Genomic DNA, 46,485 nt, shown 5'->3' with positions numbered 1-46,485 from the left:
GACTTGGCGCCGGCGCTGCCGGCCCGGCCCGCGCCGGTGAGGCCGCCGAGGGCGCGGCCGAGTCGCGCAGCGGACCCCGCACAGGGCTGACCTCGTGGAGCATCGGCACCCTGGACCGGGTCTTCGAGACGCGGCGCGGCGGTCAGCCGGTGAAGGCGTATCCGGCGCTGGTGGACGAGGGTTCCTCGGTCGCGGTGCGGCTCTTCGACAGCGCGGAGGAGCAGCGCGCGGCGATGGCGCGCGGCACCAGGCGGCTGATCCTGCTCAACCTCCCGTCGGATCCGGCCAAGTTCGCGCAGCGTCAGCTGGACAACGCGGCGAAGCTGGCGCTGGCCAGCTCCCCGCACGGCGGGGTGCCGGCGCTGCTGGCCGACTGCGTGAGCGCGGCGGCCGACCAGCTGGTCGCGGCGCACGGCGGCCCCGCGTGGGACGAGGAGGGGTTCGGGAAGCTCTTCGACGCGGTGCGGGCGGACATCACAGACCTGACGCTGCGGATCCTCGGCCGGGTGCGCGAGGTGCTGCTCGCCTGGGGCACCTGTGAGCGGCGGCTGCGGTCGATCACCAGCCCGGTGCTCGCCGAGTCGCTGGCGGACGTCCGCGAGCAGCTGGCCGGCCTGGTGCCGGCCGGCTTCGTGACCCGGCACGGCGCGCGCCGGCTGCCGGACCTGCTGCGCTATCTGACGGCCGTGGACCGGCGGTTGCAGCAGTTGCCGCAGCACGCCGAGCGTGACCGGGCCAGGATGGCCAAGGTGCGGGAGATGCGGGACGAGTACGCCTGGCTGCTCGAGCAGTTCCCGCCCGGCCGTCCCGTGCCGGCCGGGGCGGCCGAGATCCCCTGGATGATCGAGGAGCTGCGGGTCAGCTACTTCGCGCACGCGCTCGGCACGGCGTATCCGATCTCCGACAAGCGCATCGTGAAGGCGATCGACGCCCTGGCGCCCTGACCCGGAACGAGGTGGTGCGGGGCGCGGGAAGCGATTCGCTACGCGCCCGCCATCTGGGGTAGAGTCGCGCTCGCGACGAGGTCCTGTGGAGCAGTTTGGAGTGCTCGCCACCCTGTCAAGGTGGAGGCCGCGGGTTCAAATCCCGTCAGGACCGCAGTAGTTGGTAGACCGCAGTAGTTGGTAGAAAGCCGGAAGCCCGGATCCCCCAGAGGGGATCCGGGCTTTTCCGTGTGCCGTGAGCGGGGTAAGCAGGGGGCAAGGGGGAAGCGCAGTACCAGGGGGAGGTGGGGAGAGCCGCTCGAGGGGGTAGGAGACAGCTACGCGCGATGCGGTGCGGCGGGGGCCGCATTACCGCAAGATCATCGCACCGGGCAAGAGACAGGGCATGTGACGGGAGTCACGGAACTTGATCGCTCGCTGAGCTCGGTTGACCCCGTAGAGAAACCCGCCAATTTAATATGTGCAATTGCACGGCCCCGTGAAGGCCCCCGCGGGGTGCTCGTGCTGCCCTCGTGTGGACATGCAAATCGCGCCGGACTCGGCGGAGTCCGGCGCGATCTGTGGCCAAGCGGCCGGGGTGGGGGCCCCGAAGCCTGGGTCGTGCTGTTGTTTGCTCAGGCCTCGCCCCGCTGCTGCGGGATGCCCGCCAGCAGTGCGCGCACCTCCGCTTCGCGGTAGCGGCGGTGCCCACCGAGCGTGCGGATAGACGTGAGCTTGCCCGCCTTTGCCCAGCGTGTGACCGTTTTCGGGTCCACGCGGAACATCGAGGCAACCTCAGCCGGGGTCAGCAGCGGCTCGGCATCAGGGGTGCGAGCGGTCATGAGCGGCCTCCTCGGGAGAACCGAACCATCACGGTTCTTTCCTCTAAATTCTGCACCTTGACCCACGTTGCCCGAAATGACAGGCGCGGGTCGAGTCGGTTATAGGACGAACGGCTTGTCCTCGGCACTACAACTACACCATCCGTCCAGCCGGGTCGGCCAAACCGATGGAATTGCCCTCTCAGGTGTTCAACCTTGGCGGAAGCCGACTGGAACATGCCATAGCGGACAGTTACCTGATCTCTACGATCAGTCACCCCGCGACGGCTGACCGTCGATCGCCACCCAGGACGGAGCCCCACCGAGCCCGTTGTCCTATTTTGACACGAGGAGACTACTTGAAGGCAAGAGTTCCTTACAGTGCCTTCCATCACGCTTGGGGCTTTCGCCCCACCTAAGGAGCGGATCAGTTGGCGAACTGGCGCTCGCGGATCGTCATCCAACGGTCGGTGAGCTCCTCGTACAGGCTGGTGGCCCGCTCGACGTCACCCGCCGCGAGCGCGGCAAGCCCCTCGGCGACCTCCGCCACCGAGCGGTCAGCCGCCAACTGGTCTTCGGAGATCGTATAGATCAATCCGCCGTAGTCCAGTTCGACAAGTGACCGGGGGTGGAACTCCTCGAGCCAGCGGCCGACGTCCGTCAGCGCGTCGACCAGCGGCCCCTCCGGCATCGCCTCCCTGACCGCCCGCAGCCCGCGGGCCACCCGCCGCCGCGCCTCCACCATCGGCGTCCGGTAGCGCAGCGTCGGGGCGTCCCCGGTGGCCTCCGGGCCGTCCCCGGCCTTCCGGAAGATCCGCTCGTCGTCCGCGAAGAGCGCGAACCATCGCACCGGCACGTGCCACAGCGCCGACCTGATCCACGGCCTGGCGTCCGGATTGCGCTCCCGCCACCGGTCGTACTCGTCCGCCGCCCGCTGCCGCACCCCGGGCGGCAGCGCGAGGTCCACCACGGGCTGCGGCATCAGCCAGTGCCCCACCTCGCCGAGCGCCTGCCACGAGCGCAGCCTGGTACGCCACGGGCAGACGCAGACCACCCCGTCGACCGTGGTCACGAACGCGTCCGCGCTCTCCGCCGCCGGGGCCACCCGCACAGGCCGCGCCACCAGGCCGGTCAGCGCGTCCCGCAGCTCGTCCTGGGCGGTGGGCAGCCGCTCGCGCCGCGCGTAGCCGGCCCAGTGCGACCGCTCGGGCTCAGGGAAGGCCGCGAGCGGCTCGTAGACCCGGAGATACGCCGCATAGGGCACCTTGGGCACACTGCCTCCCACCGTCTCGACGTCGCTCCCCCGATCGTGTCAGTCCCCGGATGACCCCGGTACCCGGCACCCGACGGCGGTCGTAGTCTCATCCCATCGAACAACAAGCGCGCCCCCTCGCGCCCGCCCGATCCACCGGCGGCCGCACCGGGCGCTCACACCGCGATACGCAGGAGTCACCACCGTGACCGACGTACGTCCCGCTGTCAGCGTCGACAGCAGCGCAACGCCCGGCGCCACCAGCGCCCTCGACATCCTCTTCGCCTCGGAGCGGGGCGGCCACGAGCAGGTCCTGCTCTGCCAGGACCGGCCCACAGGCCTCCGGGCCGTGATCGCCGTCCACTCCACCGCGCTCGGCCCCGCCCTGGGCGGCACCCGCTTCCACGCCTACGCCGGCTCCCCGAGCCCGGAGGAGGCGGCCGTCCGCGACGCCCTCAACCTGTCCCGCGGCATGAGCTACAAGAACGCCCTCGCCGGCCTCCCGCACGGCGGCGGCAAGGCCGTGATCATCGGCGACCCGGCCCACCTCAAGTCCGAGGAACTGCTGCTCGCCTACGGCCGCTTCGTGGCCTCGCTCGCCGGCCGCTACGTCACCGCCTGCGACGTCGGCACCTACGTCGAGGACATGGACGTGATCTCCCGCGCGTGCCGCTGGACCACCGGCCGCTCGCCCGAACAGGGCGGCGCCGGCGACTCCTCCGTGCTCACCGCCTTCGGCGTCTTCCAGGGCATGCGCGCCGCCGCCCAGCACCGCTGGGGCTCCCCCGACCTGGCCGACCGCACCGTCGGCGTCGCCGGCGTGGGCAAGGTCGGCCACCTCCTGGTCGACCACCTCGTCGAGGCCGGCGCCCGGGTGGTCGTCACCGACGTCGCCCCGGCCGCCGTCGCCCGGGTGCTCGACACCCACCCCGGGCGGGTGACCGCCGCGCCGGACGCCGATGCCCTGATCCGGACCCCCGGGCTTGACATCTACGCCCCCTGCGCCCTGGGCGGCGCGCTCAACGACCTGACGGTGCCGCTGCTCACCGCGGGCATCGTCTGCGGCGCCGCCAACAACCAACTCGACCATCCGGGCGCCGCCCAGGAGCTCACCGACCGCGGCGTCCTCTACGCGCCCGACTACGTGGTGAACTCCGGCGGCGTGATCCAGGTCGCCGACGAGCTCCACGGTTTCGACTTCGCACGTGCGAAGGCAAAGGCCGCGTTGATCTTCGAGACCACCCTGGAGATCTTCGAACGGGCCGGCGCCGAGGGCGTCCCCCCTGCTGTGGCGGCCGACCGCCTCGCGGAGCACCGAATGGCCCACGCCGCGAACCACTGATCGGCCATTTGCGTAAGACATGTCACCCCCCTCATGCGGGGCGTGTCGAGAAAGAAGGTAAAATCGCGGCTGACCAGCAAAGAGCGGGTCAGCGGTCGACGATCGGGCGGCCCGGGTCCTGCGGACGACGTACCGTAGGCCCGCGGAAGCAGGTACGGTTGAAGGCCGATGGATCGGGCGCTCGTCCGAGGGCCCGCTCTCAATCATGAACGGATGTCAACACTCCGGGGCCGCAGGGTCCCGTCGTTGAGGGGGTCGAGCCAATGGGGCGCGGCCGGGCCAAGGCCAAGCAGACGAAGGTCGCCCGCCAGCTGAAGTACAACGGCGGCCGGACGGATCTTTCCCGTCTGGCCGAAGAGCTGGGTGCGGGTGCATCAAAGCCTGACCAGGCGCCGACGAACGGCGAGCAGGTCGAGGACGACGAAGAGCTGGACGACGACCTGTACACACGCTACGCGGAGATGTACAACGACGAGGATGACGAGGAGGACGGCGACGAGCCGTCCACCAACGGTCACTCCAACTCCAAACGCCGCGGCGCCTGACCAGCGCCTCCGGCCAGCCGGTCGCCCGACCGGCCTCCGCCCGGCTCTCCGAGCCGACTGAGCCACCCGGGAGCACGACCTCCCCACCCCGGTCCGGTTTCGCCGGACCGGGCTCAGTTGTGTCGTGCGCCCCCTCGCGGTGGCCCTGCCAGGTCATGATGACCGCGCGTAGTCCCCGGTGAGCGTGACGGCCTCGCCGCCGTCCTCTCCGACCCCGACCTCGCCGGCCACCCAGGCCGGCACCCCCCGCGCCGCGAGCTCGGCCAGGGCCGCGTCGACGGATCCCGGCGCCACCACGGCCACCATCCCGACGCCCATGTTGAGCGTGCGCTCCAGCTCGGCCCGCGCCACCCGGCCGGCCGCGCCGACCACGTCGAACACCGGCGCGGGCGCCCAACTGGCGCGGTCGATCACGGCCGTCAGCCCGTCCGGCATCACCCGGGCCACGTTGCCGGCCAGGCCACCGCCCGTGATGTGCGCGAACGCGTGCACCTCGGCGGCGCGGACCAGGGCCAGGCAGTCCAGCGAGTAGATCCGGGTCGGCTCGAGCAGCTCCTCGCCGAGCGTCCGGCCGAACTCGGGGACGTGCCGCTCGATGGACCAGCCGGCCAGGTCGAAGAACACGTGCCGGACCAGCGAGTACCCGTTGGAGTGAAGGCCGGACGAGCCGAGCGCGATCACCGCGTCGCCCGAACGGATGCGATCGGCGCCCAGCAGCGCGTCCGCCTCGACGACGCCGGTGCCGGCGCCCGCCAGGTCGTACTCCTCCGGCCCGAGCAGCCCGGGGTGCTCGGCGGTCTCGCCGCCGACCAGGGCGCAGCCGGCCAGCGCGCAGCCCTCGGCGATGCCCTTGACGATGGCGGCGACCCGCTCCGGGTACACCTTGCCGACGCAGACGTAGTCGGTCATGAACAGCGGCTCGGCGCCGCAGACGACCAGGTCGTCCACGACCATGGCGACCAGGTCGCGGCCGATCGTGTCGTGCACGTCCATCCGCTGGGCGACCGCGACCTTGGTGCCGACGCCGTCGGTCGCCGAGGCCAGCAGCGGGCGCCGGTAGCCGCGGAGCGCCGAGGCGTCGAAGAGGCCGGCGAAGCCGCCGATGGCGCCCACGCTCTCGGGGCGCTGGGCCTTGGCCACCCAGGTGCGCATCAGCTCGACGGCCGTCTCACCGGCCTCGATGTCGACCCCCGCCGCCGCGTAGCTGACACCGGACGCGTTCTCTGTCATCGGTTCTCTCTGATCTGCGGTGTTCTGGGAGTGTTCCGGGGCGTGGCCCGCCCCGGACACGGACGGCCCGCTCACGGGCGGCGCAGGGCGTCGGACGCGCCGGGGCCCGCCGCCAGCAGGGGGAGCGTGAGGCGCGCCCGCTCCGCCCGCTCGCGCTCGGCCTCGGGCGACTGCTCCAGCACGTCCTTGCCGAGCAGCGCCGGGTCGGGCAGCTCCATCGGGTACTCGCCGTCGAAGCAGGCCCGGCACAGGTCGGGCTTGGCGATGGTGGTGGCCTCGACCATCGCGTCGAGCGAGATGTAGGCCAGCGAGTCGGCGCCGAGCGAGGTGCCGATCTCCTCGACCGAGAGACCGTTGGCGATCAGCTCGGCGCGGGTCGCGAAGTCGATGCCGAAGAAGCACGGCCACTTGATCGGCGGCGAGCTGATCCGGACGTGCACCTCGGCGGCGCCGGCCTCGCGCAACATCCTGACCAGGGCCCGCTGGGTGTTGCCGCGGACGATCGAGTCGTCGACGACGACCAGCCGCTTGCCGCGGATGACCTCCTTCAGCGGGTTCAGCTTCAGCCGGATGCCCAGCTGTCTGATGGTCTGGCTCGGCTGGATGAAGGTGCGGCCCACGTAGGAGTTCTTGACCAGTCCTGAGCCGTAGGGGATGCCGCTGGCCTCGGCGTAGCCGATGGCCGCCGGGGTGCCGGACTCCGGGGTCGATATCACCAGATCGGCGTCGGCCGGGGCCTCGGCCGCCAGCCGGCGGCCCATCTCGACCCGGGAGAGGTAGACGTTCCGGCCGGCGATGTCGGTGTCCGGCCTGGCCAGGTACACGTATTCGAAGACGCAGCCGCGCGGCTTCGCATCCGCGAAGCGTGAAGAGCGGAGCCCGTTCTCGTCGACCGCGATCAGCTCGCCGGGCTCGATCTCGCGGACCACCGAGGCGCCCACGATGTCGAGCGCCGCCGTCTCGGAGGCGACCACCCAGCCGCGCTCGAGGCGGCCGAGCACCAGCGGCCTGAAGCCCTGCGGGTCGCGGGCGGCGTAGAGGGTGCCCTCGTCCATGAAGACGAAGCTGTAGGCGCCCCTGACCTTCGGCAGCACCAGCGGCGCCGCCTCCTCGACGGTCAGCGGCGTACCGTCCTCGGCCCGCTGCCCGGCGAGCAGCACGGTGACCAGGTCGGTGTCGTTGGTCACCGCGACACGGTGCCGCGGCCCGCGGTCACCCGGCAGCTCGGCGACCAGTTCGGCGAGCTCGGCGGTGTTGACCAGATTGCCGTTATGACCGAGCGCGATCGAGCCGTGCCCGGTGGCACGGAACGTCGGCTGGGCGTTCTCCCAGGTCGGGGCCCCGGTGGTCGAGTACCGGGTGTGGCCCACGGCGATATGGCCCGGGAGTGAGCTGAGAGAGGTCTCGTCGAAGACCTGGGAGACGAGCCCCATGTCCTTGAAGACCAGGATCTTGGAGCCGTCGCTCACCGCGATGCCCGCGGACTCCTGCCCGCGGTGCTGCAATGCGTAAAGGCCGAAGAAGGTGAGCTTGGCGACCTCCTCGCCCGGAGCCCAGACACCGAAGACGCCACACGCGTCCCTCGGGCCTCGCTCTCCGGGGTCAAGGTCGTGGCTGAGTCGTCCATCACCACGCACACGTCGAGTCTAGGCCAGGATCCCCGGAGCGCGAGAACCCCGGGATTGTGAGACATGCCCCATACGGAACGCGGACCTGGCGGGATGACCGACACGCTGCGATCACCCGAGCACGGGCAGTTGCTCGGCCAGCGCCCCGGCCCGCTCGCCGCCGGCCCGCAGCCGGCCGCTCTCCAGGGCCGCGGCCCAGCCGACCCGGCCGGTGGCCAGCCGCAGCCAGGTCACCGGGTCGGTCTCGACCACGTTGGGCGGGGTGCCGCGGGTGTGCCGCGGCCCCGCCAGGCACTGGACGGCGGCGAATGGCGGGATCCTGACCTCGGTGGAGGAGCCGGGGGCCCTCGCGGCGAGCGCGTCGGTCAGCACCCGGGTGGTGATGGCGAGCGCGCCCCGGTCGAGCCGCACCGGACGCCCGGTGGCCCGGGTCAGGTCGTCGCTGTGCAGGGTCAGCTCCACGATGCGGGTGACCGTGAAGTCGACCGCCCGCATGGCGCCCAGGTGGTGCGGGATCAGCACGTCCTCGCGGACGCCCATGTCCACCACGGCCTCCATCTCCAGGGCGGCCGCGCTGATCACGGCGGCGTCCGCGGTGTCCCGCTCCTCGTGCACGGTGGCGGCGACCCAGTCGGTGACGTCCACCTGGGGGCGGGCGGCCCGCGGCGCCGGCTCGGCCAGCAGCTTGGGCAACGCGTCGATCTGCCGGGCCAGATGGCCGAGCAACCCGGCCAACTCCAACTGTCGTTCGGTCGTCAGCTGCTGCACGGCCGACCGCAGCAACTCCACCTGCGCGAGCAGCGCGTCGCGGACCCGATCGGGGTGATAGGCGCGGGGCTTGCGCCGGACGGCACCGGTCATATGACGGAGCCTACGTCGGGCGGCCGCGAACCGTCTCGTGACCGGCGCCTTCTTCGTCCTGTTCGTCCTGTCAAGATGACAAGGCCATATCAACTGGGCATCCCCCGGCGACCCGGCCGGGGCTCGCGTGCCAGGATCGGGCCATGGCGATAGCGGACCCTTTCCTGGCCGAAGACGAGGTGCTGATCTACGAGACGAGGCAGCACTGGACGACGCTGATCAGCGAGTTCGTCCAGTTGCTCGTCATCGTGGTGGCCGCCGGCGCCGTGGTGTGGGTGCTGCCCACCGACGAGGACTGGGGGCGCACCGCCTCCTGGGTGGTGGTCGGGCTGGCCGTGGTGCTGGCCGTCTGGCGCTGGCTGGTCCCGTTGCTCCAGTGGCGCGCCACCCTGTACTTCCTGACCAGCAGGCGGCTGCACAAGCGCTCCGGGTTCCTCTCCAAGGCCGGCACCAGCATCCCGCTGAGCCGGGTCAACGACGTGTCGTTCTCGGCCTCGCTGTGGGAGCGGATCTGGCGCTACGGCACGGTCCGGGTGCAGTCCGCGTCCGAGCAGGGGCTGATGGTGTTCCGGCACGTGCCGGAACCCGAGACGCTGAAGCAGCACATCCACCAGGCGATCGACGGGCTCGCCGAGCGGGAGTGATTCCGGCCCTCGCGGCCCGAATGCATCGGTCGATCCCGGGTACCCCGGGCGCATGACTGGAATGGAAGACACGTACGAGAACCCGGCCCAGGACGGGCTGCACCTGCGCAGCCCCGCGTTCGAGGACCGGACGCCGATCCCGCCCCGGTTCACGGCGGGTGGGGGCAACGTCTCGCCACCGCTGAACTGGACCAGGCCGCCGCCTGGCACCCAGGAGCTCGCGCTGCTCTGCGAGGACCCGGACGCGCCGTCCGGCACGTTCGTGCACTGGCTGGTGACGGGCATCGACGCCGGCTCCCGCGGGGTGGCGGAGGGCGATCTGCCGGCCGGCGGCCGGGCGCACGCCAACACGATGGGCGACCACGGCTGGGACGGCCCGAGCCCGCCGGTCGGTGACGCGGCGCACCGGTACCGCTTCCGGCTGTACGCGATGCCGTTCCACGTCCCGCTGCCCGACCACGCCTCGGCGGTCGAGGTGCACCGGGCGCTGGACGACGAGCGGCTCGCCGAGTCCACGCTGACCGGGCTCTACCAGCGGTGAGGTCTCTACCAGCGGTGAGGTGGTGACGGACGAGATGAGCAAGAAGATGGAGGGCAACGAGGTCCAGCGGCGGCGGGCGGCGCGCGAGGCGCGGCTGCTCGGCGAGCTGCCGAGTGCCCGCAAGGCGACCACCGGCGCCTCCAAGCAGCGCGGCACCCCGCAGGCGGACGCCGAGCCGGCGGTGCCGCACCGGGGCAAGCAGCGCGAGCTGGCGGAGGAGCGCGACGAGCGCCGCCGCACCTCCCGGATCCCGCTGCCGCCGCCAGGGCCCGGGCGGTCGTTCCGCGGCCGCGGGCGCCCGCCCTACGGGTCCGAGCACGCCCGGGTCTTCGCGGCCCTGGAGGTCGCCGAGTCCCGGCACGGCGGGGAGGGCACCTACGCGCCGGAGATCGCCCGCACGGCCGGCCTGCCGGTCGACCGCACCCGCGGGATCCTGCACGACCTGGCCGAGACCCACCACCTGGTCACCGAGCTCAAGGGCGTCGACCGCCCGGACCTCGGCACCCGCTACGAGTCGGCGTAGCGCAGCCGCTCGGGCCGCGGCAGGCGGACCGGGGTGAAGAGGGCGATCGTCGCGATGAGCAGGAAGCCGACGCCGGCGGCCAGCGCCACCGGCGTGGTGCCGCGGTGCTGCGCGGTCCAGGTGAGCACGGCCGCGCCGATCGGGGCCGCCGAGTAGTGCAGCGTCCAGAACGCGGAGGTCACCCGGCCCAACAGGTGCTCGGGGGTGACCTCCTGGCGCAGCGACATCGAGCAGGTGCCGGCGACGCTGAGCGAGCCGAGGAACAGCGCGACGCAGACGGCGACCCCGCTCACCGTGTCGGCGAGGCCCATGCCGGTGACGGCCACGCCGGCGAGGACGACGGTGCCGATCCAGGTCGGCCCGAAGCCGAACCTGCGGCGCACGGCGGCCACCAGCAGCGCGCCGGTGATGGTGCCGGCGGCGCCGATCCCGAAGACGGTGCCGACAGTGGAGTCGCCCTCGCCCAGGTCGTGCTTGAGGTGGTAGATCACCAGGTCGTTGAGGCCGAGTTGGAGGAAGCTGAAGAGCGTCAGCAGCACGGTGAGCGCCCGCAGCACCGGGTGTCGGCGGAGGAAGGCGACGCCGGCGAACAGGTCGGCCCAGAGCCGGCGCGGCTCCCCTTCCCCGGTTGTCCCGGTCTCCGGGCTGGCGGCGAACCGCACCACGCTCAGGCAGAGCGCCGACGCCGCGAAGCTCGCCGCGTCCACCCCGACGGCGGCGGCCGGGCCGAAGCGGGCCGCCACGATGCCCGCGCAGAGCGGCCCGAGGACGCCGGCCGCGGCGGCCGTCGCGTTGAGCCGGCCGTTGGCCTCGGTGAGGCGCTCGGTGGGGACCAGGCCGCGGACGACGGTCACGTAGGTGACCATGAACAGCATGCCGACGGCCGAGGCGAGCGGCAGCACGACGTAGAGCAGCCAGACGGTGGGCCCGAACGCCCACGCGATCGGGATCAGCGCGTACAGGCCCATGCGGGCGAGATCGCAGCCGATCAGCAGCCGGCGCCGGTCGAACCGGTCGGCGACCACGCCGGCGAAGATCCCCGCCACGAGCGAGGCCACCCCGGCGACGGCGGTCAGCAGGCCCATCTGGGCCACCGACCCGGTGGCGTGCAGGACGAGGAGCGGCAGCGCGATCAGCGCGAACGAGTCGCCGACGACGGAGAGCGTCTGCGCGGCCCAGAAGACCCCGAAGTTCCGGTTCCGCCAGAGGGGTTGCCGGTCTTCCTGCGTCGATTCGGGCACTGGGTGAGGATAGGCCGGGCGCCCCAGGGGCGCCTCCAATTATTTCCCGTCACCCGCCTTGCCCAGTGCGGGGAACGCCTGGGCGGTTCCCGGTGTTGTGCCCGGCATGACGACACTGGGACTCATCGGCAGCGGGAACATCGGCGGCACCGTGGCGCGGTTGGCGGTGGCGGCCGGGCTCGACGTGGTGGTCAGCAACTCGCGCGGCCCCGAGACGCTGACCGGCCTCGTATCCGAGCTCGGCGACCACGCGCGGGCCGGCACCACGGAGGAGGCGGCGCGGGACGGGGACATCGTGGTGGTCTCGATCCCGCTCAAGGCGTACCGGCAGCTGCCGGTGGAGCCGCTGGCCGGCAAGGTGGTGCTGGAGACGCTGAACTACTACCCGACGCGGGACGGCCAGTTCCCCGAGCTGGACGCGGGCGACGCCACCAGCAGCGAGCTGGTGCAGCGGCACCTGGCGGGCGCGAAGGTGGTGAAGGTGTTCAACAACATCTTCTTCGGGCACCTGCTGGACTACGCCCGCCCCTCCGGCTCCACGGAGCGCGGCGCGCTGCCGATCGCCGGGGACGACGCGGCGGCGAAGAAGGCGGCGGCCGAACTGCTCGACGCCCTCGGGTGGGACGCGGTCGACGTCGGCTCGCTGGCCGACAGCTGGCGGTTCGAGCCTGGCACCCCCGCCTACGGAGCCCCCTATATGGCCGACCCGAGCGTCGGCCTCGAGGGCCTGGCGACGGACCCGGGCACGGTGGCGCCCTCCGAGAAGGTGCGGGGCGCGGTGGCGGCCGCGCAGCGGTAGCCGATTGACTTCAACGCTGGTTGAGGTTTTAGCGTCGGCCGCATGATCCTTGTGGCCGGCGCGACCGGCAATATCGGGCGCCCCCTCGTGCACCGGCTGCGCGAGGCGGGCGCCGGCCCGCTCCTGGCCCTCACCAGGGACCCGGCCCGGGCCGGCGGCGACATGGTCGTCGGCGACCTGACGCGGCCCGACTCGCTGAAGTCCGCGCTGGCCGGCGTGCGTTCGCTCTTCCTGCCGGCGGGCATGGGCGCGGAGGCGGAGGTGTTGGCGGCGGCGCGGGAGGCGGGCGTCGAGCACGTGGTGCTGGTGTCGTCGATCACCGTGCTGACCCACCCCCACCTGGGGCCGGCGGCCGCCAATGCGGCGACGGAGCGGGCCCTGCGGGAGAGCGGCCTGGCCTGGACGATCCTGCGCCCGACGCAGTTCGCGTCCAACGCGCTGTGGTGGGCACCCGCCCTCCAGGCGGGTAAGGCCCTCCGCCTCCCCTTCCCGGAGGCCGCCCTCCCCACCATCCACCCCGCCGACATCGCCACCATGGCCGCCGCGGCCCTCCTGGACCCGGCCCACCACCGGGGCCACGCCTACGCCCTCACCGGCCCGGCGCTCGTCACGGCCAGGGAGCAGGTCGAGACACTCGGGGAGGTGCTGGGCCGCGAGGCCCGCTGGGAGCCCGTCTCCCGCGAGACCGCGCACGCGGAGATGGCGGCATCCCTCGGCGACGAGCCCGCCAGCGCGCTGCTGGACGTGACCGGCGGCGACCTGAACCCGGCGCTGACGGCCGTCCACGACACCGTCCCCCGACTCACCGGCCACCCCGGCCGCACCTTCCGCCAGTGGGCCGAGGAGAACGCGGCGGCTTTTCGTTGACCGTGACGTTAGGCCCGTTTTCCTGCCCGGTTGGTGGGCCTAACGTCACAGTTGGAGGGCTCGGCGGAGCGGGGCGAGGATGGCTGTCTCCGGGCGGTAGGTGTCGGCCCAGGTGAAGCGGAGAAGGGTCAGCCCCGGGAGGAGGGTCGCCAGGCGGTTCTGGCGGAACCGGTCGCGGTGCAGGGCCTGGGGAGTGCCATGCGGCCCCTTGCCGTCAGCCTCCACGCCGACCAGCTGGCTGGGCCAGCCCAGGTCAAGGCGGTAGTGACGGCCATGGGCCGGGTCCCATACCCGCCACTGGAGGAGGGGCGGGGGCAGCCCTCCGTCCAGGCAGAGCAGTCGGATCCTGGTCTCCAGCGGGCTCTCCGACAGGCCGTTCGCCAGCGGGAGCCACAGGCGGGCCCGGCGGGCTCCCGCGCGGCGAGGAAGGTGCGGCGCGACCTCCTGTGGTGAGGTGAGCAACCCGCGGTGCAGGGCGGAGTCCAGCACGCTGACCGCCTCCTCCCGCCCGAGGCCGAGCAGCAGGTCGGCGCAGGTGCGCGCCGGGGTGGTCAGGCGCAGGCCACGCAGGTCCGTGCGGGCCTGGTGCGGCACCTGGCTCCGGTGGATCTGGACACCGGCCCGGCCGCGCACCTCGTGGCCGAGGGGCGCCGCCAGGTGCAGCACGCCGTCGTCCCGAGGTAGGCCATGCAGGCCGAGCAGCCGCGCGGCCGTGGGACCGCAGGCCACGACCTGCTGATTGCAGCCGAGGAGCACGCCCCGCACCCGAGCCCGCAGCGAGGGCGCCCGGGAGGCCGGCCCCACCCAGCAACTCCCCCGGGCCAGCGGCACCCACCGCCCGGAGCGCACCATGCGCCGCAGCACGCGGCGCTCAACGCCGGCCCCACGCAGCTGAGCGGTGGTCATGACCCAGTCCTGCCGGGCGGCTTGTGCGTGGACGCGGCGCAGGATGTCGTCACTGACAGTCATAGGCCGAGTCTCGCGCGAACGCCGCGCCGCATGGTGGGCCTGTGGATAACTCGGCGCTACGCTCGGCCCCGCTTGACGGCGGTCAGCAGAGCCGCGAGGCGAGCCGGGGTGGTGGTGAGGACGGTCCCCGGGTCGTCGCTCTCCCGGAGCCGGAGGGCGGCGGCCTGCCCGGCCGGGGAGCCCAGTTCCAGGCAGTCCTTGTTGCCGTCGTTACCGCTGAAACTGGACTTCTGCCACGAGGGGAGAGACATGATCTTCCTCTTCACAGGTCATACAGCAGCCGTTGGAGCCACCCGAGGGAATCGCGTCGAACGACCGTCCTTGACGGCGCGTTGGCATCGATCGGGGGCAAGGCTACGGCGCTCAGCTTGTCGAAGGCATCCGAGAACTCGGCCAAGTTGTCCTGGTCGATGACGAACGGCGAGGCCGCCGGATGTTCCACGTACACGGTGCTGAGCTCCGGCACGATCGCATCGTGGCAGACGAAGGCGCTGTTGAATCCAGGTGGGTACGACTCGGCACGGAACGGCAGTACCTGGATCCGGACGTGTGGCAGCTCCGCCATCTCGACCAGGTGCTCGACCTGGCGCCGCATCACCTCCCGACCGACGAACTCCATCCGGAACGCCGCTTCGTGGATCACCGCGTGAAACTCCGGGGGTTTCGGATCGGTGAGAATCCGCTGCCGGCGCAGGCGGAACGCAACGAAGCTCTCCAACATCTCAGCTGTTTGTTCCGGCCGTCCGGTGGCGAACAGGGCCCGCATGAACTCGGCTGTCTGCAACAGCCCCGGCATCTGTACCCATTGGAAGTTACGGTGCCGCACCGACATCGACTCCAGCTCCGCCAGGTCCCGGGCCGCGTCGTTGTGCGGTGGATGCTTGAACTCGGACCACCAGCCGCGCCCGTTCGACTGGCTCATACCCGCCAGCGCTTCGACGACCGAGTCATCTTTGCAACCATAGAGCTCGACTAGAGCCCTGAGCTTCGGCACAGCGATAGCGGTCCGCCCCGACTCGATGTGGTTCATGTGTGCAGGACCGACAGCGACGAACGATCCGGCGCTGGTTGCCGTCAGCCCGCTCTCAATCCGGAGCCGCCGCAGTTCAGCGCCCAAACGTCGTTGTCGCTGACTCGGGTTGACGCGAAGTCCCATGCACCCTCCTACTCAGTGAGCGCCAGTGTGCCCGGACAGCCCCACCGAGACCAGCGCGGTCACCCACAGGGATGAACTCTGCACCATCCGTTGCACGCCCACCAAAATCACATGTATTTATATCCCCCATGCAGATGCCTGAGGTTCGTTCGTACCGGTTCGTCGCGCCCAACACGGCGGATGTCGCTCGGCTCGCGCGGGACCATGTCGCGTGGTTGTTGGCGCGGAGTCCGTGTCCGGTCGAGGTGGAGACGGTCCGGCTGCTGGTCTCCGAGGTGGTGACCAACGCGTACCAGCACACCTCCTCACCGCATGTCGCGCTGACCACCACGCTCCAGCCGGGGCGGGTGCGCGTCGGGGTGTTCGACAACAGCCGGCGGCTGGTCGGCGCGCCGGCAGGGGGCGACGTGTACGGGGAGGGTGGGCGGGGGCTGCTGCTGCTCCAGGAGCTCAGCTCACGGTGGGGGTGTGAACTGCACGGATCGCGGCGGCCGTTCGGGAAGTCGGTCTGGTTCGAGCTTGGTTCTCCGCCGGTCAGCCGTCGCTGACGAACGCGCCGGCCGCCGCCGCGAGGGCGGCTGCCCTGGCCGCGTCGCCCGGCAGGCGCGGGTCGGCGGGGGTGCCGAGCAGCACCAGCTGGTGGTAGAGCGGCGCGGTCGCGGCGATCAGCAGCCGGCGGGCGTCGGTCCGTGGGGGGAGTTCGCCGCGTTGGACGGCCCGCGTGACGATGATCTCGCAGCGGGTGTACCGGTCCTCCCAGAGCCGCCGTTGGGCGTCGGCGGCCTGCTCGGAGCGGAACGACGCGGCGATCAGCGCCGCCACGATCGGCGGGTCCGCCGTCAACGCGTCCTGGCTCTCCTGGTTCAGCGCCGCCAGGTCGCCTGCCAGCGAGCCGGTGTCCGGCGGTTGCCAGTCGTCGTCGCCCGCCGCGTCGAGGAAGTCGGCGAGCAGGCCGCCGACGTCGCCCCAGCGCCGGTACACGGTGGCGCGGTGCACGCCGGAGCGGGCGGCGACCGTCTCCATGGTGAGCCCGCCGTAGCCGCGTTCGCCCAGTTCCGCGAGGAGCGCGTCGAGCACCTGCCGGCGGATCCGGGCGGTGCGGCCGCCGGGGCGGCGGCGGGTCGGGGGCGATTCCGGTTGCTCGGGGGACGGCGGCATGCCACCATCTTAACGCGTCACCTGTCGCAGTAATGGAGTAGCCCATGCCCCCCGTTCCCGCCGACCCGACCGTGCTGCACCCGATGCCCGAGCAGCCGCGCGTGGTGCTGCTGAAGCCGCTGGTCACCTCGCCGCTGATCGAGGTCGGCGAGTTCTCCTACTACGACGACCCCGACGACCCGACCGCCTTCGAGACCCGGAACGTGCTGTACCACTACGGCCCGGAGAAGCTGGTCATCGGGAGGTTCTGCGCGCTGGGCGAGGGCGTGCGGTTCCTCATGAACGGCGCCAACCACCGGATGGACGGCCCGTCCACGTTCCCGTTCCCGATCATGGGCGGTTCCTGGTCCGAGCACTTCGACCTCATCACCGGCCTGGGCGGCCGCGGGGACACCGTGCTCGGGCACGACGTCTGGCTCGGCTACCGGTCGACGGTGATGCCCGGCGTGCGCGTCGGGCACGGGGCGATCGTCGCCGCCGGCTCCGTCGTCGTCGACGACGTCCCCGACTACGGGATCGTCGGCGGCAACCCGGCCCGCCTCATCCGCCGCCGGTACGACGACGCGGACGTCGAGCGGCTGCTGGCCGTGGCCTGGTGGGACTGGCCGCTCCCGCACCTCACCCGGCACGTCCGCACGATCATGGCCGGCGGCATCGACGAGTTGGAGAGCGCGGCGGCCGAACTCCCGCGCCGCTGACGACGTAAACCCCGTGCGGTGACGCTCCGTCGTCTGTTAGGAACGGCCGCATGCCAGAGCGAACACTGAACGGGCACGTGGCGATCGTGACGGGCGCCAACCACGGGATCGGCGCGGCGACGGCGCGCGAGTTGGCGGCGCGGGGAGCCGCCGTGCTGGTGAGCTACCTCCGGGTGGAGGGGACCGGTGACGGCGAGGCGGTGGTCGAGGAGATCCGCGGGGCCGGCGGCCTGGCGGCCGAGTTCGAGGCGGACCTCACCGACCCCGAAGCGCCGGCCGCGATCTTCGACGCCGCCGAGGCGGAGCTCGGGCCGGTCGACATCCTCGTCAACAACGCGTCGGGCTGGATCCAGGACACCTTCACCCCCGAGCCGAAGGACCGGTTCGGGCGGGAGCTCCGGCCGGTCACGGCCGACACGTGGCAGCGGCAGTTCGCCGTGGACACCCGGGCGCCGGCGCTGCTGATCGGCGAGCTGGCCGGCCGGCACCGGGCGCGCGGCGCGCGCTGGGGGCGGATCGTGGGGCTGACGTCGGGCGGCGGCGAGCTCGGCTTCCCCGGCGAGGTGTCGTACGGCGCGGCCAAGGCCGCCCAGACCCACTACACGCTGTCCGCCGCCGCCGAGTTGGCCGAGCTCGGCATCACCGCCAACGTGGTGCACCCGCCGGTGACCGACACCGGCTGGATCACCGACGAGGTCCGCGCCTTCGTGGCGGCCAGCGCCACCCACTTCCACGTCGCGGACCCGGCGGAGGTGGCGCGGACGATCGCGTTCCTGGTCTCGGCCGAGGCCCACCTCGTCACCGGGAACGTGATCACGCTGCGCTGACATAGCTTCCCGCCCCGTCCCGCATCTGAAGGATGACAGCGGCTGAGGCCGACGGGCCACGGGGAAGGGCGGGATCGGATGTGAACGGCCACGAGGACGTGGTCCAGGCCACGTTCGCCAAGGTCTACGCGAAATGGGACCGGGTGCGGCGGGCGGACGACACCGACGCGTCGTACGTGTGGCGGATGCTCATCAACACCAACGGCGAGCCGCTGCGCAGGCAGCGGGTCCGCGAGTGGCTCACCACGCTGGTCCCTGACCGCCAGGCCAGGGACCGCGCGGACCAGATCGCCGACCGCGACGCGCTGACGCAGGCCCTGCTCCGCCTTCCGGCGCGCCAGCGCGCGGCGGTGGTGCTGCGTTACGCGGAGGACCTCGGCGAGCGCGAGGTCGCCCGGCTGCTCGGCACGGGCGTCGGGACGGTACGCAGCCACACCGCGCGCGGGCTGGCGCGGCTGCGCGCCGACGGCTCCCGGGCACCGAGGTGGTGCCGGTGGACGAGGCGATGCGCGCGGGGCGCGCGCTGCGTGGGCGCCTCCGTCGCCGCCTGACGATCGGCGGCGCCGTCGCCGCCACCGTCGTGGTGGCGACGGCCGCCGTCATCGTCCTGCCGGGGCCCGACGACCCCGCGCCACCGATCTTCCCGGCCGACGGGGGGTGGGCCCGGGTGGTGCAGCCGTACGAGCCCGTCGAGGTCGACGAGGAGCGCGTCCTGGCACTGGTGCCCGGGGGCGGCCGCTACGTGCTCTCCCATCCCGACACCTTCGAGGAGAACCTGCGGATCGTCACGGCGCACGAGGACGTCCTCCCGCTGCTCGACGGCATCGACATCGGGCTCAACGTGCTCAGCGCGGAAGCCCGTTACCTCTTCGACGGCCTGTACCGCAGCGACGACCGCATCACGCGCATCGTCCTGGACACCGGGGACGCCGAGTACGAGGCCGACCTGTACGTGCTGCCGGGCGATCCCGACTGGGGCACGTTCTACCTCGACACCACCGACCTGGAACTGTCGGGGGAGATGTCGCTCAACGCCTACGACGCGGACGGCGACCTGGTCGCCGACCACACCACGACCGTGGAGGACGTGGAGTCGGTATCCGGCGACTGACGGCCGGCGTCACCCGGCCAGTGTCGCCTGCCAGATCTCCTCGCTCGGCCAGCGGTGCGCCCACTCGGAGGACACCTCGTCGAACTCCCGGTGCGCCGGGTTCGGGGCCTGGATCTCGATCAGGTCCTCGACGACGAAGCCGGCGGCCCGCAGCGTCCGCAGCGTCTCGCCGTGGGAGGGGACGAACTCGACGCGCTCGCCCCGGTCGATGCGGCCGAGGCCGCCGAAGTGCGGGTGGTGCAGGGTGGTCGTGGCGCTGCCGGCCGGCGAGACGGTGAGGGCGTACAGCGGCGCGTACCGCGAGAAGACCAGCCGGCCGCCGGGGCGCAGCAGGCGGGCGGCCTCGGGGATCCAGCGGTCCGGGTCGCACCAGAGGGAGGCGCCGAACTCGCTGATGGCGAGGTCGAACGAGCCGTCCGGGTAGGGGACGTCCTCGGCGCTGCCCAGGACGAGGGGGAAGTCGAGGCCGAACTCGGCCTGCATGGCGCGGGCGGTGGCCAGTTGGGACTCGGAGACGTCGATCCCGACCGGGTGCGCGCCGGCCCTGGCCAGCCAGGCGGAGACGTAGGCGGTGCCGCAGCCGAGCTCGACGACCCGGGTGCCGGGCAGGTCGGGCGGCAGTAACCGGGCCTCTGACTCGGGCGTGGCCCACAGGCCCCAGTGCGGTTCGGTCCGCGCCCACTGGGCGCGGGCCAGCGGGCCGTGGTAGCCGGCGGCCACCTCGTCCCAGTAGTGACGGTTCCGTGCCACGTGATCCGGACGGTCCTGGTGGTCCTGGTGATCGGTCATGGGGCGGCAGGTTAGGGTGCTCCGCCCGCCGCCGTCACCCGGGTTTTCGCCGCGGCGGCGCGGTACGCGCTGGGGGTGAGGCCGAGCGCCCGCACCAGATGCTGCCGGAGCGAGTCGGCGGAGCCGAGGCCGCTGTGGTGGGCGACGCGGTCCATCGGCAGCTCGGTGGTCTCCAGCAGCTGCCGTGCCCGGTCGACGCGTTGGTGGAGCAGCCAGCGCAGCGGGCTGAGGCCGGTCTCGGCGTGGAAGCGGCGGATGAGGGTGCGGGTGCTGACGCCGGCGTGGGCGGCCAGGTCGGCCAGGGCGAGCGGGCGGTCGAGGCGGCGCAGCGCCCAGGCGCGGGTGTCGGCGAGCGAGCGGTCCGTGACCCGGGGCAGCGGCGTCTCGACGATCTGCGGCTGGTCGCCGGGGCGCGGCGGGCCGACGACCGCGAGCCGGCCGGCCGCGGCGGCCACCGCCGAGCCGTGGTCGGTCCTGATGAGGTGGAGGCACAGTTCGATGGCGGCGCCCGCCCCGGCGGAGGTCACGATCGGGCCGTCCACGACGTGGAGCGCGTCCCGCTCCACGGTCGCGGCGGGAAAGCGGCGCGCGAGCTGTTCCGTGAGCCCCCAGTGGGTGGTCGCGCGCCGCCCGTCGAGCAGGCCGGCGTGGCCCAGCACGAAGGTGCCGGTGCAGATGGCGGCGACCCGCCGGCCCGCGTCGGCGGACCGCCGCACCGCGTCGAGCACCGCCGGGGCGACGTCCTCCCGGGCGCCGCCGCCGACCACGACGACCGTGTCGGCCTCGCCCAGCTCGCGCAACCCGGCAAGGCCGTCGGGAACGAGCAGGTCGGGGCCGCCCACGGCCGCCACCCGGCCGGGGTGGGCGGTGTGCGTCGTGACGCGGTACGCCGGGCCGTCCGCCAGCTCGGCCGCGCCGAGCAGCATCTGGGTGATGGACAGGTCGTACGCGAAGACGGGTGGCACGGCGAGGAAGGCGATCCGTCGCATGGCCAGATCCTCCGGAGGCTCGGCGATCGGGGCCCTGCCGACGCGATGTCGCGGCCCGCACAGTGGGACAGCGCCCGCCGGGGACCCGATGTTCCCGGCCGTGAGGGCGCGGGACCATCAGGAGGAAGCATGGCTCTGCGGGTCATCGTGGGAGCCGGTGCCGCGGCCAGGACCGCGGCGCGGCTGTTCGCGGACGACGGCGAGCGGGTGCGGATCGTCACCAGGAGCGGCGGCGGCCCCGAGCACCCGCTGGTCGAGCGGATCGCGCTCGACGCCGGCGACCCGGCCGAGGCGGACCGGCTCGCCCGCCTCGCCGAGGGCGCGGACACCGTCCTCAACTGCGCGATCACGCCGTACCACACCTGGCCGGCCACGGTCCCGCCGCTCTACCGGGCGATCCTCGCGGCGGCCGAGCGGAGCGGGGCCGGTTATGTGATGCTCGGCAACGTCTACGGCTACGGCCCGGTGGACGGGCCCCTCACCGAGGAGCTGCCGCTCGCCGCGACCGGCCCCAAGGGGCGGGTGCGCGCCCGCATGTGGGAGGAGGCGGCCGAGGCGCACGCGGCGGGGCGGGTGCGGGCGACGGAGGTGCGGGCCGGTCAGTTCCTGGGCGCCGGGGTGTTGTCGGTGTTCGCGCTGACGGTGCAGCCGCAGGTGCTGGCCGGGCGGCTGGCCCTCACTCCCCAGGAGGTGGACACGCCGCACGGCTACGCGGCGACCGACGACGTGGCCAGGGCCCTGGTGGCGGTGGCGCGGGACGACCGCTCGTGGGGGCGGCCGTGGCACGCGCCGGCGATCAACGCCTCGCTGCGGGAGGTGGCCGGCCGGCTGGCCGCGTTGGCGGGGGCGCCGGAGCCCCGGCTGGCGACGATGAGCGACCGGGAGCTGGCGACGCTCGCCCTCACGGATCCGCTCTGGGGTGAGCTGGAGGAGACGGCGCACCTGTCGCACCGGCCGTTCACCCTCGACTCGTCACGGATCGAGCGGGTGTTCGGCACAAAGGCCAGCCCCCTCGACGACGTGTTGCGTGAGGCTGCTGGCCTGAAGGGTTGAGCTCTGGAGCGGGTGACAGGGATCGCACACTGCGCCTCCCCCTTGGAAAGGGGGTGTTCTACTACTGAACTACACCCGCACGGTGGGGAGTTGGGCCTTTTGGCCTGCCCTCCGACCTCGTGCCTCAGACTCTAGCCGATCATGGAGAGTTCACCAAAACGAGCGGCGGGCCGGGCTTGTCGCGCCCGGCCCGCCGAAGGACGTCAGGCGAACAGCGCCCGCAGGGTGCGCTCGCCGGCCTCGCGGAGCTCGGCAAGCGGGACGGCGAACTGGCCCTGGAGCTCGATCGCGTCCCCGTCGAGCACGCCGATCCTGGTGACCGGCTGGGAGCGGGCCACGCACATGTCGGTGAACCGCGTCTCCTCGCTGCGCGGCACCGCCACCACGGCGCGCGCGGTGGACTCGGAGAACAGGAAGGTGAACGGGTCGAGGCCGTCGGGCACGACCAACCGGGCGCCGAGCCCGCCGCGCAGGCAGGACTCGGTGACGGCCTGGATCAGCCCGCCGTCCGAGAGGTCGTGGGCGGCGTCGATCATGCCGTCCCTGGAGGCGGAGACCAGGATCTCGGCGAGCAGCCGCTCCGCCGCCAGGTCGACGCGCGGCGGCCGGCCGCCGAGGTGGTCGTGCACCACCTGCGACCAGGCCGAGCCGCCGAACTCCTCGGCCGTGTCGCCGAGCAGGTAGATCAGCTGTCCCGGCTCGGTGAACGCCATCGGCGTGCGGCGGGTGACGTCGTCGATCACGCCGAGCACACCGACCACCGGGGTGGGGTGGATGGCGGTCTCGCCGGTCTGGTTGTAGAGCGAGACGTTGCCGCCGGTGACCGGGGTGCCCAGGGTCTGGCAGGCGTCGGCCAGGCCGCGGGTGGCCTCGGCGAACTGCCACATCACGGCCGGGTCCTCGGGCGAGCCGAAGTTGAGGCAGTCGGTCACGGCCAGCGGCCGGGCGCCGGTGGCGGCCACGTTGCGGTACGCCTCGACCAGGGCGAGCTGCGCGCCCGCGTACGGGTCGAGCTTGGCGTACCTGCCGTTGCCGTCGGTGGCGATCGCGACGCCGAGGTTGGTGTCCTCGTCGATCCGGATCATGCCGCCGTCCTCCGGCTGGGCCAGGACGGTGTTGCCGAGCACGTAGCGGTCGTACTGGTCGGTGATCCAGGACTTGTCGGCCTGGTTCGGCGAGCCCACCAGCCGCAGCACCTGGTCACGCAGCTCGTCGGCCGACCCCGGCCGGGGCAGCGCGCCCGCGTCGTCCGCCTGGAGCGCGTCCTGCCAGTCGGGGCGGGCGAAGGGGCGCTGGTAGACCGGGCCCTCGTGGGCGACGGTGCGCGGCGGCACGTCCACGATCTGCTCGCCGCGCCAGAAGATCTCCAGCCGGTCGCCCTCGGTGACCTCGCCGATGACGGTGGCGATCACGTCCCACTTGGCGCAGATCTCCAGGAAGCGCGCCTCGTTCTCCGGCGTGACGACCGCGCACATCCGCTCCTGCGACTCGCTCATCAGGATCTCCTCTGGGGAGAGCGAGGCGTCGCGCAGCGGGACGGCGTCGAGGTCGATCCGCATGCCGCCCGAGCCGGCCGAGGCCAGCTCCGAGGTGGCACAGGACAGGCCGGCGCCGCCCAGGTCCTGGATGCCGGCGACCAGGCCCTCGGCGAAGATCTCCAGGGTGCACTCGATGAGCAGCTTCTCCTGGAACGGGTCGCCGACCTGGACGGCGGGGCGCTTGGCGGGCTTGCCACCCGCGCCGGAGGCGCTGTTGCCCGCAGCGTCGAAGGTCTCGGAGGCGAGCACGGAGACGCCGCCGATGCCGTCGCCGCCGGTGCGGGCGCCGTAGAGGATGACCCGGTTGCCGGGGCCCGTGGCCTTGGCGAGGTGGATGTCCTCGTGCCGCATCACGCCCACGCACAGCGCGTTGACCAGCGGGTTGCCCTGGTAGCAGGGGTCGAAGACGACCTCGCCGCCGATGTTGGGCAGGCCGAGGCAGTTGCCGTAGCCGCCGATGCCGGCGACCACGCCAGGCAGCACCCGGTGGGTGTCGGGGTGGTCGGCGGCGCCGAACCGCAGCGGGTCCATCACGGCGACGGGGCGGGCGCCCATGGCGAGGATGTCGCGGACGATGCCGCCGACGCCGGTGGCCGCGCCCTGGTAGGGCTCGATGTAGGACGGGTGGTTGTGCGACTCGACCTTGAAGGTGACGGCGTAGCCCTGGCCGACGTCGACGACGCCGGCGTTCTCGCCGATGCCGACCAGCAGCGCGTCGCTCGCCGGGGCCTTGTCGCCGAACTGCCGCAGGTGCACCTTGCTCGACTTGTAGGAGCAGTGCTCGGACCACATCACCGAGTACATGGCGAGCTCGGCGCCGGTCGGGCGGCGGCCGAGGATCTGTGTGATCCGCTCGTACTCGTCCTGCTTGAGGCCGAGTTCGGCCCAGGGCAGCGCGGTGTCCGGGGTCTCGGCGGCGTGCTTGACGGTGTCGAGCCCCGGGCGGGCGTGGGAAGTCGGAGACATCAGGCGACCAGCTTCTTCAGGACCGAGGTGACCGAGGTGAAGAACCCCAGGCCGTCCGTGGTGGGGCCGGTGAGGGCCTCGACCGCGTGCTCGGGGTGGGGCATCAGGCCGACGACGTTGCCGGCGGCGTTGGTGATCCCGGCGATGTCGCGGCGGGAGCCGTTGGGGTTGACGTCCAGGTAGCGGAAGACCACCCGGCCCTCGGCCTCCAGCTCGTCCAGGGTGCGCTCGTCGGCGACGTAGCCGCCCTCGCCGTTCTTCAGCGGGACGGTGATCTCCTGGCCGGCGGCGAAATCGGCGGTCCAGGCGGTGTCGGCGTTCTCCACGCGGAGCCGCTGGTCGCGGCAGATGAAGTGCAGATGATCATTGCGGGTCAGCGCACCGGGCAGCAGATGCGATTCGCACAGCACCTGGAAACCGTTGCAGATGCCGAGCACGGGCAGCCCCGCCCTGGCCTGCTCGACGAGCGTTTCCATCACGGGTGAGAATCGTGCGATCGCGCCGCAGCGAAGATAGTCGCCATAGGAGAAACCGCCCGGGAGGATCACGGCGTCCACCTGGTGCAGGTCTTTGTCGCCGTGCCAGAGCGCGACCGGCTCGGCACCTGCGAGCTTTACCGCGCGGGCCGCGTCACGGTCGTCGAGAGAGCCGGGAAATGTGACGACTCCTACACGAGTTGTCACCGGCCGACACCCTCTTCGGCGACTTCCTCCGCCACCCGGACGTGGAAGTCCTCGATCACGGTGTTGGCGAGAAACGTGCGGGCCATCTCACGGACCCGCTCCAGGGCCGCCTCGTCGACCGGCCCGGCCAGCTCGAGCTCGAAGCGCTTGCCCTGGCGGACGTCGGCCACGCCCTCGAATCCGAGGCGCGGCAGGGCCCGCTGAACCGCCTGGCCCTGGGGGTCGAGGATCTCCGGCTTGAGCATGACGTCGACTACGACGCGAGCCACTGGTACTCCCGGTGATGGTGCGGTGATGGTGTGCATGACGCATCGCTCAGCCTACCGGGCGGGGAAATCTACCCGGGTAGATAGGTGCGCTTCGGTCACGTTAAGGTATCGAGCCCGGAAACCCTTCCGGGAAACCTGAAGGAAAACGTAGGGTCCCCGTGCGGCATGAGATGCGATCATGACGCGATGCCGAATTCGCCCTCTTCGCATTAGCACGCCGATCCAGTACAAATTAAAGAACCCTCGCTCGCGATCTAGTGGGAGAGCGGGCGGCACCGGGCCGGGCCGCCGCTCCCGAAAGGACCGATATTCGTGGCACAGCGTGTAGTGGTCACACTCGCCGACGACATCGACGGCGGCGAAGCGTCCGAAACGATTGCCTTCGGCCTCGACGGGAAGAGCTACGAGATCGACCTCAGCACCGACAACGCGGAGAAGCTGCGGACCACGCTCGCCCCGTATGTGGAAGCCGGACGTAAGCGCGCGAAGTCCGGCAAAGCCTTCCACCACACCGCCGTGGCCCCCGACCCCAAGACGGTGCGGGCCTGGGCGGACTCCAACGGCTTCGACGTCCCAGCCCGCGGCCGGATCCCGCGGAAGGTGTACGACGCGTTCAACGAGGCCCACTCTTCAGGGCATTGAGTCGTCGGGCCATTGAGCCGACTTGCCATGAACCCGGGGTGGTCGGCTAGAGTCTGGAGCGCGCCGCAGGGAGCGGAGCCCGAGAGGCTCTCAACCCCAGGTCGCGCGGGTGTAGTTCAGTAGCAGAACACCCCCTTTCCAAGGGGGAGGCGCAGTGTGCGATTCCTGTCACCCGCTCTGACCGCTGGACCTGTCCTCTGGATGGGGTACAGTGGTGGGCACATGCGGACGTGGCTCAGTTGGTAGAGCATCACCTTGCCAAGGTGAGGGTCGCGAGTTCGAATCTCGTCGTCCGCTCGTGTGAAGGGCCCGGTCTTCCGAGACCGGGCCCTTCGTTACGTTTCCTTGGGTCTCCTTACTTTCGTCGGGTGTGCGGCCGGTTCCGACCTGACATTTGTCAGGCGGAACTGCTGACGTCCGGCAGTACCGGCGGGGTGGGTCGGCGGCGAGCCTGGAACCGTGACTGAGAACGTGATCGAAGTGAACGGGCTGCGGCGCCGCTACGGAGACCACGAGGCCGTTCGGGGCCTCGACTTCACCGTGCGGCGCGGCGAGGTGTTCGCCCTCCTGGGGACGAACGGCGCCGGCAAGACGTCGACGGTGGAGCTGCTGGAGGGCCTCGCCCCGGCGGACGGCGGGCAGGTGCGGGTGCTCGGGCACGACCCGTTCGCGGATCGCGCCGAGGTGCGGCCGCGGATCGGGTTGATGCTCCAGGAGGGCGGCTTCCCCTCCGAGCTGACCGTCGCCGAGACGGCGCGGATGTGGGCGGGGTGCACGAGCCGCGCCAGGCCGGTGGTCGAGTCGCTCTCACTGGTCGGCCTCAGCCGGCGGGCCGAAGTGCGGGTCAAGCAGCTCTCCGGCGGCGAGCGGCGGCGGCTCGACCTGGCGATGGCGCTCACGGGGCGGCCCGAGGTGCTGTTCCTCGACGAGCCGACCACCGGATTCGACCCCCAGGCGCGGAGGGACGCCTGGGAGCTGGTCCGGGTGCTGCGGGACGAGGGCGTCACGGTGCTGCTGACCACGCACTACCTGGAGGAGGCCGAGGAGCTGGCCGACCGGCTGGCGATCATGAACGAGGGCCGGATCGTGGTCTCCGGCACACCGGCCGAGGTGATGGCCGAGCGGCCGTCCAGGATCAGGTTCGGGCTGCCGGCCGGGGTCCCGGTCGAGGCGCTTCCGGTGCCGGCCGCGCTCGACGAGGGGGGCGCGGTGCTGGTGGAGACGCGGGAGATGCAGCGGTCGCTGACCGAGCTGCTGGTGTGGGCCAGGGACGGCGGCGTCGAGCTGACCGATCTCGACGCGCGGTCCGCCACGTTGGAGGAGGTCTTCCTGGGGATAGCGGCCGGGGGGGCCGAGCTGGTCGGGGAGGTCGCGGCATGAGCGCGGTGCGGGTTTCGGCGGCCCGAGGGGGCGGTCCCGGTGCCGGGCGCGGCACCGGCTGGCAGCGGGTGCGGGCGTTGTCCCGGATGGAGCTCACGCTGCTGATGCGCAACCGCTCGGCGGCGTTCGTGGCGATGCTGCTGCCACTCGTGATGGTGGGCAGCTCGTACTCCTCGTCCCGCTTCCTCGACCTCGACGACACGGCGCTCAGCCGCGCCGACGCGGTGCTGACCGGCGGCATCGGCACCACGCTCGTCATCGTCGTCTACCTGGGGGTGCTGCCGGTCTATGTGACGCGGCGCGAGGAGCGGGTGCTCAAGCGGCTGCGCGCCGGGGAGCCGCGGGACCTGGAGATCCTGGCGGGCGCCGCGGTGCCCTCGGTGGTGCTGGCGCTCGCGCAGTGCGTGGTGCTGGTGGCCGCGGGAACCCTGCTGCTCGACGTCCGGGCGCCGTCCTCCCCGCTGGTGCTGCTGCTCGGGGTGGTGCTCGGCGTCGTGCTGCTGAGCGCGCTCGCGGCGGCCACCGCCGGGCTGACGAGGACGGTGGAGAGCGCGCAGATCACCGGGATGCCGCTGCTCTTCATCTCGCTCTTCGGCTCCGGTCTCATGGTGCCGCTCGAGGTGATGCCGGACCGGGTCGCCAGCTTCCTGGAGCTGCTGCCGGTCACCGGGGTGATGCAGCTCGTCTCCGGCGGCTGGCTCGGCGGCCTCGGCGCAGGCGAGTTGATCAGCGCCGTGACGACCACCCTGGCCTGGGCGGTGCTCTCGGGGCTCGCTGTGCGACGGTGGTTCTACTGGGAGCCTCGGCGGTAGGCGTCCCCAAGGTTCCTTGGAGGTGTGTGGTGCGTGGGTTCGGCTGGTGGGAGTCGTCGCGCCGGGCCAGCCAGCTGAAGCGGGTCCACCAGTACACGGCGGCGTCGCTTTACATGTTCTGCGCGGCCGAGGCGGGGCTGATCGTGTTCGGCATGGCGCGGGACGCGGAGGAGAGCACCGTGTGGGGGCTGGCGGTCGCCGGCCTGGTGGGCACGGCCCATGTCACGGTCGGCGCCGTGGCGAACGGGGCCGCGCTGCGGGCCTATCTCGGCACCGGCCCCCGCCCCGACCGGCTGCTCGTCGGCTACACGGCGCTGACGCTCGCCGGGATGGCGGCGGTGTTCGTCACCGTCGCGGCGGGCGGGCTGCCGAAGGAGAGCAACACCGTCCCCCTCTACATGGCCGTCTACTTCCCCGCCCCGGTGGCGATGGCGCTGCCGATCAGGCAGGGGCTGCGCGTCGCGGCGCTGCCGGTGGCGGCGATGGGCGTCGGGGGCGTGGCGCTCGGGGGGACCGCCGTCGCGGTCGTCACCGTGGTCGCGGCCACGGCCACCGGCGCGCTGCTGATGGGGGGCCTGCACCGCACCTCCGCGTGGACGCTGCGGGTGATGCACCGGCTCGACGCGGCCAGGGAGACGGAGGCCAGGCTCGCGGTGGCGGAGGAGCGGCTGCGGTTCGGCCGCGACCTGCACGACGTGCTGGGGCGGAACCTGTCGGTGATCGCGCTCAAGAGCGAGCTCGCGGTGCGGCTCGCGCGGCGCGGCCCGGCGGGCTCCGAGGTGGTCGCCGACCAGATGGTGGCCCAGATGACCGAGGTCCAGCGAATAGCCCGGGAGTCACAGGCGGAGATGCGGGAAGTGGTGCGGGGCTATCGGGCGGCCGATCTGCACGCGGAGTTGGCCGGCGCCCGGGGGGTGCTCGAGGCGGCGGGCATCAGCTGCCACATCGAGGACAGCGCGTCGTCCGGGCTGCCGGCCCAGGTGCAGTCGGCGCTCGGCTGGGTGGTGCGGGAGGGCACCACCAACGTGCTGCGGCACGCCGACGCGGGCCGGTGCGCCGTGCGGCTGCGGCGGTCGGCGCCCGGCAAGGTGGTGCTGGTGATGGAGAACGACGGCGCGCGGAGCCCCGTGCTCGGCCCGGGGTCGGGTCTCGCCGGGCTGCGGGAGCGGCTGGCGGCGTTCGGCGGCTCGCTGACGACGGCGGCCGACGCGGCCGGCTCGTTCCGGCTGACGGCCGAGGTGCGGCTGGGGGACGGCGCGTGATCCGACTGCTGCTCGCGGACGACGAACACCTCATCAGAGGCGCGCTGGCCGCGTTGCTCGGCCTCGAGGACGACCTGGCCGTGGTGGCCGAGGCGGCCACCGGCCCCGAGGCGCTGGCGATGGCCAGGGCCCACCAGCCGGACGTGGCGGTCCTCGACCTGGCGATGCCCGGCGCGGACGGGGTGGCGGTGGCCGAGGCGCTGCGCCGCGAGGTCCCGGGGTGCGTCACGTTGATCGTCACCGGCCACGCCCGCCCCGGCCATCTGAAGCGGGCGCTCGCCGCCGGGGTGCGGGGCTTCCTGCCGAAGACGGTGTCGGCGTCCCGGCTCGCCGAGATCATCCGCACCGTGCACGCGGGCAACCGCTATGTCGACCCCGAGCTCGCGGCGGACGCGATCAGCGCCGGCGACTCGCCGCTGACCGAGCGGGAGGCCGAGGTGCTCGAACTGGCCGCCGACGGCGCCCCGATCGCCGAGATCGCGGCCCGCGCCGGCCTGGCCCCCGGCACCGTCCGCAACTACCTGTCGGCCGCCGCCACCAAACTCGGCGCCGAGAACCGCCACACGGCGGCCCGCCTCGCCCGCGAACGCGGCTGGTTGTAGCCGTCGCCCCCTGGCGGGGGCAGGGCCACCCGACCTCGCGGACGCGAAGCCCTGGCCGGGCCGGCCAGGCCGACGGCCCCGGCGAAGCCGGGTGCCGGGCCCGGGCCCGCCGCCGGTGCTGGCCCTGGCGGGGTGGTGCCGCCGCCCCCGCCGGGCGGGCGGCGCGAAGCCCACGGCCCGGCCGAGGGCCGTACGGGGCGAAGCCCTGGCCGGGCCGGCAGGCGGTGGGGGCCTGGCCCCGGGGAACGTGCCGAGGCGGGGCCTCCGGCCGGGGCCGACGTGCGGCGGGCCGGGCGGGCGGCGAGGCCGGGGCGGTAGCGTCGGGGTGTGGTGGATGTCGTGATCGTCGGGGCCGGGCCGAACGGGTTGGCCGCCGGAGTGGTGCTGGCCAGGGCCGGGCTCGAAGTGGCGGTGTACGAGGCCGCGGCGACGATCGGGGGCGGGCTGCGCAGCGAGAGCCTGTTCGACGAGCGGATCACGCACGACGTCTGCTCGGCCGTGCACCCGATGGCCGCGGCCTCGCCGTTCTTCCGGGAGTTCGACCTGGCGGCGCGCGGCGTCGAGCTGCTGCGGCCCGAGATCAGTTACGCGCACCCGCTGGACGGCGGGCCGGCGGCCGTGGCGTTCCACGACCTGGAGCGCACCGCGGAGCGGCTCGGGCGGGACGGCGACCGGTGGCGGCGGCTGATGCGGCCGCTGATCGAACACAGCGCGGGCGTCACCGAGTTCCTGCTCTCCGGGCAGCGCGCGCTGCCCCGCGATCCCGTCGCGCCCTGGCTGCTCGCCGGCCGGATGGCGCGGCACGGCACCCGGCTGGCCGCCGGGGCCTTCGAGGGCGAGGAGGCCGCCGCGCTGCTGGCCGGGGTGGCCGCCCACGGTCTCGGCCGGCTGCCCAGCCTGCCCACGGCGGCGGTCGCGGCGCTGCTCGGGCACCTGGCCCACGTGGGCGGCTGGCCGCTGCCGCGCGGCGGCAGCGGGCGGATCGCCGAGGCGATGGCCGACGACATCAGGGCGCACGGCGGCACGCTGCACACCGGGCACCGGGTCACCGACCTGCGGGAGTTCGCCGGCGCCAGGGCGGTGCTGCTCGACGTCGGGGTCAGGGAGTTCCTGGCCATCGCCGGCGACCGGCTGCCCGCCGGCTACGCGCGGCGGCTGGCCCGCTTCCGGTACGGGCCGGCCGCGGCCAAGGTGGACTTCCTGGTCTCCGAGCCCATCCCGTGGGCCGATCCACTGGTCGGCCGGGCCGGCACGGTCCATCTCGGCGGCGGCCGGGCCGAGATCGTCCGGCAGGAGACGCTCGCCGCGCGCGGGGTGCCGACCGAGGATCCTTTCGTGCTGCTGGTCGACCCGGCCGTCACCGATCCGGGGCGAGCCCGCCCCGGGGCTCGGCCGGTGTGGGCCTACGCGCACGTGCCCAACGGGGACACCCGCGATCCGCTGCCCCTGGTGCGGCGGGGGATCGAGCGGTTCGCGCCGGGCTTCGGCGACACGGTGCTGCGCGAACGGGCAGTCGCCGCGGCCGACTACGCGTCGCACAACCCCAACTACGTGGGCGGGGACATCGCCTCGGGGGCGATGACGCTCTACCAGAGCGTGGCCAGGCCGGTGCCCAGGTTCGACCCGTACCGCACGCCGCTGCCCGGCGTTTTCCTGTGCTCGGCCGCCACCCCGCCGGGACCCAGCGTGCACGGGATGTGCGGGCTGCTCGCGGCCCGTTCGGCGCTGCGCCACCGGTTCGGGACCCGGGCGCTGCCCTCGCTCGCGCCCTGAGCCTCAGGGGCTAGGGCCTGTCTTTTGGATCTTCGTGGATCAGGCCTTGGCTCCCCCAGGCCTGGCGGCCCGGGTGGGGGTGCCCCCTGCACGGAGTGCTTGGGGGAGTACCCCCATTCGCTTCGCTCAAGGCGCCCCACGCGGCGGAGCCGCACATCGACCGCAGCGCAGCTCATACGTGGCCGTATTCGCGCGCGGCGCCTGACATGCCGCTCCGCGGCGTGGGGTAACGCAGCGAGGTGCCGTAGCTGGCGGGGCGGCCCCACGAAGATCCGGAAGACAGGCCCTAGATCCAGCCTCGGTCGCGGGCGAGCAGGGCGGCCTGGGCGCGGTTGCCAGCGCCGAGCAGCCGCATCAGCTCGGCGACCCGGCGGCGGTAGGTGCGGACCGAGACGCCGACGGTCCTGGCGCCGGTCTCGTCGAGGCTGCCCGAGCACATGGCGACGAGCACCCGCCGCTCGGTGTCCGCCAGCCCGGCGGGGCCCGGGTAGGGCGAGGCCGCCGCCCAGGCGCGTTCGAAGAGGCCGGTGAGGCCGGCGAGGATCCCCGGCTCGGTGACGACGAGGGCGCCCTGGTCGAGGTCGTCGCCGCGGGCCGGCAGCAGGGCGATCCGGCGGTCGGCCATCAGCAGCCGTTCGGTGGCCTCCGCCACCAGGCGGATCCGGGCGCCGTGCCTGGCCAGCTCCGCCAGGTAGTCGGCGGTCGGCGGATGTTCGAGGCAGGCGGCCGGCACGATGACGCGGCACCGCAGCCCGCGGCGCAGGCAGCGCAGCGCGATCGGGCGGATGAACGCCAGATGCGCCGGCGGCATGGCGTGCCAGGGCGTCAGGGAAAGCACTTCCTCACACGCCTGGAATGCCCAGTCGACGACCCGGTCCCGAATCTCCGCGGCGTCGTTCACGAGTTCGACGCCGGGGCGTTCGGCGGCCGCCCCGGGTTCACCGGCCGCCGCCTCGGCGCGCAGCGACGCGAGCAACTCCCTTACGTCGCGGGCAAATCGGTCGGAGTTCCGGTCGGGGCTCCGGCCGGCGGAATCGGCCCGGCTGAGCCGGGCCAGGGCCGTCTCGGGGTGCGCGGGCGCGATGCGGCCGCCGGCCGCCAGCCTGACCAGGCCGAGGCTGCGCAGCCGGCGCAGCCTCGGCAGCGCCTCGGCGGGCTCCAGATCCAGGGTGTGGCACAGCTCGGGCAGCGTCGATCTCGGTCTGCGGAGAACGTGTCGGTAGACCTTCTCGTCCTCCCCGGAGACACCGAAGAACGACAACCCGCTTTCCCCCATGATTCACCCTCTGACGCGGCGGCCTTCGCGGCCCTTCGCTCTCACCGGCCTCCTTGCTATCACCGATGTCAGCACGCCACGCGGGCTGTGAATCTCCCGGACGTGGACCGTGCCGGCTCCGTGACATTCGTCGCGGAGCCATGACGGTCCGGGGAGCGGGCCGGCGGCCTGGTCAGTCCGCCGGGCGGTCCCAGTCCACGCCGGTCAGCCGCCGGTAGACCTCGATGTACCGGTCCCGGGTGCGCTCGATCACCTCGGCCGGCAGCTCGGGCGGCGGCGCCTCGCCCGACCGGTCCCAGCCGGACTCTGGCGAGGAGAGCCAGTAGCGGAGCACCTGCTTGTCGTAGGGCCGCTGCGGCCGGCCGGGCTGCCACTCGTCCCGGCTCCAGAACCGCGAGGAGTCGGGCGTCAGCACCTCGTCGGCCAGCACCAGCGGGTCGTCGGCGTCCTCGTCGGGGCCGCGGCCGAACTCGAACTTGGTGTCCGCCAGGATCACCCCGCGGTCCCTGGCCACGTCCCTGGCCCGGCCGTAGACGGCGAGGGTGGCCTGCCGCAGCTGCGCCGCGGTGTCGGCGCCGACCTTGCGGGCGATCTCCTCGTAGCTCACGTTCTCGTCGTGCTCGCCCACGGCGGCCTTGGTGGCCGGGGTGAAGATGGGGGCGGGCAGCTCGGAGCCGTCCTCCAACCCGGGCGGCAGGGCGAGGCCGCAGACCGTGCGGTCGCGCTCGTACTCCACGAGCCCGGAGCCCGTCAGATAGCCGCGGGCCACCGCCTCGACGGGGATCATCGCCAGCTGCCGGCAGATGGTGACCCGCCCCTTCCAGTCCGGCGGCGCGCCGGCCGGCAGCTCGGTGGAGATCACGTGGTTGGGCACCAGGTCCGCGAGCTGGTCGAACCACCAGAGGGAGAGCCTGGTCAGGATCCGGCCCTTGTCCGGGATCTCGGTGGGCAGCACCCAGTCGTAGGCGGAGACCCGGTCGCTGGCGACCATGACCAGCTCGCCCGCCTCGTTCCGGTAGAGATCCCGTACCTTCCCGGTGTGCAGGTGCTCGAGCCCGGGCACCTCGACGGGCTCGGGCTTGTCGACGAATCCTGGCACTGCGCCTCCTGGCAACGTCACGGAACTGATGGGCCGGTTCGGGTGGATGGTCGGCCGGGCGCCCTTATTGTCCCGCAGGGCCCGCGTCGCCCCGGCGGGGGGCGCCTGGTGGCCGGGAGACCTCCGGGCAGGCCCTAGTCGCGCTTGCAGATACGGTCCAGCAGATTGGCCGTCGCCTTCTGGATCCGGGAGTCCAGGTAGCCGGGCCGGCCGAGCGCCGGCGACCAGGCGAAGGTGCCGGAGGCGAAGACCCAGGCGCCGCTCGGTGCCCGGTAGAGCGAGGTCTCCTGGTGCCGCCTGGCCCCCGCGTCGTCCCGGTACGGGGAGTGGGCGAGCAGCACCCGGCTCACGGACTCGGGCAGCGAGGTGCGCGGGAAGTACCGGTCGGCCTCGCCGGCGACCAGCCCGGGCAGCTCGTCGCCCTCCCGGACGCCGGTGGCCTCCCACAGCCAGTGGTCGGCGTTGCGCACCACCAGGGGGTGCGGACGCGGCACCCGGCCCGCGTACTGGATGCCGAGCAGCAGTTGCTCCGGCTGCCCCTGCTCCCGCCAGAGCACCGCCCGGCCGGGGCCCTGCCGCTTGCGGCAGCTGAGCAGCCGGTCGGGGTCGCCCGAGGGCAGCGGGCCGAGCGAGACCTGCCAGTACATGGTGTTGGCGGACAGGAAGACGAGCGAGGTGCCGCCGTCCCTGGCGCGCTCGACGACGGCGCGCATCTCGCGTGACCAGTACTCGTCGTGGCCGGAGAAGATCAACCCCCGGTATCTGGCGGGATCGACCCGGCCGGCGTGCAGGTCGCGGGCGGTGGCGTAGGCGAGGTCGTAGCCGTACCGCTCGGCCCAGCGGATGAAGTCGTAGGCGTGGCCCACGTGCAGCGGCAGCCCGGCCCCCGCGTAGGGGCGGTCGAAGGAGACGGTGACCGCGGCGTCGTGCTCGCCGAGCAGCCGGCCGCCGGCGTCCCACGCGTGGTAGAGGCTGGCGCCGGTGCGGCCGTCCTCGGGGAAGAGGTTGTACGACTGCCAGGTGACGTCCGGCAGCACCAGCAGCAGGTCGGCCGGGTTGTCGTCCCGGACGGTGAACGGCACGTGGGAGCGGTAGGCGCCGTCCGCCGTGGTGAGGACGGCGACATGGGCGCCCGGCTGCCAGTCGTCGGGCACCTGGAGCCGCCAGGAGAGCCACCAGTGGTGGCAGGAGACCGTGCGGCCCGCGACCAGCGGTGCCGGCTGTCGGGTGCCCATCAACTTGGGGCTGTGCAGCAGAAGTTGTGCGCCGTCACCGGCGAAATGGCCGATGCGGTAGATGTCGATGGTGAACTCCTGGGGCGGGTCGACCGTGACCCGGAAGTCCAGCGGCTGGCCCGGGGCCACCGCGCCGTCCGGCACGAAGCCCTTGATCTGGCAGGCCACGTCGTCCGCGTTGGCCGGCCCGGCGGGCCGCGTCGGCACGGCGTGGTCGCTGCGCCTGAACTGGCTCTCGTCCCCGCGGAACCAGGGCAGCGGCCCCTGCCCGAACGGGTCGGATACGGCCTGGGTGAGCGCCCCCGACTCCCATCGCCCGATGCGTTCGGTGCTCTCTCTCAATCTCCCCTCCCTGCACCTCCGTCGCGCCTGTAGGACCACCCAGCACATCACATCCCGCGAGTGCTCGATCACCATTCGTCGCGGCGTTGACCGGAGATGATGGCCCGATAGTGGCGCCAACCGGGCAAACTGTCCAGGGTGCTCGGCGAGTTGCGGCCGGTCGCCACCCGGGCCCCCCGGGTCACACGAGGCGCACCGGTTTGTCCGCCCGGGCGCCGATGCCGGCCAGCCACTCCCGCAGCGGTCCTGGGTCGCCGTCGTCCACCAGGCTGTGCACCTGGGCCGCCAGGTCCTGCCTGCGCTTGCCGTCGGCCAGCAGCACCGGGCCGTCCAGCCAGTCGAGCCCGGGCACGGCCGCCGTGGTGTCGGCGGCCGCGCAGCAGACCGCCGCGGCCACGTGTTCGACCAGCGACTCCCGCTTCTCGCCGCGCTCCCGGCCGGCGACCAGCCGGGCGGCCAGCGCGTCCACCCCGTGGTCGGTGGCGGCCGCGTCCGTCAGCCGCTGGAGGACCCAGGCCAGCGTCGGCGTCTCGGCGGCGTCCAACGCGGCGAAGAGCCGGGCCGCCCGGTCGCGCCAGATGCGGTCCACGACCTCCTCCGGGTAGGCCGCCCAGTCGACCGGGGCCCAGCCGGGGGGCGGCGCGCCGCCCGGCGCCCCGTGCAGCAGGCGGGCGGCGAGCAGCGAGATCTCGTCGTCCATGGCGCCGGGCTCGTCCAGCAGGTCGCAGGCGGGGCGCTCGCCGAGCCTGGCCGTGAAGCCCTCGGCCAGCCGGTCCCGGCGGGACAGCTCGGTGAGCGCGGCGACCACGCCGGCGTTGAGCCCGCGCGGCCAGCGGCCGATCCGCCAGGCCGGCTGGGCGACCCGGGTGAGCAGCCGGTCCCAGCCGGCGTAGGCGAGGCCGACCTGTTCCTGCGCCGAGGTGCGGAGCACCGGGTCGACGCCCTGGGCGCGGCCGGCGGCGGCCAGCGCGACGCCGCGCTCCAGCTCGGCCGAGTGCCCGGCGGCGGCGCGCAGCAGTAGCCTGGCCACCCGGCCGGCGAACGCCAGCAGCGGGCGGCGCAGCGGCGAGTAGCCGGCGGCGAGCTCGGCCGCGGTGTCCCAGGCGCGGACGCAGCGGCGGGCGGCGGCCACGTCGGGGTGGGCGGATGGCCCGGTGCCGGCGACGACCGGCGCGAGCAGCGCGCGCAGCTCGGCCACCCGCAGCCACCACAGGAACGGCGAGCCGATGACCAGCACCGGCGCCACCGAACCCGGCCGGCCGGAGCGCGGCGGCTCCTCGAGCCAGCTGTCGCAGTCGGGGGTGAGCGCGATGCCGGACGGCGCCGGGACGCCGAGGCACTCGGCGAGGTCGACTATGAGCCCGTGCAGCGCCGGCGCCGCGTGTTCCGGCACCTCGACGGTGGGGGTGACGACCGGACGCGCCACGGCGACGCGCAGCCCGGTGGCCGCGGCCAGCGCCAGCACGGCGACCGCGACGCCGGCCGCCGGCCACCGGACGGCGCCACCGGTGCCGGTGACGAACAGCACCACGGCGACGGCGGCCGGCAGCAGCGCCAGCGCCAGCGCGGTGTCCCGCACCCGCAGCACGGCCAGCGCGTGATCGCGCGCGGAGTGTCCGGCGCCGCCGGCTGTTCGCGCCCCACGCTGCACCATGGCCCTGCCCTCCGCTCTTCCGACGCCGCCGACCACCCTGGCCGTTCTCCCACTGTCGCACCGAGCACTGACAACGCAACGCACGGTGACCCGATCGCGGTAGGGAACGGCCGGCTGGCATCCGCGGCGACAGCCGGGGACGGGGGCGAAACACACTGCGCCGCACCCTAGTTGGGCGCGGCTGACGCGTCAGCCGGTCAGCGGATTGGTCACTCGATGGTGGGGCTTTGGGTAAAGCAGGCAACCGGATACGTGCTATCGGGTGGGCTCTACCGGTGGGGCTCTAGCGGGTCGCGGCCGCCCGCGCGGCGATGTCGCCGCGGTGGTGCGAGCCGGCGAGCTGGATCCGCCCCACGGCGCGGTACGCCGTCTCCCGCGCGGCCGCCAGGTCTCCCCCGGTCGCGGTGACGGAGAGCACCCGGCCGCCGGCGCTGACGATCCGGCCGGCGTCGTCGCGGCGGGTGCCGGCGTGCAGCACGTAGGCGTCGGGGCCGTCCTCCGCGGCCACCTCGTCGAGCCCCTCGATCGGGTCGCCGGAGCGCGGCGCCTCGGGGTACCCCTCGGCCGCGACGACCACCGTGACCGCGGCGTCCTCGCTCCAGCGGAGCGGCGGGAGGCCGGCCAACTCACCGGTGGCGGCGGCCAGCAGCAGCCCGGCGAGCGGGGTGCGCAGCCGGGCCAGCACCACCTGTGTCTCCGGGTCGCCGAACCTGGCGTTGAACTCCACGACCCGCACCCCGTTGGAGGTCAGCGCGAGCCCGGCGTAGAGCAGCCCGGCGAACGGGGTGCCGCGCCGCCGCAGTTCGTCGACGGTCGGCTGGAGCACGGTGCTCAGCACCTCGTCGACGAGACCGGGGTCGGCCCACGGCAGCGGCGAGTAGGCGCCCATGCCGCCGGTGTTGGGGCCCTGGTCGTCGTCGAACGCGCGCTTGAAGTCCTGGGCCGGCTGGAGCGGGACGACGGTCTCGCCGTCGGTGACGGCGAAGAGCGACACCTCGGGTCCGTCCAGGTACTCCTCGATGACGACGCGCTCGCAGGACGCGGCGTGCGCGCGGGCCGCGGCCAGGTCCTCGGTGACGACGACGCCCTTGCCGGCGGCCAGGCCGTCGTCCTTGACGACGTAGGGCGGGCCGAACGCGTCCAGCGCCTTGTCGGCCTCGGCGGCGCCGACGCAGACGTACGACCTGGCGGTCGGGACGCCGGCGGCGGCCATGATCTCCTTGGCGAACGCCTTGCTGCCCTCGAGCCGGGCGGCCTCGGCCGTGGGCCCGAAGGCGGGCATCCCGGCGTCCCGCACGGCGTCCGCCACGCCGGCGACGAGCGGGGCCTCGGGCCCCACCACGACCAGCTCGGCACCGAGCCGCCCGGCGAGCGCGGCCACGGCGGCGCCGTCCAGCGCGTCGACCGGGTGGGTGGTCGCCACCTCGGCGATCCCGGCGTTGCCGGGCGCGCAGTGCAGCTCGGTGACAGCCGGGTCGCGGGAGAGAGCGTGGCACAGGGCGTGTTCGCGGGCACCGCCGCCGATGACAAGGATCCTCACGCAGGGCAGCCTAACGGCGTGGGGCCCGTGCCCCGACTTCCACCCTTTCGAGCGACGCCCCCTCACGTCACGGAGCTGACGCCCCTGCCGGGGCGAACGGCTCGAAGGGCCCTCCGTGGGTGCCCGGCGGGCACCCGGCCCGGGCACCCGGCCCGGGCGGGCGATCCGGGCGGGCGATCCGGAACCGGGGCCCTGCGGGCCGGCCGGTCCGACGCGAGCCGGACGGAGCGCGGCGCGGCCGGGCCTGAGGGCCAGACGGTTCGGGGCGGAGCCGGAGCCCTCCGGGCAGGGCGGTGTGGCGTCCCGCCCTGCGGGCGGAGCGGTCGCCGGCACAGCCGGGTCCCTGCCCGGCCAGGCCGTGCACAGCCGCGCCCCAGCGAGCCAGGCGGTTCGGGGGCGGGCCGCCGCCCCGCGGGCCGCGAGGCCCGGGGCCAGGCCGGGCGCGGCAGGACCGGGCCCGCCGGGCAGGGCACGCGGAACCCCGCCCTACCGGCCTACCGGCCTACCGGCGGGACAGTTCGGGGCCAAGCCCGCCCCCGGGCAGGGGCCGGCAGAGCCGGGGCCCTGCGGAGTCCCGCCCCTGCGGACTGGTGGGCGCGGCCAGGCATGGCCCTGCCCGGCCGCATGGCCAGGCGGCGGGCGCCCCCGAGAGCCGCCCCGGCCACCCGCGGCCGGGCTCCTGGCGCGGCCCGCGCATGACGCGGGCACGGCCCTCCGGGCCAGGCGGCGCCGCGCTTCGCGTGGCCGAGGCGGCGCCGTGGCCGAGGCGGTGGGACGGGCGCGGCCATGCGCACCCGCGGTCCGGCTCAGCTGAAGACGATCATCGAGCCCTGGGCCAGGCTCCTCGTCGCCGCCGCGTGGAGTGAGAGCCAGACGTGGCGTTCGCGGGCGAACGGGTGGTCGAGGGAGGCCGGTTCCGCGGCGGGTTCGTCGAGGCGGGTGGGGCGGGCGGGTGGGGCCGGCGGTGGGGGTGGGTTGCGCGGGTCGAGGCCGAGCACCGGCGCCACCGCCTCCAGCTCCCGCAGCAGGCCGTGGCTCGACCCGAGCGGCCCGCCGCCGGCCAACAGCGTCTCGTTGACCAACGGGTGCGGGAAGTCGAGCGGGACATAGCAGCCGGCATGGTCGAAGTGCCAGACGAGATGGGCCTGTTGGGCAGACGCCTCGAACATCTCCAGCAACTGCTGGTAGTCGCCGTCCAGTTCGTCCGCCGGCGTCACCGGCAGGCCGCTGACGTGGAGAAGGTAGGCGCGCCGCAGCAGGTGCAGCGCCGCGTAGTCGAAGCCGGCGATCGGGGCGACGTCGCCCGACGTGCCGGGCACGTAGCCGTGCACCGGCACCGGAGGCAGCCCGGCGTCGGCCAACGCTCGGTCGTATTCGGCGAGTTCTTCCGCGAAGGGGTTGTCCGGGCTGTGGCACAGCACATCGACGAGGGGGACCAGCCACAGGTCACAGGCCACGTGTGGGCTCACTCTCGGTCCGGGTGACGCGGTACCGCAAGGGTAGTGAGTTCGACCGCCAACGTCAGCGCGTGGTCCCGAGAGTCGCCGAGCAGTCGCTCCGTCTCCTCGACGTCGCCCCGCTCGACGGCGTCCGCCAGGTCCGGGTGGCCCGCCCACAGGCGACCGGCGAGGACCCGCTGACGCCGCAGGTGGGGGACGGTGAAGGCCCAGCAGCGTACCCGGAGTCGGTCGAGGAACTCGCCTATGTGCGGGTTGCCGAGCAGCGCGTCGAGCTCGCGCCAGAAGCGGAGGTCGTAGGCGATCAGGATGTCCAGGTCGCCGGCGACGGCGGCCTGCCGGGCGGCGGTGGCCCGGCGGCGGATGGAGGTGAAGGCCTCCGGCATGGCGTCCCACCGGTTTAAAGGGGGCCGCCGGCGGAGTATGCCGTCGTGCACCAGGGCCTCGGCCTCGATCATGTGCCGGAAGTCGGCCAGCGAGAACTGCTTGATCCGGAAGCCGCGGTGCTGCTCCACCTCGAGCAGGCCCTGGGCCGAGAGATCGACCAGCGCCTCGCGCACCGGAGTCGCCGAGACGCCGTAGTGTTCGGCGATCTCGCGCACGGTGAACTCGCCGTCCGGGCCGAGGCGGCCGGCCAGGATCTCCTCGCGTAGGGCGTCGGCGAGTTGTTCCCGCAAGGTGCTCCGTCGAATCACGGCAGCCCAGCCTACCGCTACGTCAGACAATTGACAGCATGCTGACGTCATGGCAGCTTGCTGTCATGACCGAGCCCCGCGGAACGCCCCCCGTCCACGTCCACCGGCCGACGCCGGGAGCGCTGCTGTCCGACAGCGCGAGCACCGTGTTCCGGCTGAACGCGCAGTTCCTGGCAGTGGCCGACCGGCTCGCCGCGCCGGTCGGGCTCTCCGCGGCCCGGTTGCAGGTGCTGAGCGCGGTGTTGACCGAGCCGCTGCCGGTGTCCGGCGTCGCCAGGGTCGTGGGGATCACCCGGCAGAGCGTGCAGCGCGTCGCCGACCTGCTCGTCGACGCGGGGCTCGCCGGCTACGAGCCCAACCCGGCGCACCGGCGGGCCAAGCTGCTGGCCGCGACCGACGCCGGCCGGGCGGCGCTCGCCGCCATCGGCCCGGGACACGCGGCGTTGGCCACCCGGTTGACCGACGCGCTCGGCGGCGCCGGGGAGTTCGCGGCGGCGCTCGCCACGTTGACCAGGCTCACCGAGGCGTTGGAATCGCTGGGAGACGACGCGACGACGGGCTGACCGAGGCGGAGAGGCCGCGGCCGACGCACCACTGACGAGCCGATGACGCACCGCTGACGAGCCGATGACGAGCCGCCCGCCGGCCGCGATCGCCGCCGCGCCGTTCGGATACCGGCCCGTTCGAACATCGGCCCGTCGCGTACCGGCGCCGCCGGTTCGCGCCAGTGCGCGTGTGAGCGCCCATGGGCGCTGGGGGCTCGTCGCCTCTATCCTCGGGTTGGCAAGCAGAGTCATCGTCGGGGGGATCGGCTCAACATGGATCGGCTGACGGCACAGGATCCGCGTCGGATAGGTCAGTACCGGCTGCTCGGTCGGCTCGGCCAGGGCGGCATGGGGCAGGTGTACCTGGCCCGTTCGGAACGCGGCCGCACGGTCGCCGTCAAGACGATCAAACCCGACCTCGCCCTGGAACCCGACTTCCGCCGCCGCTTCGCGCTGGAGATCGCCGCGGCCAGGCGCGTCGGCGGGCGGTGGACGGCGCCGGTGATCGACGCCGACCCCGAGGCCCAGACCCCCTGGGTGGCCACCGGCTACATCGCCGGGCCCTCCCTGCACGAGGTGGTCTCCCGGGACTTCGGCCGGCTGCCGGAGCGCAGCGTCAGCCTGCTGGCCAACGGCCTGGCACACGCCCTCACCGACATCCACGGCGCCGACCTGGTGCACCGCGACCTCAAGCCGTCGAACGTGCTGCTGACCATCGACGGCCCGCGGGTCATCGACTTCGGCATCGCCCGCGCCCTGGACGCCGCCCACGGCGGGCTCACCCGCACCGGCGCCACCGTGGGCTCGCCCGGCTTCATGTCCCCCGAGCAGGTGCGCGGCCAGCAGGTCACGCCGGCCAGCGACGTCTTCTGCCTCGGCTCGCTGCTCGCCTACGCCGCCACCGGCCAGACCCCGTTCGGCACCCTCGACACCAGCGTGCACCTGCTGCTGTACCGCATCGCCGAGGAGGAGCCCGACCTCACGGACCTGCCCGAGGGGTTGCGGCACCTCGTCTCCGGCTGCCTGCGGCAGGATCCCGAACAGCGGTTCAGCCTGCCTGAGCTGCTCGACCTCACCACGCCCGACGGCTCCCGCGAGCCCTGGCTGCCCGGGCCGCTGATCGCCCAGTTGGGCCGGCACGCCGTCGAACTGCTCGACTCCGAGGGCCCGGAGAGCGGCACCGACCGCCGCGCCGTGGGCGGCCCGGCCGAGCCGGCCTCGGCCGTCGGCGCCGGCCAGGGGCCGACCCCCGCGCCCACCCCGGCGCCGCCGCCGGTCTGGCCGCCCGTGCACCCCTCGGCCCAGCAGCGCCCGGTCCCACTGCCCTCGCCGTACTCGATGCCCAACACCGGCCATCCGTCGCCCACTCCCGCGCCGGTCCCCGCGCCGTCCGTGCCGTCCCTCGGCGGCTTCGGGCCCGCGGGCGGCTACGGCCCGGCGACGTCCCCCGGCAACCGGGGGAACCGGGCCCGCACCTGGGCGCTGGCGTCGCTCGGCGCCGCCGTCGTGGCGCTCGTCGTGGTGATCGGGTTGGTGGTGCGCGGTTCGAACAGCGACACCACGCCGATCGCCGACCGTTATCTGGGCGCCTGGCAGGGCGAGTACGAGTCGAGCAGCGGTCTCCCGAAGCTGCTGCGGTTCGAGATCGAGCAGGGCGCGGCCGGCGAGATCATCGGCACCGCGAACACCATCACCAACGAGGTGCTCTGCACCTTCCAGGTGCGGCTCGAGTCCTTCGACGACCGGCTGGAGTTCACCGAGCTGCACGACTGGAGCGTGCCGGAGAGCGAGGCCGACGAGTCCTGCCGCGACAACGCCACGGTGCAGACGCTCGAACTCTCGGAGAGCGGCGACGAGCTGACCTGGGCCTACAACGACCAGCAGGCCACGCTCGAGCGGGCCGCCGCCGCCTCGGAGGCCAACGTGCCAGAGGCGCTGGTCGGCACCTACCGCCACACCTGGGAGAACGACGACGACGGCGAGAGCAGCTCGGAGATCACCGTCACGCAGGGCGCGATCGGCGACGCCGTGATGACGTTCCACCAGACCACCGAGAACTACGAGTGCACCTGGGAGAACCGGCTGGTGCAGGTGACCGAGGACCAGGTGGTGATGGGCCCCGACACCCTGGTCGGCGACGGCAACAGCGAGAGCTGCTGGACCGACGGCGGCTTCCGGATGTGGGTGAACGGCGTGGGCGGCGATCTCACCATCGCCTGGCTGGAGAACACCGACACCGACTCGCAGGGCAGGTACGAGCGCGCCGACTGACCGCCGGCGGCCGCCCGTTGTGACCTGCGTCACGTCGTTCCGCGGCCCTCGTGCAGGTGTCCGAAGGTCGACCGGGTACGGTACACGCCCGGGGCCGGTCACTGAACCGATCACCTGAAGACAACGTGATAGTCACAGAGGGAACCGGGTGTGGCACCCGCCCGGTCCTTCTTCACGAGTTCCGGGAGCAAGGCGTGCCAACCGCTTCGGTGTTCCACCGGAGTGCACGGGGGCGAAAGAGGAGTAGTTCGGATGAAGCCGCTCGGCCCGACGGACCCGCGACGGGTCGGCCAGTACCGGTTGCTGGGGAAGCTGGGCGCCGGCGGGATGGGCAGTGTCTATCTCGCACGCTCGGACCGCGGTCGCACCGTGGCCGTCAAGCTGGTCCAGCCCGAGCTGGCCGCGCAGCCGGAGTTCCGGCAGCGCTTCCAGCACGAGGTGGACGCCGCCCGCCGGGTCGGCGGCGACTGGACGGCACCGGTCCTCGACGCCGACACCGAGGCGCAGACCCCGTGGGTGGCCACCGGCTACGTCGCCGGGCCCTCGCTCCACGACGTGATCACGAACTCGTACGGGCCGCTGCCGGAGCGCACCCTCTTCATCCTGGCCAACGGCCTGGTGAAGGCGCTGCGCGACATTCACGGCGCCGGGCTCGTGCACCGCGACCTCAAGCCGTCCAACGTGATGATCACCATCGACGGCCCGCGCGTCATCGACTTCGGCATCGCCCGCGCCCTGGAGAGCGGCGAGGGCCTGACCCGCACCGGCGCCGCCGTCGGCTCCCCCGGCTTCATGTCGCCCGAGCAGTGCCGCGGCGAGACCCTGACCGCCGCGAGCGACCTCTTCTGCCTCGCCTCCGTCATCACCTTCGCCGCCACCGGACGCACCCCCTTCGGCGACGCCAACTCCCCGATGACCGCGCTGATGCTGGCCATCGTGCAGGGCCAGTACGACCTGGACGGGGTGCCGGAGAGCGTCCGCCCGCTGATCGAGAGCTGCCTGGCGCAGGACCCGACCCAGCGCCCCAGCCTCGACCAGCTCCACCAGTTCACCGACATACCGGACGACGGCCGCGAGCCCTGGCTGCCCGGCGCGCTCGTCGCCCAACTCGGCCGGCACGCCGTCGAACTCCTCGACTCCGAGGAGCCGATGGGGGCCACCGCGGTCGGGCAGCCGCCGGTCGGGCCGCCCACCGCCACGGCCCCGCCGTCCGGCTACGGCTACCCGCCGGTGCAGTCGCCGCCGCCCGCCGGCTACGGCTACCCGCACCCGGCCACCGGCCCGTACACCCCCTACGGCCCCGCCACGCCACCCCCCGCGCCCAAGCGGAACAACGTGGCGCTGATCGCGGGCGCCGCCGTGCTGGTCCTCGCGATCGCGGGCGGCGTCGCCGCGGTCGCGCTCTCCGGCGACGACGATCCCGACCCGGGCCCCGAGCCGACCGCCGGCCCGACGGTGACGGACGACCCCACGCAGACCGAGGACCCCACCGAGGAACCCACCGAAGAGCCGCCGACGGAGCCGACCGGCGGCACCGTCCCGGCCGACCTCGTCGGCGCCTGGGAGGGTCAGACCCTCGACGGCGACAACAGCATCTTCGTCCGGATGGAGATAGCCGCCGGCAACCAGGGCGACACGGTCGTCACCCAGTACACCGTGCTGCCCGAGGGCCTGTGCGTCGAGCAGGCCTCGCTCGCCTCGGTCGAGGGCAGCACGATCTCCCTCACCCCCGAGGGCATCACCAGCGAGAGCCCCGCCGGCATCAACTGCCAGCCGTTCTCGGACCAGACCGCCGAGCGGCAGCCCGACGGCACCGTGCGGTGGCAGACCGTCGACGGCGGCGGGCTCACCATGAACCAGGCGACGGAGCCTCCCGGTGACGACGGCATGCCCTTCGCGATCTTCAGCGCCACGTACGGCGACGACGATCTGACCGCCGAGTTCACCAGCATCGCCGCGGCGGGCGAACTCGCGATGACCGTCCGTGAGACGGACGGCGACTGCGTCTGGGAGTCCACGCTCGTCAGCGGCGGCACGAACGTCGGAACCCTGCTGGTGGGGCCCGGCGCCGTCACCCAGGGCGACTGCGACCCGCTCCCCTCCTACGAGCTGAGCTTCGACGCGAGGGACTCCTCCTTCGCCGACAGGGCGCCCAACATCGAGTTCACGCCGTACGGCGACGACGAGCCGGAGTTCACCCTCGACCGGGAGTGACATCGACGGCCCGGTCGCGAAATCAAGAATTGGCATCAACCGCAACCACGTGGACGATCCGGGAACCGATTACGGTTCGGCCTCTGTCCTCCACTGTGTCTACGGGCCGCCGTATCCTCATGAGGCCTTACAGAGCGAAGAGGAGTAGTTCAGCATGAAGCCGCTCGGGCCGACAGATCCTCAACGGGTTGGCCAGTACCGACTACTGGGGAAGCTGGGCGCCGGCGGGATGGGCAGCGTGTACCTGGCGCGCTCGGACCGTG

46 protein-coding genes and 4 tRNA genes (1 of these 50 cut by a window edge) are annotated in these 46,485 nt (G+C 73.2%); 27 read left to right on the top strand and 23 right to left on the bottom strand.

What is annotated here, in order from left to right; translation table 11 throughout:
• Nucleotides 1–944 (top strand): DUF3418 domain-containing protein (locus ACYVPE_RS05180; protein WP_461032182.1); only part of this gene is annotated, 944 nt, incomplete at its 5' end.
• Between the two features lie 79 nt (nucleotides 945–1,023).
• Nucleotides 1,024–1,098: transfer RNA gene (locus ACYVPE_RS05175), tRNA-Asp, on the top strand.
• Nucleotides 1,099–1,558: 460 nt separating this feature from the next.
• On the opposite strand, the gene bldC is transcribed toward ACYVPE_RS05175, so the two are convergent.
• Together bldC and ACYVPE_RS05165 are read right to left on the bottom strand one after the other, a co-directional pair.
• Entirely contained in the window at nucleotides 1,559–1,765 is a 207-nt protein-coding gene (bldC, locus tag ACYVPE_RS05170) for a developmental transcriptional regulator BldC (RefSeq protein ID WP_132819558.1), read from the bottom strand.
• Between the two features lie 406 nt (nucleotides 1,766–2,171).
• Nucleotides 2,172–3,017, bottom strand: coding sequence for a hypothetical protein (locus ACYVPE_RS05165; RefSeq protein WP_461032181.1), 846 nt, complete (start codon nucleotides 3,015–3,017; stop codon nucleotides 2,172–2,174).
• 184 nt (nucleotides 3,018–3,201) lie between these two features.
• Between ACYVPE_RS05165 and ACYVPE_RS05160 the strand changes: the two genes are divergently transcribed.
• Nucleotides 3,202–4,338 carry a Glu/Leu/Phe/Val family dehydrogenase gene (locus tag ACYVPE_RS05160; RefSeq protein WP_461032180.1) on the top strand — a complete coding sequence of 379 codons (1,137 nt, stop codon included), beginning with the start codon at nucleotides 3,202–3,204 and terminating at the stop codon, nucleotides 4,336–4,338.
• A 263-nt stretch (nucleotides 4,339–4,601) separates the two neighbouring features.
• Nucleotides 4,602–4,883 carry a DUF3073 domain-containing protein gene (locus ACYVPE_RS05155; protein WP_461032179.1) on the top strand — a complete coding sequence of 94 codons (282 nt, stop codon included), beginning with the start codon at nucleotides 4,602–4,604 and terminating at the stop codon, nucleotides 4,881–4,883.
• Between the two features lie 153 nt (nucleotides 4,884–5,036).
• Here the strand turns inward: ACYVPE_RS05155 and purM are convergent, their stop codons facing one another.
• From purM to ACYVPE_RS05140, 3 genes are all read right to left on the bottom strand, one after another.
• The gene (gene purM, locus ACYVPE_RS05150) at nucleotides 5,037–6,113 is read right to left on the bottom strand and encodes a phosphoribosylformylglycinamidine cyclo-ligase (protein WP_461032178.1); all 1,077 of its coding nucleotides are present in this window, start codon (nucleotides 6,111–6,113) and stop codon (nucleotides 5,037–5,039) included.
• 71 nt (nucleotides 6,114–6,184) lie between these two features.
• A complete protein-coding gene (gene purF, locus ACYVPE_RS05145; RefSeq protein WP_461032177.1) occupies nucleotides 6,185–7,750 on the bottom strand; it encodes an amidophosphoribosyltransferase in 1,566 nt (521 codons plus the stop codon).
• A 102-nt stretch (nucleotides 7,751–7,852) separates the two neighbouring features.
• On the bottom strand, nucleotides 7,853–8,602 hold the full coding sequence (locus tag ACYVPE_RS05140; RefSeq protein WP_461032176.1) for a sterol carrier family protein: 750 nt from the start codon (nucleotides 8,600–8,602) through the stop codon (nucleotides 7,853–7,855).
• A gap of 143 nt (nucleotides 8,603–8,745) precedes the next feature.
• Between ACYVPE_RS05140 and ACYVPE_RS05135 the strand changes: the two genes are divergently transcribed.
• From ACYVPE_RS05135 to ACYVPE_RS05125, 3 genes are read left to right on the top strand one after another with little or no spacing between them, the layout of a single operon-like run.
• Nucleotides 8,746–9,246, top strand: coding sequence for a PH domain-containing protein (locus ACYVPE_RS05135; protein ID WP_461032175.1), 501 nt, complete (start codon nucleotides 8,746–8,748; stop codon nucleotides 9,244–9,246).
• 52 nt (nucleotides 9,247–9,298) lie between these two features.
• Nucleotides 9,299–9,787 carry a YbhB/YbcL family Raf kinase inhibitor-like protein gene (locus ACYVPE_RS05130; protein ID WP_461032174.1) on the top strand — a complete coding sequence of 163 codons (489 nt, stop codon included), beginning with the start codon at nucleotides 9,299–9,301 and terminating at the stop codon, nucleotides 9,785–9,787.
• A gap of 34 nt (nucleotides 9,788–9,821) precedes the next feature.
• The gene (locus ACYVPE_RS05125) at nucleotides 9,822–10,310 is read left to right on the top strand and encodes a hypothetical protein (RefSeq protein WP_461032173.1); all 489 of its coding nucleotides are present in this window, start codon (nucleotides 9,822–9,824) and stop codon (nucleotides 10,308–10,310) included.
• Here the strand turns inward: ACYVPE_RS05125 and ACYVPE_RS05120 are convergent.
• Nucleotides 10,295–11,551, bottom strand: a complete 1,257-nt coding sequence (locus ACYVPE_RS05120) for an MFS transporter (RefSeq protein ID WP_461032172.1) — start codon at nucleotides 11,549–11,551, stop codon at nucleotides 10,295–10,297. The genes ACYVPE_RS05125 and ACYVPE_RS05120 overlap by 16 nt on opposite strands.
• 106 nt (nucleotides 11,552–11,657) lie before the next feature.
• Between ACYVPE_RS05120 and ACYVPE_RS05115 the strand changes: the two genes are divergently transcribed.
• Nucleotides 11,658–12,350: an NADPH-dependent F420 reductase gene (locus tag ACYVPE_RS05115; protein ID WP_461032171.1), complete on the top strand. Its 693-nt coding sequence runs from the start codon at nucleotides 11,658–11,660 to the stop codon at nucleotides 12,348–12,350.
• Between the two features lie 42 nt (nucleotides 12,351–12,392).
• Entirely contained in the window at nucleotides 12,393–13,217 is an 825-nt protein-coding gene (locus ACYVPE_RS05110; protein WP_461032170.1) for an NAD(P)H-binding protein, read from the top strand.
• A 45-nt stretch (nucleotides 13,218–13,262) separates the two neighbouring features.
• Here ACYVPE_RS05110 and ACYVPE_RS05105 read toward each other — a convergent pair whose 3' ends face one another.
• The 3 genes from ACYVPE_RS05105 to ACYVPE_RS05095 are packed head-to-tail and all read right to left on the bottom strand — an operon-like array spanning nucleotide 13,263 to nucleotide 15,342.
• On the bottom strand, nucleotides 13,263–14,186 hold the full coding sequence (locus ACYVPE_RS05105) for a hypothetical protein (RefSeq protein ID WP_461032169.1): 924 nt from the start codon (nucleotides 14,184–14,186) through the stop codon (nucleotides 13,263–13,265).
• A 56-nt stretch (nucleotides 14,187–14,242) separates the two neighbouring features.
• On the bottom strand, nucleotides 14,243–14,437 hold the full coding sequence (locus tag ACYVPE_RS05100) for a DUF397 domain-containing protein (protein WP_461032168.1): 195 nt from the start codon (nucleotides 14,435–14,437) through the stop codon (nucleotides 14,243–14,245).
• 11 nt (nucleotides 14,438–14,448) lie between these two features.
• A complete protein-coding gene (locus ACYVPE_RS05095) occupies nucleotides 14,449–15,342 on the bottom strand; it encodes a helix-turn-helix domain-containing protein (protein ID WP_461032167.1) in 894 nt (297 codons plus the stop codon).
• Between the two features lie 134 nt (nucleotides 15,343–15,476).
• On the opposite strand from ACYVPE_RS05095, the gene ACYVPE_RS05090 reads away from it, so the two are divergent.
• Nucleotides 15,477–15,890, top strand: coding sequence for an ATP-binding protein (locus tag ACYVPE_RS05090; protein ID WP_461032166.1), 414 nt, complete (start codon nucleotides 15,477–15,479; stop codon nucleotides 15,888–15,890).
• On the opposite strand, the gene ACYVPE_RS05085 is transcribed toward ACYVPE_RS05090, so the two are convergent.
• Nucleotides 15,877–16,500 (bottom strand): TetR/AcrR family transcriptional regulator, encoded by a 624-nt coding sequence (locus ACYVPE_RS05085; RefSeq protein ID WP_461032165.1) that lies wholly within the window; start codon nucleotides 16,498–16,500, stop codon nucleotides 15,877–15,879. The two genes, ACYVPE_RS05090 and ACYVPE_RS05085, sit on opposite strands and share 14 nt — an antisense overlap.
• A gap of 44 nt (nucleotides 16,501–16,544) precedes the next feature.
• On the opposite strand from ACYVPE_RS05085, the gene ACYVPE_RS05080 reads away from it, so the two are divergent.
• The 4 genes from ACYVPE_RS05080 to ACYVPE_RS05065 all read left to right on the top strand — a co-directional run bounded on the left by ACYVPE_RS05080 (nucleotide 16,545) and on the right by ACYVPE_RS05065 (nucleotide 19,136).
• Nucleotides 16,545–17,198 carry a CatB-related O-acetyltransferase gene (locus ACYVPE_RS05080; protein WP_461032164.1) on the top strand — a complete coding sequence of 218 codons (654 nt, stop codon included), beginning with the start codon at nucleotides 16,545–16,547 and terminating at the stop codon, nucleotides 17,196–17,198.
• 50 nt (nucleotides 17,199–17,248) lie between these two features.
• Complete coding sequence (locus tag ACYVPE_RS05075; RefSeq protein ID WP_461032163.1) at nucleotides 17,249–18,025, top strand: SDR family NAD(P)-dependent oxidoreductase; 777 nt, start codon at nucleotides 17,249–17,251, stop codon at nucleotides 18,023–18,025.
• Between the two features lie 80 nt (nucleotides 18,026–18,105).
• Nucleotides 18,106–18,576, top strand: coding sequence for a SigE family RNA polymerase sigma factor (locus ACYVPE_RS05070; protein ID WP_461032162.1), 471 nt, complete (start codon nucleotides 18,106–18,108; stop codon nucleotides 18,574–18,576).
• Complete coding sequence (locus ACYVPE_RS05065; protein WP_461032161.1) at nucleotides 18,519–19,136, top strand: hypothetical protein; 618 nt, start codon at nucleotides 18,519–18,521, stop codon at nucleotides 19,134–19,136. The genes ACYVPE_RS05070 and ACYVPE_RS05065 overlap by 58 nt, the downstream gene beginning before the upstream one ends.
• A 9-nt stretch (nucleotides 19,137–19,145) precedes the next feature.
• Here the strand turns inward: ACYVPE_RS05065 and ACYVPE_RS05060 are convergent, their stop codons facing one another.
• Both ACYVPE_RS05060 and ACYVPE_RS05055 read right to left on the bottom strand, forming a co-directional pair.
• On the bottom strand, nucleotides 19,146–19,925 hold the full coding sequence (locus ACYVPE_RS05060) for a class I SAM-dependent methyltransferase (protein ID WP_461032160.1): 780 nt from the start codon (nucleotides 19,923–19,925) through the stop codon (nucleotides 19,146–19,148).
• An 11-nt stretch (nucleotides 19,926–19,936) separates the two neighbouring features.
• Nucleotides 19,937–20,914: a GlxA family transcriptional regulator gene (locus ACYVPE_RS05055; protein WP_461032159.1), complete on the bottom strand. Its 978-nt coding sequence runs from the start codon at nucleotides 20,912–20,914 to the stop codon at nucleotides 19,937–19,939.
• A 129-nt stretch (nucleotides 20,915–21,043) separates the two neighbouring features.
• Between ACYVPE_RS05055 and ACYVPE_RS05050 the strand changes: the two genes are divergently transcribed.
• Nucleotides 21,044–21,967 carry an NAD-dependent epimerase/dehydratase family protein gene (locus ACYVPE_RS05050; protein WP_461032158.1) on the top strand — a complete coding sequence of 308 codons (924 nt, stop codon included), beginning with the start codon at nucleotides 21,044–21,046 and terminating at the stop codon, nucleotides 21,965–21,967.
• Nucleotides 21,968–21,971: 4 nt separating this feature from the next.
• On the opposite strand, the gene ACYVPE_RS05045 is transcribed toward ACYVPE_RS05050, so the two are convergent.
• The 4 genes from ACYVPE_RS05045 to purS all read right to left on the bottom strand — a co-directional run bounded on the left by ACYVPE_RS05045 (nucleotide 21,972) and on the right by purS (nucleotide 25,459).
• Nucleotides 21,972–22,046: transfer RNA gene (locus ACYVPE_RS05045), tRNA-Gly, on the bottom strand.
• Between the two features lie 124 nt (nucleotides 22,047–22,170).
• Entirely contained in the window at nucleotides 22,171–24,471 is a 2,301-nt protein-coding gene (gene purL / locus ACYVPE_RS05040) for a phosphoribosylformylglycinamidine synthase subunit PurL (protein WP_461032157.1), read from the bottom strand.
• Complete coding sequence (gene purQ / locus ACYVPE_RS05035; RefSeq protein WP_461032156.1) at nucleotides 24,471–25,154, bottom strand: phosphoribosylformylglycinamidine synthase subunit PurQ; 684 nt, start codon at nucleotides 25,152–25,154, stop codon at nucleotides 24,471–24,473. The genes purL and purQ overlap by 1 nt, the downstream gene beginning before the upstream one ends.
• A complete protein-coding gene (gene purS, locus ACYVPE_RS05030) occupies nucleotides 25,151–25,459 on the bottom strand; it encodes a phosphoribosylformylglycinamidine synthase subunit PurS (RefSeq protein WP_461032155.1) in 309 nt (102 codons plus the stop codon). Before purS ends, purQ begins: the two co-directional genes overlap by 4 nt.
• Nucleotides 25,460–25,735: 276 nt before the next feature.
• Here purS and ACYVPE_RS05025 point away from each other — a divergent pair, with 276 nt between their 5' ends.
• The 8 genes from ACYVPE_RS05025 to ACYVPE_RS04990 all read left to right on the top strand — a co-directional run bounded on the left by ACYVPE_RS05025 (nucleotide 25,736) and on the right by ACYVPE_RS04990 (nucleotide 31,894).
• Nucleotides 25,736–26,065, top strand: a complete 330-nt coding sequence (locus ACYVPE_RS05025; protein WP_132819532.1) for a histone-like nucleoid-structuring protein Lsr2 — start codon at nucleotides 25,736–25,738, stop codon at nucleotides 26,063–26,065.
• A 105-nt stretch (nucleotides 26,066–26,170) separates the two neighbouring features.
• Nucleotides 26,171–26,242 (top strand) — tRNA-Gly (locus tag ACYVPE_RS05020).
• A gap of 47 nt (nucleotides 26,243–26,289) precedes the next feature.
• Nucleotides 26,290–26,362 (top strand) — tRNA-Gly (locus ACYVPE_RS05015).
• Between the two features lie 162 nt (nucleotides 26,363–26,524).
• A complete protein-coding gene (locus ACYVPE_RS05010) occupies nucleotides 26,525–27,445 on the top strand; it encodes an ABC transporter ATP-binding protein (RefSeq protein ID WP_461032154.1) in 921 nt (306 codons plus the stop codon).
• The gene (locus ACYVPE_RS05005; protein WP_461032153.1) at nucleotides 27,442–28,257 is read left to right on the top strand and encodes an ABC transporter permease; all 816 of its coding nucleotides are present in this window, start codon (nucleotides 27,442–27,444) and stop codon (nucleotides 28,255–28,257) included. Before ACYVPE_RS05010 ends, ACYVPE_RS05005 begins: the two co-directional genes overlap by 4 nt.
• A 26-nt stretch (nucleotides 28,258–28,283) precedes the next feature.
• Nucleotides 28,284–29,519, top strand: coding sequence for a sensor histidine kinase (locus tag ACYVPE_RS05000; protein ID WP_461032152.1), 1,236 nt, complete (start codon nucleotides 28,284–28,286; stop codon nucleotides 29,517–29,519).
• Nucleotides 29,516–30,121 carry a response regulator gene (locus ACYVPE_RS04995; protein WP_461032151.1) on the top strand — a complete coding sequence of 202 codons (606 nt, stop codon included), beginning with the start codon at nucleotides 29,516–29,518 and terminating at the stop codon, nucleotides 30,119–30,121. Before ACYVPE_RS05000 ends, ACYVPE_RS04995 begins: the two co-directional genes overlap by 4 nt.
• A gap of 327 nt (nucleotides 30,122–30,448) precedes the next feature.
• Entirely contained in the window at nucleotides 30,449–31,894 is a 1,446-nt protein-coding gene (locus ACYVPE_RS04990; protein ID WP_461032150.1) for a phytoene desaturase family protein, read from the top strand.
• A 286-nt stretch (nucleotides 31,895–32,180) separates the two neighbouring features.
• Here the strand turns inward: ACYVPE_RS04990 and ACYVPE_RS04985 are convergent, their stop codons facing one another.
• The 7 genes from ACYVPE_RS04985 to ACYVPE_RS04955 all read right to left on the bottom strand — a co-directional run bounded on the left by ACYVPE_RS04985 (nucleotide 32,181) and on the right by ACYVPE_RS04955 (nucleotide 41,243).
• On the bottom strand, nucleotides 32,181–33,170 hold the full coding sequence (locus ACYVPE_RS04985; protein ID WP_461032149.1) for a helix-turn-helix transcriptional regulator: 990 nt from the start codon (nucleotides 33,168–33,170) through the stop codon (nucleotides 32,181–32,183).
• Between the two features lie 172 nt (nucleotides 33,171–33,342).
• Nucleotides 33,343–34,269, bottom strand: coding sequence for a phosphoribosylaminoimidazolesuccinocarboxamide synthase (locus ACYVPE_RS04980; RefSeq protein ID WP_461032148.1), 927 nt, complete (start codon nucleotides 34,267–34,269; stop codon nucleotides 33,343–33,345).
• 134 nt (nucleotides 34,270–34,403) lie between these two features.
• Complete coding sequence (locus tag ACYVPE_RS04975; protein ID WP_461032147.1) at nucleotides 34,404–35,846, bottom strand: N,N-dimethylformamidase beta subunit family domain-containing protein; 1,443 nt, start codon at nucleotides 35,844–35,846, stop codon at nucleotides 34,404–34,406.
• Between the two features lie 181 nt (nucleotides 35,847–36,027).
• The gene (locus tag ACYVPE_RS04970; RefSeq protein ID WP_461032146.1) at nucleotides 36,028–37,500 is read right to left on the bottom strand and encodes a hypothetical protein; all 1,473 of its coding nucleotides are present in this window, start codon (nucleotides 37,498–37,500) and stop codon (nucleotides 36,028–36,030) included.
• 283 nt (nucleotides 37,501–37,783) lie between these two features.
• Nucleotides 37,784–39,040: a phosphoribosylamine--glycine ligase gene (gene purD, locus ACYVPE_RS04965; protein ID WP_461032145.1), complete on the bottom strand. Its 1,257-nt coding sequence runs from the start codon at nucleotides 39,038–39,040 to the stop codon at nucleotides 37,784–37,786.
• Between the two features lie 806 nt (nucleotides 39,041–39,846).
• Complete coding sequence (locus ACYVPE_RS04960) at nucleotides 39,847–40,497, bottom strand: hypothetical protein (RefSeq protein WP_461032144.1); 651 nt, start codon at nucleotides 40,495–40,497, stop codon at nucleotides 39,847–39,849.
• Nucleotides 40,498–40,505: 8 nt separating this feature from the next.
• Nucleotides 40,506–41,243: a GntR family transcriptional regulator gene (locus ACYVPE_RS04955; RefSeq protein ID WP_461032143.1), complete on the bottom strand. Its 738-nt coding sequence runs from the start codon at nucleotides 41,241–41,243 to the stop codon at nucleotides 40,506–40,508.
• A gap of 14 nt (nucleotides 41,244–41,257) precedes the next feature.
• On the opposite strand from ACYVPE_RS04955, the gene ACYVPE_RS04950 reads away from it, so the two are divergent.
• The 4 genes from ACYVPE_RS04950 to ACYVPE_RS04935 form a co-directional block, all read left to right on the top strand.
• Nucleotides 41,258–41,755: a MarR family winged helix-turn-helix transcriptional regulator gene (locus ACYVPE_RS04950; protein WP_461032142.1), complete on the top strand. Its 498-nt coding sequence runs from the start codon at nucleotides 41,258–41,260 to the stop codon at nucleotides 41,753–41,755.
• Between the two features lie 255 nt (nucleotides 41,756–42,010).
• Nucleotides 42,011–44,008 (top strand): serine/threonine protein kinase, encoded by a 1,998-nt coding sequence (locus tag ACYVPE_RS04945; protein ID WP_461032141.1) that lies wholly within the window; start codon nucleotides 42,011–42,013, stop codon nucleotides 44,006–44,008.
• A gap of 252 nt (nucleotides 44,009–44,260) precedes the next feature.
• On the top strand, nucleotides 44,261–46,222 hold the full coding sequence (locus ACYVPE_RS04940; protein ID WP_461032140.1) for a serine/threonine-protein kinase: 1,962 nt from the start codon (nucleotides 44,261–44,263) through the stop codon (nucleotides 46,220–46,222).
• A gap of 154 nt (nucleotides 46,223–46,376) precedes the next feature.
• Nucleotides 46,377–46,485, top strand: partial view of a serine/threonine-protein kinase gene (locus ACYVPE_RS04935; RefSeq protein ID WP_461032139.1) — the 5' end (the start) only. 2,060 nt of this gene lie beyond the right edge of the window; the window shows 109 of its 2,169 coding nt (coding positions 1–109); the start codon lies at nucleotides 46,377–46,379; its stop codon lies off the right edge, out of view.

The sequence above is a fragment of the Streptomyces mayteni genome, assembly GCF_054783955.1.
This window is presented reverse-complemented; position numbering and strand designations above follow the sequence as displayed.

Coding starts and splice junctions, on each gene's coding strand:
- bldC (WP_132819558.1), bottom strand. CDS start 1,765: ATGACCGCTCGCACCCCTGATGCCGAGCCGCTGCTGACCCCGGCTGAG.
- ACYVPE_RS05155 (WP_461032179.1), top strand. CDS start 4,602: ATGGGGCGCGGCCGGGCCAAGGCCAAGCAGACGAAGGTCGCCCGCCAG.
- purM (WP_461032178.1), bottom strand. CDS start 6,113: ATGACAGAGAACGCGTCCGGTGTCAGCTACGCGGCGGCGGGGGTCGAC.
- ACYVPE_RS05140 (WP_461032176.1), bottom strand. CDS start 8,602: ATGACCGGTGCCGTCCGGCGCAAGCCCCGCGCCTATCACCCCGATCGG.
- ACYVPE_RS05135 (WP_461032175.1), top strand. CDS start 8,746: ATGGCGATAGCGGACCCTTTCCTGGCCGAAGACGAGGTGCTGATCTAC.
- ACYVPE_RS05130 (WP_461032174.1), top strand. CDS start 9,299: ATGACTGGAATGGAAGACACGTACGAGAACCCGGCCCAGGACGGGCTG.
- ACYVPE_RS05125 (WP_461032173.1), top strand. CDS start 9,822: ATGAGCAAGAAGATGGAGGGCAACGAGGTCCAGCGGCGGCGGGCGGCG.
- ACYVPE_RS05115 (WP_461032171.1), top strand. CDS start 11,658: ATGACGACACTGGGACTCATCGGCAGCGGGAACATCGGCGGCACCGTG.
- ACYVPE_RS05110 (WP_461032170.1), top strand. CDS start 12,393: ATGATCCTTGTGGCCGGCGCGACCGGCAATATCGGGCGCCCCCTCGTG.
- ACYVPE_RS05105 (WP_461032169.1), bottom strand. CDS start 14,186: ATGACTGTCAGTGACGACATCCTGCGCCGCGTCCACGCACAAGCCGCC.
- ACYVPE_RS05100 (WP_461032168.1), bottom strand. CDS start 14,437: ATGTCTCTCCCCTCGTGGCAGAAGTCCAGTTTCAGCGGTAACGACGGC.
- ACYVPE_RS05095 (WP_461032167.1), bottom strand. CDS start 15,342: ATGGGACTTCGCGTCAACCCGAGTCAGCGACAACGACGTTTGGGCGCT.
- ACYVPE_RS05090 (WP_461032166.1), top strand. CDS start 15,477: ATGCCTGAGGTTCGTTCGTACCGGTTCGTCGCGCCCAACACGGCGGAT.
- ACYVPE_RS05085 (WP_461032165.1), bottom strand. CDS start 16,500: ATGCCGCCGTCCCCCGAGCAACCGGAATCGCCCCCGACCCGCCGCCGC.
- ACYVPE_RS05080 (WP_461032164.1), top strand. CDS start 16,545: ATGCCCCCCGTTCCCGCCGACCCGACCGTGCTGCACCCGATGCCCGAG.
- ACYVPE_RS05075 (WP_461032163.1), top strand. CDS start 17,249: ATGCCAGAGCGAACACTGAACGGGCACGTGGCGATCGTGACGGGCGCC.
- ACYVPE_RS05060 (WP_461032160.1), bottom strand. CDS start 19,925: ATGACCGATCACCAGGACCACCAGGACCGTCCGGATCACGTGGCACGG.
- ACYVPE_RS05055 (WP_461032159.1), bottom strand. CDS start 20,914: ATGCGACGGATCGCCTTCCTCGCCGTGCCACCCGTCTTCGCGTACGAC.
- ACYVPE_RS05050 (WP_461032158.1), top strand. CDS start 21,044: ATGGCTCTGCGGGTCATCGTGGGAGCCGGTGCCGCGGCCAGGACCGCG.
- purL (WP_461032157.1), bottom strand. CDS start 24,471: ATGTCTCCGACTTCCCACGCCCGCCCGGGGCTCGACACCGTCAAGCAC.
- purS (WP_461032155.1), bottom strand. CDS start 25,459: ATGCACACCATCACCGCACCATCACCGGGAGTACCAGTGGCTCGCGTC.
- ACYVPE_RS05005 (WP_461032153.1), top strand. CDS start 27,442: ATGAGCGCGGTGCGGGTTTCGGCGGCCCGAGGGGGCGGTCCCGGTGCC.
- ACYVPE_RS04985 (WP_461032149.1), bottom strand. CDS start 33,170: ATGGGGGAAAGCGGGTTGTCGTTCTTCGGTGTCTCCGGGGAGGACGAG.
- ACYVPE_RS04970 (WP_461032146.1), bottom strand. CDS start 37,500: ATGGTGCAGCGTGGGGCGCGAACAGCCGGCGGCGCCGGACACTCCGCG.
- ACYVPE_RS04955 (WP_461032143.1), bottom strand. CDS start 41,243: ATGACGTCAGCATGCTGTCAATTGTCTGACGTAGCGGTAGGCTGGGCT.
- ACYVPE_RS04950 (WP_461032142.1), top strand. CDS start 41,258: ATGACCGAGCCCCGCGGAACGCCCCCCGTCCACGTCCACCGGCCGACG.
- ACYVPE_RS04945 (WP_461032141.1), top strand. CDS start 42,011: ATGGATCGGCTGACGGCACAGGATCCGCGTCGGATAGGTCAGTACCGG.
- ACYVPE_RS04940 (WP_461032140.1), top strand. CDS start 44,261: ATGAAGCCGCTCGGCCCGACGGACCCGCGACGGGTCGGCCAGTACCGG.